Origin of the sequence: Rhizobium sp. BK650 (genome assembly GCF_014195325.1) — a bacterium.
Classification (GTDB): domain Bacteria; phylum Pseudomonadota; class Alphaproteobacteria; order Rhizobiales; family Rhizobiaceae; genus Rhizobium.
The window spans coordinates 115,344-173,014 of the sequence record NZ_JACIBK010000010.1 but is presented as its reverse complement, the minus strand read 5'-3'; the positions used below and the strand labels follow the sequence as shown (position 1 = coordinate 173,014).

Sequence of the window (57,671 nt, the reverse complement as noted above, 5' to 3'; positions counted from 1 at the left end):
ACAGCCGCGCCAAGGTTGCTTTCTAAAGGTGCAGGTGCCGGACTCCATTCAGGAACGGGAGATCGCTAGCGTGGGGGACTAAACCGCGCGCTGCACCACTCCTTGCTTGTTATCGCCACTGGAGGATACAAGTGAATACCGCTAATCTTCAGCTCGAAGGCATGATCATGGCCGTCGCATCGCTCTGCGAAGTTTTGATAGACAAGGGTTTGCTGAACCACAAGGAGGTCGGCGCCGCATTTGAACGAGCAATGCGGGCAGTCGAACAGGATGACGCCCACCAGCTATCTGAAGCCAATCAGGCGGCCGCCGCCTTTCCGATCCGTCTTCTCAGCCTGGCAAATCAGGCGCATGAACGCGGAAAGACGTTCACCTTCTCAGACTACGCAGCCATTGTGGGGAAACTGACGTGATGTCAGTTCTTTGGCTCGGCATGTGCAATCGAGCTTGTCCGAACCGGCATTCTTCTGAGGATGGAGCAGAGTAGCCGTAATCACATCGATCAACAACTACAGGATAATGCGTTGGTCGGCCTGAAGCCTTGGCTGCAGGCCGGATTCTGAGAATTTCTGGGCTGATACTGGAAATCGGCGCTATTGGAACTTTGGTGTGCGGTGCAGGATGATGCCAGGATGGCCATGCCGATAGGCAGGCAAGCTTTCATAAGTGTCCAAACTCTGCTCATCGGCGTCACCTTCCAGCAGTCGCTCGAAACATAGAATTCATGGCATTCCCTGCAGTGTCAACGAAGAGCCTGGTGCCGCGAGCCGACGATCGAACGGCGCTGGCGACAGATGGTCGAGCGATTGACACAGGTGGACCGCACAACCGGTTTTAGTGGGGTAAGGGCTTCGGACCCCCAGCTGCACGGTCCGCGGCTCTGACTGTCTCGGTCGACGAAAGTTCCGCAACGATACCAGAGTCCACAAAAATTTAGACGCGCGTGTCAGCCATTGGGCGAAATATAAGCGCCTACAGCTTACCGGTTGAAGAAGGTGGGCCGATCTCTGCGAATGAACCGCGACTGAATGATGCTTTCAGCTTCCGTTCCAAAGGACGCCTTTAAAAGAAAGACGTTCATCAACCGCGGTCCTACCCGCCTGAGGAGACACAGTCATGATCCGCACGTCTTTCATTGCAACAGCACTCACCGCGCTCATTGGCCTCACCGCTGCAGCCCCCGCCATGGCCAACGACGTGCGTATCGAACAATATGGCTGGATGAACTCTGCCGGTGGTGCGCAGGAAGGGTACGCAAACCGCATCAGGACTTACCAGAACGGTGGCTACAATCGCATTGTCGGTCGCCAATATGGTCGCCACAATCTTTCGGCTGTTGGCCAAGAAGGCAATGACAACTACGGCGCCACCTATCAGAACGGCAACCGCAACATAGCCGGCATCGGCCAGTTTGGTTCCAACCATACGACTATCCTTACCCAGGACGGCAATGGCAACATCGCCGCAGGCGTTCAGGTCGGCCATGGCTGCAACGCCAATGTCAGTCAAGGCGGCAACGGCAATGTCGCAGCCTTCGTCCAGGCTTGCCCGTAAGCAGCCACGCGCCAACGTGAAAGAGACCAACATCGCAGCACACTATTAGGGAGAGGACCATGCCAACTAGCATCAAACACCCACGCCGCCTGATGGCCATTCTTGCGCTGGTCCTGCTTCCCATCGGCGCCGTTGCGGCCATGACGAACGCAAATCAATCCGACGAGGCGCGGTTTTGCGAAATCAAAGCAACGCCGGGAGCTGGTATAGTGAGACTGGATGCGCTCGTCCAGGCCGACAAACATGTCGACGGAACCTACACCTTTCACGTCCAGAAAGCGGGAGACGGCGGAAGCTCCACCATTAGCCAGAGTGGGGACTTTGATGCGACAGCGGGCCATGCGGCTGTCCTCAGCTCCGTCTCGCTTGACGCCAAGGGTACCGGATACAAGGCGACACTGGATGTCGTGATTGGGGATAAGCGTTTCAGCTGCACGAAGCAGACCGGCGGTACCTGAGCGGCCACCAAGTTCTTTAAGCTTCCGTAAGGGCGCCGGTTCAGGCGCCCTTTTGCTTTCGACCTCGCCGAATGACTGAACGACAACTGAACGGGCAATTCCTATAGGGTTCAGCTCCAGGATGCGAAAGTTGATCATCGGCTAAGGCTGCCGGTAATGGAGATCAAGATGACCCCCAACGTGTTTAGGATACTTACCGTCACCCTTCTTGCCTGGTGCCTGGGGCCAGCAGCCGTATCTGTGCCCGCCTATGCCGGCGGCCGGATCTCGTTCAGCCTAGCGCCCGATAATGCCGAGGACGCCAATCTTTTTTCAACTGGACTGCGCGTCTATTCGCTTTACCGCGATCTGAAAGACGCCGACATCCGGCAGCTGGGCCGGGGTAACGCGGCCGGCATCGCCCAGGCCGGCCGTGGCAACCTTGGCTTCATCCGGCAACGGGGCAATGGTCATTCGGCGACCTTGCGCCAGAACGGTAACAACAATGCTTATGGCATTTTCCAGTATGGACGAAATACCGAAACCGACGTGGTCCAAGATGGAGATAACGGCAGCGGAGCCACCTTCAGCTATGGATGGTAAGGTATCTCACAACAGTCCCGAATATGATGATCCGTTGTCTCAATTCTTGTTCGGCGCTTCGCCCCAGGCGCATGCGATGACGATCCCATATAGAAACTACCCGCCGACGGCATTACCTTGGCTGTTGGCTGACGCGGACCAGGCAAAAAAGCGGCCGACTAGACCGACGTGGACTTCGGACCGATCCAGAAACAGATACGTGTTTGTCCATCACCCTTGAAACGATCCGGATCGCCGCAACCGTTGTCTAGCAGCTTGGCACACTCATCGAATTTGCCGGGATTACCTATTGCCGCCCTGCCGAAGGGCGGCACCCGCTGCCGCAACCAAGTGCAATAGCTGGCTAGCTCCACGAGCTGTTCTTCCCACGGGTGCAGCGCAGCAACGAATGTCACTTGCAATGTTTATAAAAATGTACTTCACTAAACATATTGCTAAACATGAGGGTTGAGGAGTTCATGTAGGCATTCTCTGACATTGGTGGACTTGCGTGGTCGGCGGGGAGCCGGCCTTTGGTTCTGGGAGGAACTCATGCAGATAACATTGAAAGCCCTTCTCGGGCTGGCCTCGGCGATCGTCATGCCGCTGGCGCTGCCCACTATTGCAAAAGCCGATCAATTGACGCTGTGCTGGGCCGCCTGGGATCCTGCAAACGCACTCGTCGAGCTGTCGAAGGATTTCACCGCCAAAACCGGAACGGAAATGAAATTCGAGTTTGTCCCGTGGACGAGCTATGCGGATCGTTTCCTCAACGAGTTGAATTCACACGGTAAGCTCTGCGATCTGATCATTGGCGACAGCCAGTGGATCGGCGGATCGGCGGAAAATGGCCACTACGTCAAGCTCAACGACTTCTTCGACAAGGAAGGCATCAAGATGGATGACTTCGTGCCGGCGACGGTCGTGGGCTACTCGGAATGGCCGAAGAATACGCCGAACTACTGGGCGCTGCCTGCCATGGGCGACGTGGTCGGCTGGACCTATCGCAAAGACTGGTTCGAGCGGCCGGAATTGAAGAAGGAATTCAAGGAAAAGTACGGTCGGGATCTCGCAGCCCCGAAGACCTACGACGAACTGAAGCAGATCGCCGAATTCTTCCAGAAGCGTCAGATCGATGGCAAGACCGTCTACGGCGCTTCGATCTACACCGAGCGCGGCTCTGAAGGCATCACAATGGGTGTGACCAACGTGTTGTACGACTGGGGCTTCCAGTACGACAATCCAGATAAACCCTACGAAATGAAAGGATTCGTGAATTCTCCTGATGCTGTAAAAGGCCTGGAATTCTACAAGTCGCTTTATGATTGCTGCACACCGCCCGGCAGCTCCAACGTTTACATGGTGGAGTCAGCGGATGCCTTCAAATCCGGCCAGGTCGCGATGCAGATGAACTTCGCCTTCACCTGGCCGGGTCTTTACAAGGACGAGAAGGTCGGCGGCGACAGGATCGGTTTCTTCCCCAATCCAGCTGAAAAGAAGCATTTCGCGCAGCTTGGCGGACAGGGCATCTCAGTCGTCTCCTATTCCGACAAGAAGGACGCCGCTCTCCAATACATCAAGTGGTTCGCCCAGCCTGACGTCCAGGCCAAATGGTGGAAACTCGGCGGCTACTCATGCCTAAAATCTGTCGTGAATGCCCCGGACTTCGCCTCCAGCCAACCCTATGCCCAGGCATTCCTGGACTCGATGGCAATCGTGAAGGATTTCTGGGCCGAGCCGAGCTACGCAACCCTTCTCCAGGATATGCAGAAGCGTGTTCATAACTACGTCGTGGCTGGCAATGGCACCGCTCAGGAGGCGCTCGATGGCCTCGTGAAGGATTGGACCGAGGTCTTCAAGGACGACGGCAAGATCTAGTGTCCGGCTGGACGCGCAGCATCCTTGCTAAAATGGCGGCCCGGATTGAAAAGACTGCCGGGCCGCCACGTATCTCACATACGCAAAGACCAGGTGATACCTTGAACATTTCCTCTTCCTCCATGGTCGAAAAGGCAGCAGACGCAACGGCAAGGGCGACGCCGACATCAATGGCTCGCCGCGTCCGCGGCCTGTCCGATCGAGCGATTGCCTGGGTATTTATCGCGCCCACCATCGTCCTTCTTCTTGCCATCAACATCTTCCCGCTCATCTGGGCGATCTATCTCTCGTTTACGAACTATCGCGCCAACCGTCCAAATGCGCCGGTCCAGAACGTCGGACTGAGCAATTACGAGCGCGTCCTGACCGACCCTGATATCTGGCAAGCCATGCAGACGACGGCACACTTCGTGTTCTGGACGATCCTGCTGCAGACGGTCATTGGCTTTACGCTCGCCTATCTTATCGACCGCAAGTTTCGTGGCCACGCTTTCTGGACGACGCTGATCCTGATCCCGATGATGCTGTCTCCGGCCGTCGTCGGCAATTTCTGGCGCTTCCTCTATGAACCGCAGATCGGTCTCTTCGCCTACGCCGTTTCCCTCGTCACCGGCATCCCGACGGCCGACATCCAAATGCTTGGCAGCGTCTCGCTTGCTCCCTGGGCAATCATCATCGTCGATACCTGGATGTGGACGCCGTACGTGATGCTGATCTGCCTGGCGGGCCTGCGTTCCATCCCCGACTATATCTATGAGGCTGCCGAGGTCGACCGCGCCTCCGCGTGGCGGCAATTCTGGTCGATCACCGTGCCGATGGCGCTGCCCTTCATCATGCTTGCCGTGCTGTTCCGCGGCATCGAAAACTTCAAGATGTTCGACATGGTTACGCTGTTGACAGGAGGCGGTCCGGGTTCGACTACGGAGGTTGCCTCCATCACCCTGAAACGCGCCGCCTTCGAGAGCTGGGCGACAGGCCGGGCGTCGGCCTTCGCCATCGTGCTCTTTGTCGCCGTGTTCGGCCTCGCCAACATTTACGTCAAAGCGCTCAACAAGGTGAAGCAACGATGAGCTCCGTCACCTCAGCCCACTCGGTCGTCGAGCCTAGCCCGACCAGCAAACGCATCGCCGGCGCCATCGTGATCCTCTATGCCCTGATCACTATGATCCCGCTCGTCTGGATATTCCTGACCAGCATAAAGTCGCCGCCGGATTCCATCAGCTACCCGCCGAAGATCGTCTTCACGCCGACGCTGGAAGGCTACTGCAACCTTTTGACGACGAGAACGCGCCAGACGCCGGAATATATCGCCTCGCTGCCCACGCCGACAGGCACCTGCGACGAGGTCACCCGTAAGCGAAATATGGTGATTGCGGGTCCCTCGAATTTCCTGCCGCGCTTTGGCAATTCGCTGGTGATCGCCTTCGGCTCCACGTTTCTCGCCGTGTCGCTCGGAACATTGGCGGCCTATGGTTTCTCCCGCTTCAGGGTTCCGCTTGCCGACGACCTTCTGTTCTTCATTCTGTCGACGCGTATGATGCCGCCCATCGCGGTCGCAATCCCGATCTATCTCATGTACCGCGAGCTCGGCCTTTCGGATACGGCGGTCGGCATGATCCTGCTCTATACCGCAGTCAACGTCTCGCTTGCGGTCTGGCTGCTTAAAGGTTTTATCGACGAGATCCCCCGGGAATACGAGGAAGCCGCGATGATCGACGGCTACACCCGCCTTCAGGCCTTCTGGAAAGTCGTCCTGCCGCAGGCAACCACAGGCATTGCCGCCACCGCGATCTTCTGCCTGATCTTTGCCTGGAATGAATATGCCTTCGCGGCATTACTGACCTCGGGCGAGGCGCAGACTGCGCCACCGTTCATTCCGACCATCATCGGCGAAGGCGGTCAGGATTGGCCGGCTGTCGCGGCAGGAACGACGATCTTCCTCATCCCGATCCTTGTCTTCACGATCCTCCTGCGCAAGCAGCTTTTGCGTGGGATCACCTTCGGAGCGGTCCGCAAATGACACATCTCGTCGAAACACCGCCGCCATCCCGCCCGAAACGACCCTTCTTCCTGCGCCGCGGCCCGATGGAGAACATCGCGACCACGCTGATCGCAATCGGCTTCCTCATGCTGTTCCAGCCTTTCCTGCTGGTCCTCTACACTTATTCGCTGGTGACCCTGCTTGCCGGCACGGCCATGTTCATCATCGTCTCGAAGTTTGCGGAGTGAGCCATGGCAGAGATCAGAATAGAAAATCTGCGCAAACAATTCGGTAGCTTCGTCGCGGTTCAGGATTCGAGCTTTACCATCCACGACGGAGAATTTCTCGCACTGCTCGGTCCGTCCGGCTGTGGCAAGACGACGACGCTTCGCATGATCGCCGGACTTGAACTTCCGACCAGTGGCAAGATCTACCTCGACGGCGACGACGTCACCTTCAACCGCGCGAGCGCCCGCGACATCGCCTTTGTCTTCCAGCTTTTTGCGCTCTATCCGCATATGAACGTGCGCAAGAATATCGCCTTCCCGCTGCTTTCGCAGGGGATGTCGAAGGCCGAAACTCGAAAGCGCGTCGAGGAAACCGCGCGGCTGCTGCAGATCGATCATATCCTGAACCGATCTGTCTCCGGTCTTGCCGGCGGCGATCGCCAGCGCGTGGCTCTCGGTCGTGCGATCGTGCGCCGTCCTAAGTGCTTCTTGATGGATGAACCGCTTGGCACGCTCGACGCCGAATTCCGCGAAGTGATGGTCCATGAGCTGCGCGAACTGCACAACCGCATCCATGCGACGACGGTCTATGTGACCCATGATCAACACGAAGCCATGGCAATGGCCGACAAGATCGCGGTCATGAACCATGGTGTCATCGAGCAATTCGGCACGCCGCCGGAAATTTACAGTAAGCCGGCCACCATGTATGTCGCTGATTTCATCGGGTCGCCGCCGATGAATTTCATGCGCTTCACCTCGGGCCTTGATCGCGGGGCGAGATCGGTCTCAGTTAACGGCGTCGATGTCAGTATTCCCGAAATGTATCAGGACCTGGCAGAAGCTGAATTGGCGCTTGGGGTCAGGCCGGAACATATTCGCTTCAGCGATACCTCTCCTTTGCGGGGAGCAGTTTACGGCAGCGAATATCTCGGAACCAACCAGGTGGTGGCAATCGAGACATCGAGCGGCGTTATCAAAGCCCGCGTTCCGGCAAACCGCAACTTCCGCATCGGTGAAACTGTTGGTCTTGAATTCAATCCAGCCAAGCTCGCCTTGTTCGACTGCAAGTCGGGCCGCGCCCTTGCTTCGGCGCTCTACGCGGAGGTGGAACATGGCTGACGTTGTTCTCAAGAGCCTGAGCAAGCGTTTCGGCGACACACAGGCCCTGGCTGTTATGGACCTCTCGATCCGTGATGGCGAGTTCGTCGTCCTGCTTGGGCCAACGGGCGCCGGCAAGACAACCACGCTGCGCCTTATCGCCGGTCTGGAGCGCCCTGACAGCGGACGCATCGAAATCGGCGGTCGCAACGTCGCGGGCGAAGCTCCTGCCGACAGGGACGTCGCGTTCGTTTTCCAGCAGTATTCGCTCTATCCGCACATGACGGTCTACGACAATCTCGCCTTTCCGCTGCGAGCGCCGGTGCGCAAGCTTTCAAGTGAAGAGGTCGACCGCCGTGTCCGCGACATTGCGCGCATGGTCAGGATCGACCACAAGCTCGAGAACCGTTCGACCCGTCTGTCGGGCGGCGAAATGCAGCGCGTTGCGATCGGCAGGGCGCTGGTGCGTCGTCCCGCGATCTATCTTATGGACGAGCCACTCTCTTCGCTCGACGCAAAGCTGCGTGCGGAGCTTCGTCTGGAACTGAAGCGCATCCAGAAGGAGCTCGGCTCGACCCTGCTCTATGTCACCCATGACCAGGTCGAAGCCATGACGATGGCAGATCGGATCGGCATCGTTTCCGAAGGACGGTTGCTGCAGGTCGGAACGCCCCGCGAAATTTATGGTAATCCCGCCAGTCTTCATGTCGCGGCACGTCTCGGTCAACCGCACATCAACCTCTTGCCACCCGGACTTCTTGGCGGCGCCAATCCTCCCCCTGGCACCAAGACGATCGGCGCACGGACCGAGCATCTCGATATCATCCCCGATCAGAACGCTAATGCCGAAATAGACTGGATCGAGCATCTGGGCGACCAGAACCACCTGCATATCCGGGTGGGCGACCACAAGCTCGTCACACTTGCCGATCCCTATCTTGCGATCCGGCCCGGCGATCGAATCAGCGTGTCGCTGCGCGATCCACTCTATTTCGATGCCAGCGGCCAACGCGTTGGATGACAGCAGAACCAAACAAACAATAGTGGCATAAACGACGGATCTCATTCCATGAAACATTTCTTCAATCGCCGGGAAACCATCGTCACCGAAGCCTTGGACGGACTGCTCCTGACGAGCTCTCGTACCCGGCTGGCCCGGCTGGACACGTTCCCAGAGATCAAAGTGATCCTGCGTGCGGACTGGGATAAATCCGGGGTCGCAATCATCTCCGGCGGTGGTGCCGGGCACGAGCCCTCGCACGCAGGCTTCGTCGGCAAGGGCATGCTCACAGCAGCGGTATCGGGCGAAATCTTTGCTTCGCCAAGTGTTGATGCGGTGCTCACTGCAATCCGCGCCGTAACAGGCCCTAAGGGTGCGCTGCTCATCGTCAAGAATTACACAGGTGACCGTCTGAACTTCGGCCTTGCCGCCGAGAAGGCGCGTGCCGAAGGCTTCGACGTCGAAATGGTGATTGTTGCCGACGATATTGCAATCCCTGACATCACCCAGCCGCGCGGCGTTGCCGGTACGCTATTTGTGCACAAGATCGCCGGCTACCACGCCGAGGCCGGCGCTGATCTCAAGACAGTGGCGGCGCAGGCGGCGGCCGCCGCAGGCGACATCGTCTCGCTTGGCATGTCCCTATCGACCTGCAATGCGCCGGGTCAGGCGCATGAGGACCGGCTTGGCGCTGACGAGGGAGAGCTTGGCCTCGGGATCCACGGCGAGCCGGGGATCGAGCGTATTGCGCTGCAGCCGGTTGCCGAGCTTGTCGCCACCATGGCCGAGCGGCTGGCCGCAAAGCTGGACAGTTCGCGGGATCATGCGTTGCTGCTTAACAACCTCGGTGCCGTGCCGCCACTTGAGATGGGTGTGATCGCCAATGCGGTGCTATCGTCTCCCATCAGCCGCTACGTGCGGCTTGTCATTGGCCCGGCGCCAATGATGACCGCGCTTAACATGAACGGCTTCTCCTTATCGCTAATCCGGCTGGACGCTGCCCGTGAAGCCGCCTTAAAGGCTGCGGTTGCTCCGCACGCCTGGCCGCCCGCGACCGAGCGGCATGAGATCACTATCATTCCCGCCCCTGAAAGAGCGATTGCAAAAGATGAAGCAGCAGTGGCCAGCGACGATAAGCAGAGCCGTCGTCTCCTGACGGCACTTTGCCAGCATCTGATTTCCCTCGAGGAAGAGCTCAATCGGCTGGATGGGCGCGTCGGTGATGGTGATACCGGTTCTACGGTCGCGCAGGGCGCCCGCAGCATTCTTTCTCGCATGGACACGCTGCCGCTGAAAGATCCTGCCGCCATGATGGCCTCGATTGGCGAGATCTTGAGCACGAGCATGGGCGGCTCCAGTGGTGTGCTGCTATCGATCTTCTTCACCGCCGCATCCAAGGCTATGGCGGAAAACAAAGATATCGCTGCTTCCCTGCTTGCCGGACTAGATCGGATGACGTTCTATGGAGGAGCTGGCGTCGGCGACCGCACAATGGTCGACGCGCTCGCTCCGGCATTGGCAGCTCTGGCATCGGGAGATCTCGGAGCCGCCGCGAGGGCAGCCGCGGTAGGTGCAGAGTCGACAAAGCGGATGCGGAAGGCAAAGGCAGGACGGGCTTCCTATGTCGGCGAAAGAGATCTCGAGGGAGTACCTGATCCAGGCGCCGTGGCGGTGGCAGGAGTGTTCGTAGTGGCGGCATCGCTGGCATGAGCGAGCTCCGGGAGGATTGGGTGCAGGCAGAACCGGTACTTCTGATGGGATTGATCGAAGCTTGCCGTGCAACGATCGCGGCAAATAGCGATCACCTCTGCGGGCTTGATCGTGCGATCGGTGATGGCGATCACGGAACGAATATGCGGCGCGGCTTCGAGGCGGTCGGCGCAGAGGAAGCTTCCGTATCGCTCCTTCCCGTGCCGGACGCGCTTGAAAAAATTGGCCTGACGCTTCTGATGAACATAGGCGGTGCGGCGGGCCCTCTTTACGGAACACTGCTTATGGAGATAGGTCGTGAGCTCCGCGCAATCGATGAGACGCAGAATTTCCCCTCGGTACTGAAGCAAGCGATCGAGGCGGTCGCGCGCCGCGGCCGCTCGAATGCTGGCGACAAGACGCTTCTCGATGTCCTGTATCCGGTCCAGGATGCGCTCGCACACCGCGTGCCTTTGACGGATATTGCGCGTCAGGCCGCACTTTCGGCCGAACAGACTGCTGCAATGAAAGCCATGCGCGGACGCGCCTCCTATCTTGGAGACAGGTCAATCGGGCACGTCGATCCGGGAGCTTCGAGTTGTGCGCTTCTGACAGCCGCGATCTGCCGTTACCTTGAGGAGTACCGCCCGGCATGAATGGGAAGACCCCTAACGTTGGGATTGTGATCGTTTCCCACTCGCCGCTTGTTGCGCGCGGGACCGCCGACATGGTGCGGCAGATGGTTGGCGATAGCGTGCCGCTTGCCTGGTCCGGTGGTAACCATCATGGCGAGCTCGGCACCGATGCGGGCGGCATTCTCAAGGCCATCGAGGAAGCCTGGTCAGAAGCTGGAGTCGCCGTCTTCGTCGATCTGGGTGGGGCTGAGACAAACAGCGAGATGGCAATCGAAATGCTCGGCTTGCCGCGATCGGAGAAGGTATCGATCTGCAACGCCCCCGTCGTGGAGGGAGCCGTTATTGCAGCGGCCGAGGCTTCGGGTGGCGCACCGCTAAGCAGGGTGGTTGCAACGGCAGAGGAGCTTTCACCCACATGAACGGCGGATTGCGCATAGGAAGCCGGGAAGCCGAGCAGGTGCAGGCCAGTTGCCAGACCGAGGTCGAGGTCAAGCACGGTGTCGGATTGCACGCTCGGCCTTCAGTCACCTTCACCCGGCTGGCAAAATCCTTCCCCTGCTCTATCGAGGTCGCGGTCAATGGCAGCGACACCTGGCTCAACGGCAAGAGCATCATCAAGATCATGGGGGCGAGGATCCGAAAAGGTTCGATCATCAGGATCCGCGCCGATGGAATCCTCGCCGAAGAAGCGATCCGTGCATTGAAGGACCTTGTCGAGCGCAACTTCGATGAGGAAAAGCGGCATGGCCGCGCCTTCTAGATTGAAAGCTACAAGCGCGTCGCCAGGCGTTGCAACCGGGCCGGCCTATGTCGCGGAGCCGGTGGCCGCCGCCGCGTCACCACCATCAAGTCTTTCCGGGCATGCCGAACTCGGCGACGCAATCAGGACGGCCACCCGTGAACTACAGAATCTTGTGACAGAAACGGATCCCGATAGCGGCGACATCATCGAATTTCAGATCGAAGTCCTCCAGGATCCGACGTTGACGGAGATGGTAGGCACGCGGATCGATGCAGGCGAGAACGTCGCATTTGCTTGGGTCGGGACACTCGACGGATATATACTTGAGCTGGAATGCTCAGAAGAGGATCAAATGCGGGCGCGCGCCGTCGACATTCTCGACATCAAGAACCGCGTCCTGTCGATCCTCACAGGAACGTCGCTCGACGATTTTCCTGCCGGATCCATCTATGTCGGCAGGGACATGGAGCCTAGCCGCTTTCTCGCCCACGACTGGTCGGCTGGCGGCGGTATCGCTCTTTATGGCGGCAGCGCCGTCGGCCATGTCGCTCTGCTGGCCAGATCCAGGTCTATCCCGATGGTAATCGGCGCCGGTGAATTCGCGATAGAAGGGGGGCAGCATATCGAGGTTGATGGCGATTTGGGCGTCGTCAGCCTTCAGACCGCTAAGGAGAATACGACGCCGGCCCGATCCGACCGTCCCGCGACAAGCACGGCACTGTCAGCTGATAACGGACGTCTGCGCACGGCTGATGGCTCGCAAGTACTGTTGTCCATCAACGTCAACGCTCCCGATGAAGTCGATTCGATCCCTGCAGCTACAGCTGCCGGCATCGGACTGATGCGCTCCGAATTCGCAGTGACTTCACTTGGTGATGCTGCAAACGAAGAAAAGCAATTCGCGATCTATCGCCGGCTCCTCGATTGGGCGGATGGCCGAGCGGTGACGATCCGCATGTTGGATATCGGTGGCGATAAGCCACTCGCCGGCCTCACCGACGCATCCTCGTTGCGCGGCGTGCGCCTTCTCCTTGCCCGGCCGGAAATTGCCCGCGTTCAGGCCCGCGCACTCTTGCGCACGGCCATCTTTGGCGGTTTACGCGTCATGCTGCCGATGGTCACTTTTCCGTCCGATGTCGATAATATGCGCGAAATCTTTCGCGAAGAATCAACCGAGCTCGCGCGCAGGGGCGTGCCACACCGCATCCCGCCGATCGGTATGATGGTGGAGGTTCCGGCTGCGGCGCTCATGCTCGACCGGTTCGAAAGTGCAGACTTCTTTTCGTTCGGCACAAACGACCTTGCGCAATATCTTGTGGCTTCGCCACGCGAGGATGCCGATTTCGCTCTCTATCAGGATCGGGCAGTGCCGGCCGTGCTGCGCCTGCTGTCGCAGGCCGTGAAGCTTGCCGGGGCCAAGCCTGTCAGCATTTGCGGCGATATGGCCGGCGATCCGTCCCGAACGGCAGATCTGCTTGCCGCGGGCATACATCATTTTTCCGTGGCACCTGCTCGACTTCCCGCGATAAGATCGGCAATCGTCGGTCTGAATGCCGATGGGACAAAGGCAGCTGGAGAATAAGATGGCGCGCGAAGATACCGAAGACGCCATTATCGCCTACAAGTCCATCCTGGCCCAAATCATCGACAACCGGCCGTCCGGAACACGCCAGCGACTGGCCACTGAACTCGGTAAACATCGAAGCTTCGTCACGCAGATAACAAGCCCGGCATACGCGACACCGCTTCCCGCCAGGCATCTCGCGACGATTTTCCGGGTATGCCATTTCAGCGGCGCCGAACAGGAGCGTTTTCTGCTTGCCTACCAGGCCGCCCATCCCGGCAAGCTGCCGGAGCTTGGCGCTTCGGAAAAGCTGCGACATCTTTCGCTGATGGTCCCTGATTTCGGTGACGAGCGACGCAACCGGCTGCTGGAGGAGGCAATCGCAGATCTTGTGCTGAAGATTGTCGCACTTTCCGGACCGCTCGAGTGAACTGGAGCTTGCATATGGAGCGACAAGACTGAGATGATCATCGCCTTGGGAGGGGCTTGATGAAGAAATTCATGAATACGGCGGAGACCATGGTCGCCGAAAGCATCGAAGGCTTCGTGCGCGCTCATGAGGAATTCGTTGCGTTCGGCGTCGAGCGCAAATGCATACGCCGTCGTCACCTGGTCCCCGGCAAGGTTGCAATCATCTCCGGCGGCGGCGCAGGCCACGAGCCAATGCACATCGGCTTTGTGGGTCGCGGCATGCTCGATGCGGCCTGTGTCGGGCATATTTTCACGTCTCCGACGCCAAGTCAGATCGTCAGCGCGATTGAGGAGACGGATACGGGTGCCGGTTGCCTGCTGGTCGTGAAGAACTATGACGGCGACGTGATGAACTTCGAAATTGCGGCAGAGATGGCGGCTGGCCAGCACAGAATTGAAATGGTTCTTGCCTGCGATGACATCGAAACCGTGAGAGCCGGCGACGGTCGTGGGCGACGCGGCGTTGCCGGCACGGTTATTACAGAAAGGCTTCTGGGCGCGGCAGCCGAGCGGGGCGCCTCGCTCGCCGAACTGAAAGCCATCGGCGACAGCCTCTCGCCGCGCATTCGATCGATGGGTGTCGCGCTCACTGGAGTGACGGTGCCGCACACGCAGCGTCCAACATTCACACTCGGATCGAGCGAGATCGAAATGGGCGTCGGCATTCATGGAGAGCCGGGCTATTCAAGACAGCCCTTTGCCAACGCCGACACGATCGTCAGACGTCTATGCGAGGCAATCGTCGACGACATCAAGCAGGCCACGGACAAAGGACTGCTGCTCGTCAACGGGCTTGGCGGCACGCCACCAGCCGAACTCTATCTCGCCTATAATATTGTTCGCGACTTCCTTTGCGAGCACGACCTGCGGATCGAACGCTCGCTTGTCGGCACTTATGCCACGTCGCTCGACATGCAGGGCCTTTCGGTGACGCTCGCTTTCCTCAGCGACGAGGAGTTTTCGCTGTGGGATTCGCCCATTTCAACCGCTGCTTTGCGCTGGGGTTGCTAGGTGCCGGCGCGACGGCAGGAGTCTTCTGGGTGCGCGAGGCCTGCATGTTTCTCGAAAATCGCATCGGCCGCGACGCCTACTGAGCGAGCCCAATGGTGTTTCGGAAGGAGGCCAGCGCGCTCAACTCGTCGAACCGCGAAGGCACGGAGCACGATGCGAAATGACTGGTTCTTTAAAAACTCCTGCCGCAGCTTTCAGCGGCAGGAAGAGCGTGGCCGATAGCCGAACCCCGCCTTAAGACGGTAATTGAAAGGCCCAGTTGGCAATCAACGCGATGGCGAGACCGCCAGCAAGCGCGAGGTAGGGCAGCATGCCCGCCTTCTTGACACCGAGGTCCTGACCGATCAAGCCGAGATCTTCCATGGCCCCGGCCGGGAACTGGCCGCCATCGCGCACATAGTGGCGATAAGCAAAGACCGGCAGGATCAGGGCTGCAAAGGCAAAGCCAACCCAGAGCGCGTTGGTGTAACCCCAGACCTTCGCGCCGGCTCCGAGGAAGAGAGCGTTGACGAAAGCAAGGATAGTGTTGAGGCCGATCAGCCAGCTCGGCGCCTTCCATGGACGCTCGACGTGACCGGAATCGATGCGGTGGATCCAGCCGGAGTTGAGGTTCAAAAAATTGAAGATGATATAGCCGACGTTGGAGACGGCAAGCACGAAGAAATAGCCGCTTGCATCAGACGCGATGGCCAGGAGGCCGAGGTTGAAGGCGAAGTCCGTCCACATGGCCCTGGTCGGCGCGCCGTTCTCGTTCACATGATCGAGATATTTCGGCAGCCAGCCGTCTTTCGAGCCCTGATAGAGCGTGCGCGAAGAGCCGGCCATCGCCGTCATGATGGCAAGGAACAGCGCCAGGATCATCAAGATGACGAGGAGCTGGGTAAAGACGCGGCCGGCGCCGATCAGACCGCCAAGCGCTTCGGCGACACCCGTGCCGTCGACGATACCGGGTGCCAGCATGCCGGCATGCCCGAGCACGCCCTGGAAGGCAAAGGGCACGAGGAAAAAGAACAGGCAGCAAACGAGGCCGGAATAGAAGATCGCCTTGAACGTATCGGTCTTCGGGTTCTTCAGTTCGCGCGTATAGCAGACGGCCGTTTCGAAGCCGTAGGTCGACCAGGCGGCGATATAGAGACCGCCGAGAAAAAGCGTCCAGCCACCATTGCTCCAGGTGCCGTCGGCGGCGGCATAAGCGGCTGTCGGCGGCACGAGACCGGTGACGTTGGAGGCAAGGATCTGGCCGCTGACGATCGGATAGACGCCAATGATCAGCAGCGGCACGAGAACGATGATCGCGAGCCATTTCTGTACGCTCGCCGTCTCCGAAATGCCGCGATGTTGGATAGCGAAGATGATCAGCATCAGGATGCCGCCGATGAAGAAGGTGGCGTTGATGTTGGCGGTCGCGAGGAAAGGAATGCTGAAGCTGAGGAGCGACCAGCTGCGGATCGCCGGCGTGAATGCGGCAACGCCGTCGGCGCTGAGTAAGGCCTTGACCGCATCTTCGGGCGACGTGCCAGCATGCGCTGCGATATATTCGGCGACCCGCGGACTATCGGCCGTGATCGACGCGGCATGTGCGCTGATCCAGTCGAGGACCGCCTGCGAATCCGCCGCCGGGATCGGAAAAAAGGCGTTGAGAATATATCCGGCGGCGATGGCGCAGCCGAGCGAGAGCACCGGCGACCAGGCAAACCAGTTGCACCAGACCGAAAGCGGCGCGATGAACTTCGAGTAACGCAGCCAGGCGGTTGCGCCATAGACCGAGGCGCCGCCGGACTTGTTGCCGAACATTCCTGCGATTTCCGCATACGTGAAGGATTGCAGGAACCCCATGACCATCGAAATGATCCAGACGACGAAGGCAAGCTTGCCAGTCGTCCCGGCAATGCCGCCGATGGAGAATAGAACAAGTGGCGGCACGCCGGCTGCCACCCAGAACGCACCCTTCCAGTCAAGCGCGCGTATAAGTTTACCTTCGGTGCCGACAGAGGTGCCAGCGTCCACAATATCCGTCATCGGTGATATTCCCCATCTTTGTTCCGGACGTATCTTCGTACGTCTCCCTGAACGTGCCTCCCATGGCATTGCGGGGCTTGCTGGAGCTTTTCATGAGCCGAGTCTTTGCGCGGATTTCCGGATGCACGCCCTTTATACATAGTGAAGATATTTTCTTTTTAGTCAATATCCCTTTACTTTGCGATGGCATTTTGTCAGCATAATCCTGTGTCCTGACGGACGTCATTTCCCGAGAGGGCCTGATGCGAGATCTCTACCCGCCGACAGCCGGAATACGGCCGATTTCGGCGAGCATTGTCCACTATCCGGGCATTCCGGCCTTGTCGCGAAATATCGAACGCTATCGCTGCAAGGGCGGCGGATCACTGGTCCTGCGCGTCGCGCCCGGTGATCGGATCTGCGTGACGGATAGCGAAGGCGGACAGCCCTGCGAGCTGACCTTTCTTGACGAGAAAGGCCGCTTTCAATCCGCAGGATTGGGATCGGGATTCACCGGCGAAGCCATAGGTCTGAAAGCGGTTCTTGCCTCTCCGGATGAAAGTGCGGCTCGCGTCCGCAGAGCGCTGGAGCGGCGTGGGGCCGACTTGGCCTCTGCGTCGGCGCTTCGCCTCTTCGGCGCGTCGTCGCCAGCGGGCAGTGCGGCGGAATTCACCATCGCGGGCAAAGGCTTGCTTGTCGCCTGCGCGCCGGCAACGGCCATGTCGCCGGAAATGCAGGACACGGCAACGCCCTTGGAACTCAGAATTCGCCGGGCGACAGTCCTGCGAGACTATAGGTCCGCTCTGCCGGAACCGCTCGCCGATCCGATCGAAGACATCCGCATCAAAGCGGCAACCGCCTCGGCCTATTTCGTCCGCGCCGGCGAGTATATTCAGATCATCGATGTCTATGGCCGGCAGTGTACGGACTTTCAGGCGTTCTCGGCCCGCAAGGTCGACAAGGGGCTCGACCTTGCGCTCGATTCCACCGTCACTCGCACCCTGCTCGGTCGCAGCTATCCGACACCCGGCCTGCCGTCCAAGGCCTTCGACCGTGATTTCGAACCGTTGGTGGAAATCGTGCAGGACACGGTCGGCCGCCATGATGCCTTCGCCACCGCCTGCAATTCCCGCTACTATGACGACATGGGCTACCCCGGCCATATCAATTGCACCGATAATTTCAATGCAGCACTTGCGCCTTATGGCATTGCCGGCCGAAAGGGCTGGGAGGCGCTCAACTACTTCTACAACACCAATATCGACCACAACAACCAGCTCTATCTCGACGAACCCTGGTCCAGGCCCGGCGACTACGTCCTGATGCGCGCCCTGACGGATCTCGTCTGCGTCTCCTCCTCTTGCCCCGACGATGTCGATGCGGCAAATGGCTGGGACCCGACCGACATCCACGTGCGCACCTTTTCCGGCAAAGAAAAATTCACACGAGCGGTGGCCTATCGCATGACCCCTGACGCCGAACCCGAATTGACGCGGGAAACCGCATTTCACCCGCGCCTTTCCACCATGACGCGCGATTACACCGAATATCGCGGCTTCTGGCTGCCGAACCGCTTCTCGTCCGAGGGACCGGTCGAAGAATATTGGGCCTGCCGCGAAAGGGCGGCTGTCATTGACCTCTCGCCGTTGCGCAAATTCGAAGTCACAGGCCCTGATGCGGAGGAATTGCTGCAATACTGCCTGACGCGCGACGTGCGCAAGCTGTCGACCGGACAGGTCGTCTATTGCGCCATGTGCTACGAGCACGGCGGCATGATCGACGACGGAACGCTCTTTCGCCTCGGCGACAAGAATTTCCGCTGGATCGGCGGCGACGATTACAGCGGCATATGGCTGCGCGAACAGGCCGAGAAGAAGGGCTTCAAGGCCTGGGTGCGATCTTCGACAGACCAGATGCACAATATTGCCCTGCAAGGACCAAAGAGCCGCGACATCCTCAAGGAGATCATCTGGACGGCGCCGCGCCAGCCCGATATCGGCGAGCTTGAATGGTTCCGCTTCACCGTCGGGCGTATCGGCGGCTTCGAAGGAGCTCCGGTCGTCGTCTCGCGCACCGGCTATACTGGCGAGCTGGGTTACGAGATTTTCTGTCATCCGAAGGATGCGTTGACCGTCTTCGATGCCGTCTGGCAGGCCGGCGAGCCCTACGGGCTGAAGCCGATGGGGCTGGAAGCGCTCGACATGGTCCGCATCGAGGCAGGCCTGGTCTTCGCCCATCATGAATTCGACGACAAGACCGATCCCTTCGAGGCCGGCATTGGTTTTACCGTGCCGTTGAAATCTAAGCAGGACGATTTCATCGGCCGCGAAGCGCTCCTGCGTCGCAAGGAGCATCCGCGCCACCTGATGGTCGGCCTGGACGTGCAGGCGAACGAGGCGGTCGGCCACGGTGATTGCATCCATGTCGGCCGCGCCCAGATCGGCGTCGTCACCAGCGCGACGCGCTCTCCGATCCTTGGCAAGACGATCGCACTCGCCCGCATTGACGTGACCCATGCTGGCGTTGGCACTGAGGTCGAGATCGGCAAGCTCGACGGCCAGCAGAAGCGCCTGCCGGCGGTGGTGGTGCCTCTGTCACACTACGACCCTCAGAAGACCCGACCGCGTTCGTAAAAACCTTTATTCCGCCCTGCGCTGGGCGCTGGTGATCGCCCTTGCGGCCTCTTCGGAGGAATTGGCGAGCTGGCGCATCTCAGCGGCGAGCACGGCGAAGCCGGATCCCGCTGTGCCCGCCCTTGCCGCCTCAATGCCGGCATTAACGGCAAGCAGCTTCAGGTAGCGCAGCGAGTGCAGGATCTCGTTGGTCTTCGAGGCAGTAATGCGCATACCCGCAGTCTGTTGGTCGATGCGCTGGTAGAGCGACTCGATGTTGATGATGCTGCCCTCGAGATAGAGCAGCTCGCCATTTTCGCCCCAGACGCCTCCGCCCGTCTCCGTCACCCAGACATAATGTCCGTCACGGTGGCGGATACGATATTCCATCGTCCAGTCAGTGCGGCTTTCCAGCGCGATACCAACGACCTTGTCCATCAACGGCACGTCCTCCTCGCACATGATCGAGGTGAAGGTGCGTGTCGTGTTGCCGATAATCTCTTCTGCTTGATAGCCGAAGATGCGTTCGATGCCATCGGTCATCTCCAGCATCGTGTAGTTTTCGTCCGCGCGGCAGCGATAGAGAAAACCACTCATGCGGCCGAGAACACTGCTCTGAAAATCCATGAAGACCACGCCTCGAGAAAATGAGTTGCAGATCGGGTTGCTTTGTCTCATTTCAAATATGCCGCAAAGGGCCGCGACGGACGACCCTTTCTCGGTTACGCGGGAACTTGGGTGAGATCAGTTGCGCAGATATTCCTCCATGGAATCGTCGAGCGCCTTGACCCAAGGCGTGTGGTGCGTCGGCGACATGTTGCCGGTCATCAGCGACCGATAGGCGTGATCGCGGAAGCCCATGATATTTTCCGCCTTGTGGTGTTCCCACTCCATGAAGGTCCTGTTGGTTCCTTCGATGTCGAATCTTGGATAGTCGGTTTCGGCGAGCAGTTCCTTCACATAGTCGCCCTGGTACCAGATCATCTGCTCGGCGTCCTCGAGCGTCTCCTCGCGGGCTCGCCACATGTCGAAATTCGCCTTCAGTTCCTCTTCCGATGGCAATTTGATGCGGCCCATGATGACATCGCGCGCCCACCAGGCCTGCACATCGAACATGTTGAAGGTATAGAATTGATCCTGCATGCCGATATAGAAAAGCTGGGGATTCCCGTCGAAGACCACGCCCTTGTAGAGATGATCGGCCCAGAGGCGGTTGGCGGTTTTGAGCCGGAGATCGTCAGGCAGGAAGGGGAAATGGTGCTGGTATCCGGTACACAGGATCAGCGCATCCACTTCCTTCGTCGAACCATCGAGGAAATGAGCGGTACGGTTTTCGAGTCTGGTGAGCAGCGGCCGTTCTTCGAAATTATCCGGCCAGTTGAAACCCATTGGCTTCGACCGATAGCTCGTGGTGACCGACTTGGCGCCATATTTCCAGCACTGTGAACCGATATCCTCGGCCGAGTAGCTGCGGCCGACGATGAGAATATCCTTGCCCTTGAATTCAAGCGCATCGCGAAAGTCATGGGCATGCAGGACGCGGCCATTGAAGGTCTTCACGCCCTCGAAATAGGGCACGTTCGGGGTCGAGAAGTGGCCGCTCGCCACCACGACATAGTCGAATTCCTCATCATACATGTGATCTTCGAGGCGGTTGTGCGCGGTGACCGTGAATTTCTTCGTGCCTTCATCGAAACGGACCATGCGAACCGGCGTATTGAAGCGCACCCAATGGCGGACATTCGCCTTCTCGACGCGGCCCTTGATGTAATCCCAGAGTACGGCGCGCGGCGGATAGGAGGCGATCGGCTTGCCGAAATGCTCCTCGAAGGAATAGTCGGCAAATTCCAGGCATTCCTTCGGTCCGTTCGACCAGAGATAACGATACATGCTGCCGTGAACCGGCTCGCCGTATTCGTCGAGCCCGGTGCGCCAGGTATAGTTCCAGAGCCCGCCCCAGTCGGACTGCTTTTCGAAGCAGACGATCTCCGGGATCTCCGCACCCTTCTGTGCGGCGGACTGGAAGGCCCGCAACTGTGCAAGCCCGGAAGGGCCGGCGCCGATGACGGCAACTCTTGTCATGAAGCATTCCCCTTTCGATTGTATCGACGTTTTTATCTCTTGCAGTCGTTCGCCATCCGCCTGGCATCAGTCCGGAAAGATACCGGGGCTTGTCGCCGCCCCGTCATCATATCTGGACAGCCAATCGATTGTCGTCTCGCGGTAGCGGGTCAGTCCCTTGTAGTCGACGAGTTCCGCCGGCAGGGTTTTCAGGACGCGGGGAAAGCGGCGCGCCCATTTCGGCACTGTCACCAGCTCCTTCATATTCATCAGGTAGCAACGGATGACGAAGAGGATGGCGTTCGAGCGCGGCAGGCGCCAGAGGCTCTGCAGCTCGACGCGAAGATGCACCTTCTCGCCGACGTTCTCCGATGTCACCGTCGTACGATCCGGACCCCATTTGTGATAGTTCTCCGGGCTGGTATCCAGCCTGGGATTGATGGTCATCGTCCAGTTGAAACGGCGCGTCGGCTTGCCCTGCTGCAGGTTCAGGAGGAACTTAAGCGCCCTGTCGAAGACGCCGATCTGGTGGGCGAGCGGCACCGGACCGTGCCATTCCATGAAATTCATGCCGATATCGAAATCGAGTGACCAGTCGGCCTGGGTCGTCACCATGCCGGCATCCATCCAGAGATTGCCGTCGCGCTGGTCGACGATGCAGAAATCTCCCTGAGCCTGGCGGGTGATGTATTCGAGCGGCTCATATGGCAGCGTCGAACGATCGCCAAAGGTGAATGTGTCATCGATACCAAGCGGCCGGTTTATCCAGCGCCACTCGTCGCCGTTCCTGATCAGCGTGAAATGCTCGGGATAGCCAGCAGCCTGCTCCTCCATCAGGAGTTCCAGCGTATCCCATTGCGCCGTCATCATATGCGGCAGCGCCTGATAGCGCAGCGGATCTTCTTTCAGCACCAGCGCCCTGTCCTGCATCTCGGCGACGTAATGCTCGTCGACATCGATGAGGCTTTCGAACACGGTGCCCCGTCGCCCCTTCACATGCGGCTCCATGTTGACCGAATACATGTATTCGTCGCGATCGAAGGGGAACGGAAACCGTCGGATGTTTTCCGGGCTGTTACGATAGGTGAAATCGTCGCGGAAGGTTTCCTGTCTGAAGACGATAGCCATGTCCGTTCTCCTTGTTCCGCCTTGATGCCTAGAGGTCGAGGCTGAGCCTGTTTCCCTCGAAGCGGGATACACAGATCATCACCTTCCGGCCGGAGGCCTTCTCTTCATCGCTCAGATAGACGTCGTGATGCAGAAGCCGGCCTTCGCAGGCGGCAACCGCGGTCTCGCATTGGCCGCAGGCCCCGCCCCGACAGAGGAAGGGCGCATCAACGCCCGCCGCTTCAATCGCCTCGAGCATGCTCTCGTGATGGCCGACATGAACCGTCTTTTCCGACCGCAGCAGCTCTACGTTGAAGGGCTTGCCTGGCTGAGACGACAGGAAGCGTTCCGAATGCAGGTTCTGCTCCGGCCAACCGGCCTCAAGGCCGGCCCTCAGAACGCCGTCGATCATGCCAGAGGGGCCGCAGACATAAAGGTGCGTGCCCAGCGGCTGGCTGTCGAGCAGGCGGGCAACAGGAATGAAGTCGCTCTCCGCATCGCAATAGATCTTCACCCGATGCGAACTGTAGCGGTCCACCAGTTCCCGGCAATAAGCGCCGCGGTCGTGGGAGCGCACAGCATAATGCAACTCGAAATTGGCACCCTCTCGGGAGAACTGCTCCATCATAGCGATGAAGGGCGTGATACCGATCCCGCCAGCGATCATGAGGTGCTTGCGGGCGCGCCAGTCCGGCTGAAATAGGTTGACCGGATAGGAGACTTTCATCTCGTCCCCCTCGCGCACCTTCTCGTGCATGAAGGTCGAGCCGCCGCGAGAATTCTCGACATGCAGCACGCTGATCTCATAGGCCGAGCAATCCTGCGGCGGCGACATCAGCGAATAGGCGTTGCGCCGCATATGGCCTTCGTCATTCATCGAGACGACGACATGAGCGCCACCGGAAAAATAGGGCATCGGCCGGCCATCGAGGCGTTCGAAGCGGAAGCGCTTGATGCGCTCGGCGACCGGCGTCACCTTCGTCACGCGGACGGGAATTTCTGTACCACCGCTCACAGGAACAATTCCTCCGGATCTGGGGCGCTGCCGGGCTCCTCGGCGTCGATATTGACGCCCTGGAATGCACCGAGGCGGCGGGAATAGTGATCGCGTACCAGGAGCGACAAACCGCAATGGCTGCAGGTGAAGGGACTATGCGTGACGCTGTCGGTAATGCCCTTGCAATGGACGCATTGCACCCGCCGCGCGAGCGACCCTCGATGTTCCGTCATGATCGAGGCGTGGTCCATGCCATGGTCGAGGGCGACCATCATCGCTTGGCCGATGAAACCCTCAGTGCCCGATATATAGAGCCTCGTTCCCATGCGGGCGGTCGCCAGCGACCCCTTCAATCGAAAAAGCAGGGTAGCAATCGTCGGGGCGATGAAGAACATGTCGGGGCCGAGATGGCGAAGCGCCTCGTCATGACCGGTTCCTTGTGAACCGCGAGCGACATATAGAATCTCGCTGCGGGAAAGAATGCCTGCGTCAAGCGCTGCTTGCTGGTCGAGGAGTGCATGTGCCCCCTCCCCCTCCAGAGCGAAAATATGATGCCGGGCGCGCGGCTGGATTGTGAGACCCTTATAGACCGGCCGGCTCTTGATGCCTTCGACAAGCATGCCTGCGCCTCCTTAGCCGACCGCCGTCCTCTTCTTCTTTTCCGGATCGTCGAAGGGCAGCGCATGCGCAATCGCGCTGGTCTTCAGGGTCTTGCCGAGCACCTCGAGCTTCGCACCCTGGACGGCCTTGTCGACGTCGAGACGGGCGATCGCCATCGACTTCTTCGTCAGCGCGGAATAGCTCGGGCAAGTGATGACGCCGACCTTCTTTCCGTCGGCATAGACTTCGTCGCCGAGATCGGCCGGACCATCGGCATCGATCAGCATGCCGAAGATCTTGAAGCGTTCCTTGCCCTTCAGCCGCGCATGTTCCTCGGCACCGCGGAAGCCTGTCTTGCCCGGGCTGACCGTGAAATCGAGGCCGAGTTCCCACAGGCTGTCGCCGGGCGGCTGATCGGCAAAGGGATACATCTGTGAATTGTCGTAGGGATAGAAGAGCAGGTAGCTTTCGACGCGCAGCATGTCGAGCACCGAGAAGCAGCAGGGGATGATGCCCATATCGGCACCTTCCGCGACGATACGATCCCAGACCATGACGGCATCCTGGCCGCGCACGAAGATCTCGTAGCCGCGCTCGCCGGTATAGCCGGTGCGCGAGATCATGACCGGAGCGCCGAACAGGGTCGTCTGCATGTGATGGAAATATTTGAGGTCGCGGATGCCGGGCACATATTTGGCGAGGTAGTCGACCGCGAGTGGCCCCTGCAGCGACAGGTCATGCAGGTCATCGTCGAACAGCACGGCGCAATTGCGGCCGGCCGCCTGCTTGACGACCTCCTCATGGCCGGAGCCGGAGCCGTGTACCAGCATCCAAGAATTCGGGCCGGTGCGGTAGACGATGCAATCGTCGGCGAAGTGACCGCGGTCGTTCAGCATGGTCGCGTAGACCGAGCGGCCGGGATAGATCTTCGTCATGTCGCGGGTGGTGATGTAGTCGAGGACAGCGATCGCGTGCGGGCCGACCAGATGCACCTTCTTCAGGCCTGAGACATCCATGATGCCGGCCTTGGTACGGACTGCGACATGTTCGTCCGACATGTCCTTCTCGTAGGTCCAGGCGGTTCCCATGCCGCTCCAGTCCTCAAGTTGCGATCCGAGAGCGCGATGCCGATCCGCCAAGGCGGAGAAACGCCAAGATAATGCCATTTCCGTTCCCTCTTATTTCCTCTACGGAATAATTATTTCCTGACTATATTCGTCTTTCACGTTGTGGCAAGCCGATCCCGGTGATTTTTGTCGGCTGTCCCAACGGCATTTCTACGAGAATATCGGCGCCGTCAGCCCTGCCGAGCGATGGGCGGCAATAAGGGTATTGGCCATCAGCATGGCGATCGTCATAGGGCCGACGCCGCCGGGAACCGGCGTGATGACGGCAGCAACCGGAGAGACCTCGGCGAAAGCCACATCTCCCACGAGGCGGGTCTTGCCCTCGCCCCGCTCCGGCGCATCGATACGATTGATGCCGACATCGATGACGGTTGCACCTGGTTTCACCCAGTCAGCCTTGACCATTTCCGGACGGCCGACGGCAGCGACGAGGATATCGGCGTTGCGGCAGATTTCAGCGAGGTTCTTCGTGCGCGAATGAGCGATGGTAACCGTCGCATTGGCGTTCAGCAGAAGCTGAGCCATCGGCTTGCCGAAGAGATTGGAACGGCCGATAACGACGGCGTTGAGACCGGAAAGGTCTTCGCCATGCGTGCGGCGAACGAAAACCATGGCACCGGCCGGCGTGCAGGAAACGAGGCCCGTTTTCAGGTCGCCGGTCGCGAGCTTGCCGGCATTGACGACACTCAAGCCATCGACATCCTTCTCCGGCAGGATCGACTGGATGATCGGCTCGCTGTCGAGATGTCTCGGCAGCGGCAGCTGCACGAGGATGCCGTGGATCGAAGGATCGGCATTGAGCGAGGCCACGAGCGCTGCAAGCTCCTCTTGCGTCGTCTCGACGGGAAGCGTGTGCTGGACGGATTTGAAGCCGCATTCCTTGGCCATGCGGCTCTTGGAGCTGACGTAGGTGTGGCTGGCCGGATCGTCGCCGACGATGATGACAGCAAGGCCCGTCTGGACGCCTTTGGCGGCTTCCAGCGCAGCATTTGCCGATTTCACGGTTTCGATTACGGAAGCGGCAACCTGCTTGCCATCGATGACGTCGACCATGGCTCAGCCCATGCGCTCGGAAGCGTAGCTGCCCGGACTTGCCGGGAAAACGACGGTGCGATTGCCATTGATGAAGGTACGGTGGTGAATATGAGCGTGGATGGCGCGCGCCAGCACCTGGCTTTCAACATCGCGGCCAATCGAGACGTAATCCTCGGCGCTCTGCGCATGGGTGATGCGAGCTGTGTCCTGCTCGATGATCGGGCCTTCGTCGAGATCGGCCGTCACATAATGCGCCGTCGCGCCGATCAGCTTCACACCACGTTGATAGGCCTGCTTGTAAGGGTTGGCGCCTTTGAAGCTCGGCAGGAAGGAGTGGTGGATGTTGATGATCCGGCCCGACATTTTCTGGCACATCTCGTCTGACAGGATCTGCATGTAGCGGGCCAGTACGATCAGTTCCGTGCCGGTCTGCTCAGCCACGTCCATGATATGGGCTTCCGCCTGCACCTTGTTGGCCTTGGTGACGGGAATATGGTGGAAGGGAATGTCGTGGTTGACCACGACCTTCTGGTAATCGAAATGGTTTGAGACAACGCCGACGATATCGATCGGCAGGGCGCCGATCTTCCAGCGATAGAGCAGGTCGTTGAGGCAATGGCCGAAGCGCGACACCATGAGCAGCACCCTCATGCGCTTTTCGCTGTCATGGAAATCGTAAGCCATGCCGAAGCGCGTCGCGATGCTGGTGAAACCGGCGCGGATATCGGCCTCGGAAATGCCTTCTTCGGACATGAAGGAGACGCGCATGAAGAACTGGCCGGTGTCCAGATCGTCGAATTGCGAGCTGTCGACGATGTTGCAGCCCTGTTCGGCGAGATAACCCGAAATCGCCGCAACGATGCCGCGCGTCGACTTGCAGGATACCGTCAGTACGTAGCTCTTCATGCCATCTCTTCCTTCGTCACTTGACGCATAGGCCATCAGCCGGGCCGGTGCGTTGATGCTCCGGCCCGCAGGCGCATGATGTCAAAACCGCAATCGGTCGGCTCAGATATCGAGTGTGCTTTCGCGTTCCCACTGGGTGAAATGCGAGCAGAAGGCATTCCATTCCTGGTGCTTGAGCTTGAGATACGCGGCGGAGAACTCGGTTCCGATCGCAGCCTTCAGACCCTTATCGGCATCGTAGGCGCGCAGCGCATCGAGCAGGTTCAGCGGCAGACGCGGCGCATCCTTCACGAGATGACCTTCGGCATACATGTCGATATCGTAGTGCGGCCCTGGGTCGGCCCGATCCTCGATCCCATCGAGGCCGGCGGCGATGATGATCGCCTGCAGCAAGTAGGGGTTGACCGCACCATCAGGCAGGCGCAGCTCGAAGCGGCCAGGTCCCGGCACGCGCACCATGTGGGTGCGGTTGTTGCCGGTCCAGGTTACCGTGTTCGGCGACCATGTGGCACCCGAGGTCGTGCGCGGCGCGTTGATGCGCTTGTAGGAGTTGACGGTCGGATTGGTGATCGCGGCAAGCGCAGAAGCGTGCTTCATGATACCGCCGAGAAAGTGCCTGCCTTCCGCCGACAGGCCGAATTCGGCTGTCTTGTCGGCGAAGACGTTGACCTTGCCATCATTGTCCCAGACCGAGATATGGCAATGGCAGCCGTTACCGGTCAGGCCCTTGAAGGGCTTCGGCATGAAGGTAGCGCGAAGCCCATGCTTTTCGGCGATCGATTTAACCATGAACTTGAAGAAGGAATGCTTGTCGGCGGTCTTCAGTGCGTCATCGAATTCCCAGTTCATCTCAAACTGGCCGTTGGCATCCTCGTGGTCGTTCTGATAGGCGCCCCAGCCGAGCTCCAGCATATAGTCGCAAATTTCGGCAATGACGTCGTAGCGGCGCATGACGGCCTGCTGGTCGTAACAGGGCTTCTCGGCCGTATCGCGGCCATCGGATATCTGTTCGCCATCGGCGGTGATCAGGAAAAATTCGGCCTCGACGCCGGTCTTGACCCGCTTGCCCGCCGCTTCGGCTTTATTGACGAGCTTCTTCAGCACATTGCGTGGCGCCTGCGCCACGAGCGTGCCATCCATCATGCAATCGGCGGCGACCCAGGCGACGTCCTTCTTCCAGGGAAGCTGGATGACGGAGGAGGCATCAGGTACGGCGAAAAGATCGGGATGGGCGGGTGTCATGTCGAGCCAGGTCGCAAAGCCGGCAAAGCCGGCCCCCTCTTCCTGCATCCCGGCAATCGCCTGGGCCGGCACCAGCTTGGCGCGCTGACCGGAAAAAAGATCTGTGTAACTGATCATGAAATATTTGATGCCCTTGTCTTTTGCAAAGGCAGCAAGATCCAGTGTCATTCTCGTTCCCCTTTGGATTTCTTCGAGACACTTCGATGATGCGTGCAGCGCCCGGGCCTTCGGCCCGTTCGGAATGTTAAAAGCCTCCCTTGCCCGGGTACCAGTTGGTGCCGGCAAGCGGAATCTGCGCCATGGCGGCAGCTTCCATCGTCAGCGCGCACAGGTCCTCGGGCTCCAGGTTGTGCAGGTGGTTCTTGCCGCAAGCGCGCGCGATCGTCTGCGCCTCCAGCGTCATCACCTTGAGATAGTTGGCAAGGCGCCGGCCGGCCGCAACCGGATCGAGGCGCTTGGCAAGCTCCGGGTCCTGCGTGGTGATACCAGCCGGATCCCTGCCCTCGTGCCAGTCATCATAGGCGCCGGCCGTCGTGCCGAGTTTCTGATACTCTTCCTCCCACTTCGGATCGTTGTCGCCAATCGCGACCAGCGCCGCGGTGCCGATGGCGACCGCATCCGCGCCAAGCGCTAGCGCCTTTGCCACATCCGCGCCGGAGCGGATGCCGCCGGAAATGATGAGCTGCACCTGACGATGCATGCCGAGATCCTGCAGCGCCTGGACGGCAGGTCGAATACAGGCAAGCGTCGGCATGCCGACATTCTCGATGAAGACGTCCTGCGTCGCAGCCGTCCCACCCTGCATGCCATCGAGCACGACGACATCGGCACCGGCTTTGACTGCGAGCGCCGTGTCATAATAGGGCCGCGCTCCGCCGACCTTGACGTAGATCGGCTTTTCCCAATCAGTGATCTCGCGCAATTCCATGATCTTGATTTCAAGATCGTCCGGACCGGTCCAGTCTGGATGACGGCAGGCCGAGCGCTGGTCGATGCCCTTCGGCAGGTTGCGCATGTTGGCGACGCGATCGGAGATTTTCTGGCCGAGCAGCATGCCACCGCCGCCGGGCTTTGCGCCTTGCCCGACGACCACTTCGATCGCATCGGCGCGACGCAGATCCTTTGGGTTCATGCCGTAGCGCGAGGGGAGATACTGATAGACCAGTGTCTGCGAATGGCCGCGCTCCTCGTCGGTCATGCCACCGTCGCCTGTCGTGGTCGACGTGCCGGCAAGTGTGGCGCCCCGGCCAAGCGCTTCCTTGGCATTGCCCGAGAGCGCCCCGAAGCTCATGCCGGCGATGGTGATCGGGGTCTTCAACGTGATCGGCTTCTTGGCGAAACGGCTGCCGAGGACAACGGTAGTGTCGCATTTCTCGCGATAGCCTTCGAGCGGATAGCGTGAGATCGAAGCGCCGAGGAACAGAAGATCATCGAAATGCGGTACCTTGCGCTTGGTGCCGCCGCCGCGGATATCGTAGATGCCAGTCGCCGCCGCACGGCGGATTTCTGCGAGCGTATGATCGTCGAAGGTGGCCGACTTGCGTGGCGGCGTATATGGATTGTGGTAGCTCATGGGGTCCCCTTCGTCTCAATACGCGTCGGCATTATCGATGTTGAAATTATAGAGTTTGCGGGCCGATCCGTAGCGCTTGAACTCTCCAGGCGCGACGCCTCGCACACCGGCTTTCTCGAGAAGCTCAGAGAGCTTTTCCAGATGCTCCGGGCGCATTTCCTTTTCGATGCAGTCCGCGCCGAGGCTCTTGACCGAACCGCGAACAAAAAGCTTGGCCTCATAAAGGCTGTCGCCCAGCGCCTCGCCGGCGTCACCAAGCACCACCAGATGGCCGGACTGCCCCATGAAGGCCGACATATGGCCGATATTGCCGTAGACGACGATATCGATGCCCTTCATCGAGATGCCACAGCGCGAGGCTGCATTGCCCTTGATGACGAGCAAGCCTCCGCGGCCGGTCGCGCCGGCATATTGGCTGGCATCACCTTCGATGACGACGCTGCCGGACATCATGTTCTCAGCGACACCAGGACCGGCGGAGCCATGCACGATGACGTTACCGCCATCATTCATGCCGGCGCAGTAATAGCCGACCGACCCTTTGATATCGACAGTAACCGCCGCGTCGATCCCGGCGGCGACAGCATGATGACCGCGCGGATTGACGACTTCGAAGACCGTGTCGTTGGCGCCTGCCGTAAGGCCATGGAGTGCGCTGTTGAGTTCGCGCAGCGGCGTGACGGATAGGTCGAAAACTGGCATGAAAAACTCTCTCGATTGCAGCGGGCCCGATCAGGCGGCCTTTTCGTGGTCCCAGAAATAGACGGTTGCCGGCTCTGGCTCCCATATGCGGGCATTCTCGATGCCCGGGAGATTGACGAGCGCACGATATTCGGAGCCGAAGGCGACATATTGATCGGTTTCCGCCATGACCGCCGGCTTGCAGGCAATGGGATCGCGGACGACACCGAAGCCGGACTTGGTGCCAACAACGAAAGTGAAGAAGCCATCGAGGTCATCGACCGCGCTTTCGAGCGCTGCCCCGAGATCCTTGCCTTTGGCCATCTCTGCCGTGAGATAGGCGGCTGCGACCTCGGTGTCGTTTTCCGTTTCGAAGATCATGCCCTCGCGCTTCAGCTCGCGACGCAGATTATTGTGGTTCGACAGAGAACCGTTGTGAACAAGGCACTGGTCGGAGCCGGTGGAAAAGGGATGCGCGCCGAGCGTGGTAACGGCCGATTCCGTTGCCATGCGGGTATGCCCAATGCCATGCGTGCCGGACATGCCGGTCACGCCAAAGCGCGAGACCACATCTTTCGGCAGGCCGACTTCCTTGTAGATCTCGACGGTATCACCGCTGCTCATAACACGGATATTCGGACGCGATGCCGTCACGGCCGCTCTGCCCTCGTCGAGCTTGTCCCTGGAAAGGGTGATGACCGCATGCGTGCTCTTGATCACCACGGACACCGGGGTGTCGAGCGCCCGCCGGAGTTCATATTCCAACCCGTCGAAATCCTTGGCCGGATCGGCCGATTGAACGGTTATCTTCGCCGCATTGCCATTATCGTTGCCGTAGATCGCGATCCCCGCGCTATCAGGTCCACGATCGGTCATCGTGATCAGCATGGAAGACAGGAGGGCGCCAAGTTTCGGCTCCAGCGCCTTATCCTTCAAGAAAAGACCGACAATTCCGCACATGCCCAACCTCCGTTTTCGCATCTGCAAAATGGCTATCAGGTCGAATGCCCTTTTTCAACTCAAAAGAATATTTCTTTCTTTTTAGGCAAGTCAGTCGGTCTTGCCGCGTTGTGGATAACTGATGATCGACAGGTACTTGGCCGGCAGTTTCACCAGCACCTCCGGCCCATGCGGGGCGTCGGCGTCGAAAAAGAGACTGTCGCCCGGCTGCATCGGGTAGAGCTGATCGCTGTGTCGGTACATGACCTCGCCTTCGAGCATATAAAGGAACTCCATGCCCTCATGCTGGAAAGTCGGGAAGACATCGGAATCAGCCGTCAGAGTGATGAGATAGGGCTCAACGATGACTCCGCTCGAATTATTGTCGATATGACCGAGAAGATTATATTGATGGCCCGCGCGCGTGCCACGCCGCTCAAGCTCGACACCCTGACCGGCCTTAACGAAGACGGCATTTCGCGGTTCCTCATAGCGGCGGAAGAAGGCTGTCAGCGGCACACCGAGCGCGCGTGACAGCGATTGTAACGTCGTCAGCGACGGCGAAATATTCCCGTTCTCGATCTTCGACAGCATGCCGAGGGAGATACCTGTCGCGGCCGCGAGATCCGTCACCGTAATGCCGAGCTTTTTGCGATAGGCGCGGACCTCGTGGCCGATCGCCATTTCGAGATTGTTTTCTTTCGGTTCGCGAACCGCATGTGGATTCTGCAGGAAGGCCGGGCGTCCAGAGTGGGGTTGGTCGTCAGCCGATATTTTGTCTGCCTTGTCTTTCATTCTTCATCCTTTTTGACGGCAGGGCTTGCTGGGGACGAACTCTATCCTCCCAGTGAAATCTTCTCAACTGCGACGAAAATGAGCCTGGCGGGTATCACTGGGCGCGATCCCATAGGAAGAGCGATAGGCACGAGCAAAATGCGCACCACTGGAAAAACCCGTGGCAATGGCAATTTCGGAAATCGAAAGTGGGCTCTGCTCCAGGAGACGGCGGGCATGCTGCAGTCTTATGTGGCGATACTGCTCGAGAAAGGTCGAGCCAAGATGAGCGGCAAACAGCCGGTCAAGATGGCGCGGCGTGACGCCGGCAATTCGCGCCATGGCCGAGCGATCGAGTGGCATCTCAATCGTCTCTTCCATTTTTTCAAGCACGTTCAGCAAACCCGGGTGATGTACGCCATAGCGTTCGGAAAGCGAGCCGCGCTGCGGTGCGGTCGGCTCGCCGACGTCTGTGTGCAGGTACCAATCGCTGACGCGCCGGGAAAAATCCGCACCCATGCGCTCTGATATCAACACATGCATCATGTCGAGCGGCGCAATGCCGCCGCCGCAGGTGATGCGATTGCCATCGATGACGAAACGTGCATGGCGCGGCGAAAGCGCAGGGAAGGCTTCAAAAAGAGCCGGCGCATGTTCCCAGTGAATGGTGAAATCGCGCTCGGCCAAAAGACCGGCAGCGGCAAGCAGATAGGGTCCACCGGAAATACCGCCGATGCGCACGCCCTCGCGTGCGAGTTGGCGCAGGCAGGCAAGAACCGAAGGGTAGTTCCAATCGCGCGGCGACCCGCCGGCGCAGACGAAAACCGTCCCGAGACCTGACCCGCGACCTGGAAGAGGCTCGGCCGGCACTGTCACCCCGCCCGACGAGACCGCCGGGGTGCCGTCCGGCGAGAAAGTCGTCAGCCGATAGATTTCCCGCCCGGCCAAGAGGTTGGCGGCGCGCAACGGCTCGCTTGCGGACGCAAAGGACATCAATGCGAATCCTGGGATCAGGATAAAGCCTATCGCCTGGGTATTTTTCGCGTCGATGAAAGCCATGTCCTTTTTCTACAGAAGTAGGTCCTAATTGGACAAGTAGCCATTTTTCACTCTGTCATCATGGATGGATTCAAAGCGGGTGAAACAATGCGCTATTCGGCTTTCTCAGTTCTCCTAAACGGCCTTCGCGGCAATACCGGCTGGGCGCCCGCCTGGCGCCAGCCGCAACCAAAGCGGCATTATGATGTGATCATCGTCGGTGGCGGCGGCCATGGACTGGCGACAGCCTATTATCTCGCCAAGATCTTCGGCATTACCAAAGTTGCCGTTCTGGAAAAGGGTTACCTCGGATCTGGTAATATCGGCCGCAATACCACAATCATCCGCTCCAACTACCTTCTGCCCGGCAACAATCCTTTCTACGAGCTCTCGATGAAGCTCTGGGAAGGGCTGGAACAGGATTTCAATTTCAACGCCATGGTTTCGCAGCGCGGCGTGCTCAACCTCTTCCATTCGGATGCGCAGCGCGACGCATATACAAGGCGTGGTAACGCCATGCGCCTGCACGGCGTCGATGCCGAACTGCTCGATCGCGACGCCGTGCGCAAGAAGCTGCCTTTTCTCGACTTTGAGAATGCCCGCTTCCCGATTATGGGCGGATTGCTACAGCCGCGCGGCGGCACGGTGCGCCACGACGCAGTCGCCTGGGGCTATGCCCGCGGTGCCGACAACCGTGGCGTCGATATCATCACCGGCTGTGAAGTCACAGGCATTCGCACCGACCAGAGCCGCGTCCTCGGTGTCGAAACCACCAAGGGCTTCATCGGCTGCGGCAAGCTTGCACTGGCCGCCGCCGGCAATTCCACTGTCGTCGCCGATATGGCTGGCCTGCGCCTGCCGATCGAAAGCCATGTGCTGCAGGCTTTCGTCTCCGAGGGCCTTAAGCCGTTCATCGATTGCGTCGTCACTTTCGGTGCCGGACATTTCTATGTTTCCCAATCCGACAAGGGTGGCCTCGTCTTCGGCGGCGATATCGACGGCTACAATTCCTATGCCCAGCGCGGCAACCTCGCAACCGTCGAACATGTCGCCGAAGCCGGCGTGGCGATGATTCCGGCACTGTCCCGCGTGCGATATCTGCGCAGCTGGGGCGGCGTCATGGACATGAGCATGGACGGCTCGCCGATCATCGACCGAACCCATCTCGACAATCTCTATCTGAACGCCGGCTGGTGCTACGGAGGCTTCAAGGCGACACCCGCATCGGGCTACTGCTACGCCCACCTCATCGCCCGCAACGAGCCGCATGAAACGGCAAGACAATTGCGCCTCGATCGCTTTCAGCGCGGCTATCAGATCGATGAAAAGGGCGTCGGCGCCCAGCCGAACCTGCATTGAGGATATGATACAATGGCAAGCCTGATTTCCTGCCCTCACTGCGGCACGCGTCCCAAGGAAGAATTCACCATCAAAGGGGATGGGAGCCTTAACCGCCCGGCCGCGGATGCCGGCACAGAAGATTGGTACGATTACGTCTATCTACGCGACAACCCGAAAGGGCGGCACAAGGAATATTGGCATCATTCCTCCGGCTGCCGCCGCTGGCTGATCGTCGAACGCGATACCGTCAGCCATAAGGTCTATGGCGTGAGCGACGCGGCACTGGCCAAGCTTGGGGGTGGTGCATGAGCAGCTATCGCCTCTCCGCCGGTGGTCTGATCGATCGCTCCAAGACCATTGCCTTCAGTTTCGATGGCAGGGATCTGACTGGCCATCCCGGCGACACGCTTGCTTCCGCCCTGCTTGCCAACAGCATCCAGCTCGTCGGCCGCAGCTTCAAATATCACCGGCCGCGCGGCATCCTGACAGCGGGTGCCGCCGAACCCAATGCGCTTGTTACCACCGGCACAGGTGGACGAACGGAGGCCAACAGCCGCGCCACGATGATCGAGCTCCATGAGGGTCTGATTGCGCGCAGCCAGAACCGCTGGCCCTCGCTTGCGTTCGATCTCGGGGCCGTCAACGGGCTGCTCTCGCCCTTCCTGAGCGCCGGTTTCTACTACAAGACCTTCATGTGGCCGGCAGGCTTCTGGGAGAAGGTCTACGAACCGCTGATCCGCAAGGCAGCCGGTCTCGGCAAGGCCTCCTATCAAGCCGATCCCGACTCCTACGAGAAGCGCTGGGGCCATTGCGATCTGCTTGTCATCGGCGCCGGGCCTTCTGGCCTTGCCGCAGCATTGACGGCGGGTCGCGCCGGAGCGCGAGTCCTTCTCGCGGACGAAGGCTTCGCCCTCGGCGGCAGTTTGCTTCTGAAGGATGGCTCGACACTTGCCGGCATTTTGAACGAGCTCGCCAGCCTGCCGAACGTGCAATGCCTGCCGCGCACGACGGTGATCGGCTGGTACGACGATAACGTCTTCGCCGCAGTCGAACGCGTCCAGAAGCATGTGGCAACGCCCGACCCGCGCCAGCCGATCGAACGCCTCTGGCGCATCATCGCTAAGCAGGCGATCCTTGCCACCGGCGCCGAAGAACGGCCGATTGTTTTCGGCGGCAATGACATTCCAGGCGTCATGATGGCCGGAGCCATGCGCAGCTATCTGAACCGGCACGCAGTCGCTCCCGGCAAGCGCATCGTAATCTTCACGACCAACAACTCCGGCTACCAGACCGCCGCCGACCTCGAAGCGGCAGGCGTCGACGTGGCCGCCATTATCGATACGCGCGCCGATGGCAAAGACTGGAACGGCAAGGCGCGGGTGCTGAGGGGCGCTTGCGTCGTCGATGCGATTGGCACTAAGCACGTTCGTCGGGTCGGCATAGCAAGCGCGTCGGGCACAAAGGAGATCGATGCAGATGCTTTGGCCGTATCCGGCGGCTGGAGCCCGATCATCCATCTTGCCTGCCATCGCGGCGCCAGGCCGATCTGGTCCGAACGGCACGCAGCCTTCCTCGCGCCGGAAAGACAGGATGGCTTGCTGATTGCCGGCTCTGCGGCAGGCCTTGCTTCAACGGATAGCTGCCTTGGCGACGGAGCGATCAAGGCTGCCGAGGCATTGGCGACAATCGGTTTTGGAAAGATCGACCCCGCCTTTGCTTCAGCAGAGGAAAGATCGGCTGCCGCCATGCCGCTCTGGCATGTCAAAGGCGGCAAGGGCAAGGCCTTCATCGATTATCAAAACGACGTGCATTTGAAGGATCTTAGCCTTGCCGTGCGCGAAGGCTACGGAGATGTCGAGCTTGCCAAGCGCTATACGACGAACGGCATGGCGACCGACCAGGGCAAGCTTTCCAATATCAACGCCATCGGCATCCTTTCCGAGGCTCGGGGCGTCTTGCCGGGCGAAGTTGGGACCACGACGTTCCGACCCTTTTATACTCCTGTCTCCTTCGGCGCATTGACAGGTACTTCGAGGGCTAAGCACTTTCAACCAGCGCGCAAATCTCCCTTACATGAATGGGCAAAGAAGAACGGTGCAGTCTTCGTCGAGACCGGCCTCTGGTACCGCTCCTCCTGGTTTCCGCGCGGGGGCGAAAAGACCTGGCGAGAAAGCGTCGATCGCGAAGTCTTAAACATCCGCAAGAATGCCGGCCTCTGCGATGTCTCCACGCTCGGCAAGATCGAGATCTTTGGCGAGGACGCCGCCACCTTTCTCGACCGCATCTATTGCAACGGTTTCGCCAAGCTGCCTGTCGGCAAAGCCCGCTATGGCATCATGCTGCGCGAAGACGGAATGATTTATGACGACGGCACTACCAGCCGCTTGAGCGAGGACCATTTCTTCATGACCACGACGACGGCGCTTGCGGCCGGCGTGCTGACGCATCTGGAATTCTGCGCCCAGACATTGTGGCCCGAGCTCGACGTCTATTTTGCGTCGTCGACCGACCAATGGGCGCAGATGGCGGTGGCAGGCCCGAAATCCCGCGCCATCCTCTCCGAGATTGTCGATGGCGATATTTCCGATGCGGCTTTCCCGTTCATGAGCGCTCGCACGGTCTCCCTGTTCGGCGGCACGCTCATAGGTCGGCTCTTTCGCATCTCCTTTTCCGGCGAGCTCGCCTACGAGCTTGGCGTGCCCGCCGCCTACGGGGAGTTCGTTGCCGACGCCATCATGCAGGCGGGCCACAAGCACGAGATCTGCGCCTACGGGGCCGAAGCGCTCGGCGTCATGCGCATCGAAAAAGGTCATGTCACCCATGCGGAGATCAACGGCACGGTAACACCCGCCGATCTTGGTTTTGCCCGCATGATTTCGACCACCAAGCCAGATTTCATTGGCAAGGCAATGCTCCGGCGCGAAGGTCTCCAGGAGACCGACCGCCCTCGCCTCGTCGGCGTCAAACCGGTAAACCCGGCAACGAGTTTCCGCACCGGCGCTCATATCCTGGCGGAGGGCGCGGCTGCGACACTTGAAAACGATCAAGGCTATGTAACATCGAGCGCCTTCTCCCCAAGCCTTGGCCATACGATCGGCCTGGCGCTGGTCAAGCGCGGGCCGGAGCGCATTGGCGAGAAGGTGATGGTCTGGAATGGCCTCAGAGATGAATTCACCGAAGCGGTGCTGTGCAACCCCGTCTTCATCGACCCGGAAAACGAGAAGCTCCATGCCTGATCTTCCCAAATACAGGCCCGCCCTTGCCCGCAAGGCGATCCAAGCAGGGCCTGGCATCCGGCTGGAGCCCCTGCCGGAAGGTCACCTCCTGCATATCATCGGCTCCGTCGATGCCCAAAGGCTCGCCGGCTATCTCTCCGCTGCCGGGCTTACGGCTAGCGCCGTGCGACCCGCCGGCTACCAGCAATGGTACATAGTCGGAGATGAAGATCTTTCGCCCACTCACGTCGCCGCGCTCGCAGAGCGCCTAAAAGGCACAGCCTTCGTCTCGGATCAGAGCCACGGCCGCGTCCGGATCGGCTTTTCCGGCGCGCAAGCAGCAGATCTGCTCTCCCGGGGGACAGCGGTCGATCTCGACCCCACGACCTTCCCCGTCGGTCGCTCCGCCGTCACGCTCTTCGGGCATGTCTCTGTCCAGTTGACGCGCACGCACACCGATCGCTTCGAGCTGACAGTGTTGCGCAGCTATGCCGAAGATCTCTACGACGCGCTCGAGGAGCTTGCCGGGAGGGCGGCTATGCCAATGAAGGAGCGTCGGACTTAGCCAGAGGATTGCAGCCGTGAGATCGCCTGGCAAGGCAGTTTGAGCAAGGGAAGTGCTGTCTCAAGTAAGCCGTTTTAGTGGCAGATTCGCATTAGGCCGGCTTGCGTGGCAATCGTGCTGCAATTCGGCAGCTGTCACACAAAACTCCCTCCGAACTTACTGTCATCGAGAGTGGGCCCTGCGATAACGGCGTACCGGAGACCAGCGATCGTCATCTTCTATCCTTTTGCCTCAGCTCCAGGTGCGATCCCAGGAATACTCGTCGTCCCAGTGATCCGTGGGCTGCCAGATGCCGTTGACGCCCGGCTGCAGATGCTGCGAGATCACCTCGTCGACGACATCGTCGATCCCTAGGCCCGGCTTGTCAGAGACAGTGATGAAGCCGTTCTTTACCAAAGGCTTGGGAAGGCCGGTGACGATATCGTCCCACCAATCGACGTCGGCGGAATGATATTCAAGCGCCATGAAATTCTCGGTCGCGGTCGCGACATGTGCGGCGGCCATCGCGGCGATCGGACTTTCTGCCATGTGGATCGCCATGGCGACGCCCTTGTCCTGCGCCATATCGCCGATTTTCTTGGTCTCAAGGATGCCTCCGCTGGTGAGAAGGTCCGGATGGATAACGGAGACGCCGCCGCTATTGAGCAGCGGCTCGAAGCCCTCCTTGAGATATATGTCCTCGCCGGTGCAGATCGGCACCGTGGTGGCGTCCTGGAGTTGTCGGTATTGCTCGGTATACTGCCACGGGATCACATCCTCGAGCCAGGCTGGCACGTATTTTTCGATCCGCCTGGCAAGGCGAATGCCATTCTGCATCGAGATGTGGCCGATATGGTCGATCGCAAGCGGCACATCCATGCCGATGACCTCGCGGACCTCAGCGATATATTGCTCGAGCAGATCGAGGCCCTTGTCCGAAAAGTGTAGCCCGGTAAACGGATGCTGGATGTTATGGAGATCGTACGCAGCGTTGCGCACACGCCGCTCTTCAATGGTCTTCAGCGGGCCGCGACGGGGATATTCACGGTAGCCTTCAAGGGAGCCGGCAGGAAACACGACAGCACCAGGCACATCGGCGATCTGCATTAGACCCAGATCCATCTTGAGGAACGTGAAGCCGAGCTCCATTCGCTGCTTGAGGCGCTTGCCAGTCGCGGTGCCGCTCGCCACCGCGGCGTCGGTATCGCAATAGATGCGCACCTTGTCTCGAAACCGGCCGCCAAGCATCTGATAGATGGGAACGCCATAGGCCTTGCCCGCAAGATCCCACAAGGCAATTTCAACTGCCGATACGCCACCGCCTTGTCGGCCGTGGCCGCCGAACTGCTTGATCCGGCGGAACAGGCGGTCGATATCGCAAGGATTTTCGCCAAGCAACCGGCTCTTCAGCATCAGCGCATAGGTGGCGCTAGCACCGTCGCGCACTTCCCCCAGCCCGACGATGCCCTGGTTCGTATAAATCTTAAGCAGCACGGAGGCGAAGGGCGCGCCGGTGATTTCGGCGACCCGCATGTCGGTGATGCGAAGGTCTGACGGTTTGGAATGCAGGTTTACCCGATTGAGCGCCTCGTCGGCTAAATATGCCTCTTGCATGGCTTTTCCTCGTTCTGGTCGGGGGACTATCGCCGCGCACGCTGGGGCGGCCTGGAGCGTTGCTGGCTAGTCGAGCTCAATCTCGTGGTTTTGCAGGTAGTCGCGGTTCATCTCAACGCCGAGACCGGGCTTGGACGTAAGCTTGAGGGTGCCGTTCGAAACATTAAGTGGTCTGTCGATGAGGTGATCGTATTTGCCGAGGTTCCACTCTGACGTTTCGAGCTTGTAGAAATTCGGAACGGTCATCATCACTTGCGCTCCGGCGACCACGTTGATCGGCCCTGCGGCATCATGCGGCGAGACGGGAATAAAGTAGGCTTCGCATAGGGCAGAAATCTTCTTGAGTTCGGTAATGCCGCCGGTCCAGGTAACATCGGGCATGATGTAGTCGGCGAGCCTGTTTTCGAGTACAGGCACGAAATCCCACTTCGTGTGGCCGCGCTCGCCCCAGGATATAGCGGCGCTGACCTTTTCACGGACCTGCCTGAGGGCGTTGAGGCTCTCCGGTGGACAGGGCTCTTCGAACCAATCGATCTGACCAGCTTCCTCAAGGCTTCGGCAAAGGCGGATGGCAGTCGGAACGTCAAAGCGGCCGTGCGCATCGATGAGGATGTCGACGTCGGCACCCGCAGTCTCGCGGATCAGAGCCGTAAGCTCGGCGGCCTCACGCTCATCCTTGCGCGTCATGCTTCCATCGAGATAGCCGTCTCGCTGTTCGCGAGCCTGTCCATCGGCAGTGCGACCCTGGTGGGGGAAAGGATCGAACTTGAGTGCGGTGTGGCCTGACTCGACGATGTCTGTGATTTCCCGGACCACAGCCTCCTTGCTGGTAAATTTGCGCTGGTCGGGATGGGTGTAGAGCGAAATTTCATCCCGTACCGGTCCACCCAAGAGCTCATAAATGGGCTTGCCAAGAACTTTGCCGCGGATGTCCCAGAGGGCGATGTCGATGGCGCTCACGCATTCAACAGCAGCGCCGCGACTGCCCATATAAGTGAAGCTGCGGAATATCTTGTGCCACAGATACTCGATACGCGCCGGATCCTCGCCCGTCAAAGTGGCACCAATCTGCCGCAAGATCGTGCAGAGGGCTCGATTGGCGAGCCTTGTCGTGGTGGTGATTTCTCCCCAGCCGTTCACCCCCTCGTCGGTCGTCACTTCGACAAACAGAAACTCTCCCCAATAAGAAGCATCGGATCTGATGAGCCACGGCCGAACGTTGGTGATTTTCATCTCAACTGCCTTTATCTGAAGTGGTCGGTATAAGGATGTTCCATGCCAAATATTCTATCCTGCGCGAGCGGCGTTCCGCGCACGCATATGTTCGAGGATGTGCCGGCCTGAGCCTTCGACATGGCGGGCAATAAGTTCGGCGGCCTCGTTCGACCTTCCGGCTTTGACATGCGCGATGAGCTCGCGATGCTCGCTCAGGATCGCTGCCCGCCGGGCAAGCGTAAAGTCGAAACGCCGGCTCACGGCTCGAAGCACTTCACGATGCTTCCACCAAAGCTCGGCGGCATGGCGATTGTAGTGCTTTCGGTACATGACGGTGTGAAAGGCGGTGTCTAGTTCACTATGTCTGAGCGTGTCGGCAAAGTTGTTCTGTTCGATCAGGTCTTGGATGCGCTCGAGTTCGGCAATGTCCTCGACCGTGGCCATATTTACGAACCAGCGCGTTAGTGACGGCTCGATCAAAACGCCTATCTCGTAGATATCGCGAACAAAATCCTGATCGATGGGCCGCACGCGCGCTCCGCGGTTGGGAATGAAAGTGACAAAGCCCTCCCCGCGCAACAGCTGCAAAGCCTCCCGCACCGGGTTGGTCGAAGTGCCGTGACGGCGGGCGAGATCGGTGATGACGAGCCTTTCGTTGGCGGCAAGCCGCCCTTCGATGATGTCTTCCCTGATCAATTGATAGACAGACGCTCCCTCGCTGGAAGCTCCGGTAGCATCGATCCCTTCGGGCGGCTGCGCCTTAAAATCGTTTGTTTCGGCCAATGTGGTCCCCAATTAATACACATATTGTCCGGATATCATGCGAGACTTCCCAAAACAATGTACGATTTCTTTAGTTGACAGACAATCGTTGCCATGAAAACGTATGATAAGGTCGAAGGGATACATTAGGTGGGGAGAATCCCACGGCCTGGGAGCAAAGACCGTTCGAAGCAGAGCGGCTGGAGAAAACCTGGGAGGATACCTATGACGAGTCTTTCACTCGGCGGTTTTGTCGTGCGCGGCACCATATCCACCGCCTTGATGGTATCGTTGATGTCCGCGCCTGCGCTTAGTGCGCCGGTCGACCTGAGCCAGTGGTCGCCGCAATATGTGCGCTCCATCGCCGGCACGCAGGACTTCGACACGGCAGCCGATTGCGCCAAGGTCACCCCGCTCGACTACAAGGGGCGACTGACGTTCTGGTATCAGGGCGTGTTCGAGGGTGACCCCGACCTCCTGCGTCAGTATTACAAAGACTTCTTCGCGACCTTCCGCAAAACCTACCCGAACATCCAGCTTGAGGAACAAGCCCTCACCTATAACGATCTGTTGGACAAATTCCGCACCGCACTTTTAGGCAATGCAGCGCCCATGGCGGTTCGCCTGCAAATCCTGGGTGGTACCGAATTCGCCTCAAAGGGTTATTTGCAGCCGCTCAAGCCCGAGGATGTCGGTTATTCGACGGAGGATTTCTGGCCCGGCGCAATGAAGGCCGTGACCTGGCAAGGGGTGACATACGGCATTCCAACCAACAACGAGACGATGGCGTTCATTTGGAACGCTGACATCTTCAGGCGTGCAGGTCTCGATCCCGACAAGGCTCCCGCAACCTGGGACGACGTCGTCAAGTATTCCAAGCAGATTCACGACAAGCTCGGTATTGCCGGCTACGGCCTCGTTGCTCGCAAGAATGCCGGCAATACACCGTACCGCTTCATGCCGCAGCTATGGGCCTATGGTGGCGGCGTCTTTGATGAAGCGACCGACAACCCGACCTATGGGCAGGTTCAGCTCAATAGCCCGCAAAGCAAGGAGGCATTGCAAGCCTCATATGATATGTACGTCCGCGACAAGTCCGTTCCAGTTTCGGCACTCACCAATCAGCAGGCAGATAACCAGCCTCTCTTCCTCGCTGGGCAGCTCGGCATGATGATCTCGCACCCGTCCGACTATAACGTCATGCTCGATCTGCAGAAGAAGACGACCGGCAGCGACAAGGAAAAAGCGCAGACCGTCATCGATAACATGCGCTATGGCCTCATTCCGACCGGGCCTGACGGCAAGCGTGCCGTCGTGTTTGGCGGCTCCAACATCCATATCCTGAAGCCCGAATATGTCGAGGGCGGCAAGGTAGACGAGCCGGCTGCAAAGGCCATCATCTGCATGTGGACGAGCCCCGAATGGTCGCTGAAGATGGCCTATGCCGGCTCCAACCCGGGCAATCTAAATGGCTTCAAGACCAAATGGATGAAGGAACGTCTTGATAACATCAAGTTCCTCGATGTCACGACATCGATGCTGCCATACGGCATCCCGTTCCCGGCGCTGCCACAATCTCCCGAGATCATGAACATCATCATCCCGGACATGCTGCAAAACGCCCTGACCGGAGCCATGACTGTCGACCAAGCAGCCGACGACGCGGCCAAGAAGGTCAAGGACCTGATGGGTGGCGGCCTATAGTCCAAGCCTGACCACGATTTGACCGGCTGCGCCGAGACTGCAGCCGGTTTCTTCCGAAGAACGAGGGCAGGCACAGTGACGATCTTGACTGACAAGGCCGAGGCTCACCGACGACTGCAATCCGATAGGTCCGGTGTGCTGCGAAAGATTTGGGAGCATCGCGCCGACTACGCCTACGTGCTTCCCGCGATCGCCGTGATGCTGATCGTCATAGCCTATCCCATCTACTACACGATTGAGCTGTCTTTCTTTAATACGCCGCCTGGCCTGCAACTGCGGGACAAGATTTTCGTCGGTCTCGACAACTACACCGCCATCCTTGCAAGTCCGGTATTCTGGAAAGTCACCTCAAACACGCTTGTCTGGACAATTGGATCCACTTCCATCTCATTCGTCTTGGGCTTTGCCTGCGCCCTGGCGCTTCACCGAGACTTTCTCGGCCGGGGGATCCTGCGGGCGATCCTGATCATTCCCTGGGTCATCAGCGCCGTCGCCGCTTCCTATATCTGGAAGTGGATCTACCATTCGGACTTCGGGATCATTGGCGCAGTACTGGTTGGCCTTGGACTGGCCGATCGGCCGCCGAATTTCATCGACAGCGTAAGCACCGTGCTACCCTCGCTGATCGTCGTCAACATCTGGCGAGAGTTTCCGTTTGCTATGATCATGATGATGGCTGGCCTGCAGACGGTCCCCGACCAGTTGCTGCGCGCCGCCAAGGTCGACGGGGCCAATGCATGGCAACGGTTCTGGCACGTCACATTTCCGCACTTGAGAAACGTCTCGACCGTCACGATCCTCCTGCTCGCAGTCGCCAACTTCAATTCTTTCATCATCCCCTGGATCATGACCGGCGGTGGGCCGTCGAATGCATCGCATATCTGGATCACCCACATTTACGAACTCGCCTTCGGCCGCCAGCGCTGGGGTGTGGCATCGGCCTATTCGGTGCTGCTGTTCCTGATCCTGATGTCGCTCGGCTATTTCTACGTCCGAGCGCTGAGCGGCAACGAACAGAAGGATGGAAGCCAATGAGCGCGATTGCCGAGGCTGCTCACCAAGGCGAGGCGCGTCGCCGTATGCGCATCGATGGATGGCGGTGGGGTGGACGCATCTTTCTCCTGTTCATGCTGCTTTACACCGCATTACCGATGGTCTGGATGCTGATCACCTCGCTCAAATCCGGCTTCGCGGCCATGCAATTCCCGCCGCAATGGTGGCCTGACCAGCCTACCCTTGCCAGCTATCAGAAGCTGCTCGATCCGCAAAACAGCGTCGGCCAGGACTTCCTGCGCTTCTTCTGGAACAGCCTTTTTGTCTCTACGACGACGACCATCCTTTCGGTGATCGTGGCAGTTCCCGCGGCCTACGCGTTTTCCCGCTTCACTTTCCCCGGTCGAAACTTTCTGTTCTTCGCGGTCTTGCTGCGCAACATGTTTCCGGCAGTGATCTTTCTCGTGCCGCTCTTCATCCTGATGCGCGCGATCGGGCTGGTGAACACGCATGGATCGCTCGTCCTCACCTACCTGACATTCGGCCTGCCGCTGGCAATCTGGCTCCTCAAGGGCTTCTACGACAACATCCCGGTGCAGCTCGAGCAGGCCGCACGCATCGACGGAGCAACGCGGTTCCAGGCCTTTGTCCTGATCGTGATGCCGCTCTCGGCACCGGGTATCATCGCCACGGCGATCTATTCCTTCATTGGGGCGTGGAATGAGTACATCTACGCCTACACGTTCCTGTCCAAGAACGAGCAATTGACCCTGCCTGTCGGCATCCAGCGCTTCTTCTCGGAAAACACGACAGACTTTCCGGGCCTGATGGCGGCAAGCTTCATGATGAGCGTGCCCGTCGTCGTCCTGTTCCTCATCCTGCAACGATACTTCGTACGCGCCCTCACCGAAGGCGCAGTCAAACACTAGGGAGTTGCCGGTGGCCCACGTGGTCCTCAAAGATTTGGTCAAGACCTATGGCGCCTTCAAAGCTGTCAACGATGTTTCGCTGACAGTCAACGACGGCGAGTTCGTCGCGCTCGTCGGCCCTTCAGGCTGCGGCAAAACCACCACGCTCAATCTTGTGGCAGGGCTCATCCCCGTCACATCTGGCGACATCGTGATTGGCGACAGAATAGTCAACGACCTCGATCCCAAGGATCGGGACATTGCAATGGTATTCCAGAACTACGCACTTTATCCGCAGAAATCGGTCTACAAGAATCTGGCGTTCCCGCTGCAGATGCGCAAACTGCCAAGGGACGAGATCGACAAGAAGGTCAGGCAAGCAGCGCGCGTGCTCGACATGACGCAGCTACTTGAACGCAAGCCACGCGAACTTTCGGGCGGGCAACAGCAGCGCGTGGCGCTTGGCCGTGCTCTCGTGCGCGATCCGGCGGTTTTCCTGATGGATGAACCACTTTCCAACCTCGACGCAAAGCTGCGCGTGCAGATGCGCTCGGAGATCAAGCGTTTCCACCAGGACCTCAAGGCGACGATCATCTACGTGACGCACGACCAGCTCGAAGCCGTCACCATGGCTGACAGGATGGCGGTGATGAACGGCGGCTACCTGCAGCAATACGATACTCCGGCGCAAGTCTTTGCCCATCCGGTGAACATGTTCGTCGCGAGCTTCGTCGGCAGCCCGGCGATGAGCCTTGTCTCACTGGAGGCGTCAACAGCAGGCGGCGAGACCGTGTTGACCAGCGCGGAGGGTTGGCGTCTCGAACTTTCGCCCCAAAACGCTCAGAAGGTCGCGAGGGCAACGACCAACAAAGTCGTGCTCGGCGCGCGGCACTCGACGATCAAGCTACACAAGAGCGCAATGCCTGGAAGCGTTCCTGCCAAGGCCTATACGGTGGAGCCGACCGGAGACGTTACCTTCGTGCAGGCATTTTTCTCCGGCGCCATCGTCAATGTCAGTGTCCCGCCGACCATCGCTGTCGCGCCCGATGAACCGATTTGGCTCGAGTTCGATCAGGAGCGGATGCATCTGTTCGACGGGAAAACAGAAATGGCTCTCAAGGCCAACTAAGACCAAGAGGATGCCATGAAACGAGGGCGCGTATGACGGCAAAGCTTAAAATTACGGCGATCAAGCCCTATCCGGTATGGGTTGGAACGCGCAATCAGATGCTGGTCAAGGTCGAAACCGACCACGGCATCTTCGGTTGGGGCGAGAGCGGCTTGAGCGGTCGCGAGAAGGCCGTGGCTGGCGCGATCGAGCATTATCGCGAGTTTCTCATCGGCCGCGACCCGATGCAGATCGGTAGGATCTGGCAGGAAATTTATCGCAGCCAATATTTCGAAGGCGGGCGCGTTCTGCAGGCGGCGATTTCCGCCATCGACATTGCCCTTCACGACATCAAAGGTAAGGCGCTGGGGGTACCTGCCTACGAACTGCTGGGCGGCAAACAGCGCGACCGCATTCCGACCTTTGCCTCGACCGGTGACGAGACCGAGGGCGATGATGCCATCGAACGAGCCCGCCAACTGCGCGCACAGGGGTGGCAGGCGATCCGCTTCTTCCCCATCGGGCAAAGGAGCAAGGACATCTTCGAGCCGCGCGAGTCGATTTGCGCCACCGCACGGATGCTGAACAAGGCGCGCGAGGCGCTCGGCGACGATGTCGTCCTCGGCATCGACTATCATCATCGCCTGTCGGTGGCGGAGGCCGCAAGCTTCTGCAACAAGCTCGGCCGCGGCGTGCTTGATTTCCTCGAGGAGCCGATACGGGACGAAACGCCGGAAGCCTACGAATCCCTGCGCAGGATGACCGACATCCCGTTCGCGATCGGTGAGGAATTTGCCAGCAAATGGCAGTTCCTGCCCTTTATCGAGCGCGACATCCATCAATTCAACCGGCTCGATGTTTGCAATGTTGGCGGGCTCACCGAAGCGATGAAGGTCGCTGGGTGGAGTGAGGCCCACTATGTGGACCTAATGCCGCACAATCCCCTTGGGCCAGTCTGCACGGCCGCGACCATTCATCTCGCCGCTGCGGTCGCCAATTTCGCCTGGCTCGAGACCAGGGCGCCCGAAGCGAAGTTGGGCTTCGATAATTCGGACTTCTTCCCCGTGCAACCACGGCTCGACGGCCCCGATTATCCGGTGAGCGACCTGCCTGGGCTCGGCGTCGAGGTCAACGAAGAGGCGGTCAAGGCGCAGAGCTTTCGTTTCTGGGAAGCGCCTCACCTGAAGCGCCGCGACGGTTCTGTCACCAACTGGTAGTTCATCCTCCGGAGCTAAAATGACACATACGCCAGACATTACCCGACCGCCTAAAGAGCTGATCGACGCCCTTAAGGATATCGGCGCAGCCACGGTTTCCGGCACGCTTGGCCACATGGGCTTCCGCAACCCTCACATGGTCGGACCGGTGCAGCAGACTCGCGGGAAGTCGATCGTCGGGCCAGCGCTGACGCTTCAATTCATGCCGCAACGGCCGGACCTCTTCACCGAGGGAGAATATGCAGATCCGGAGACGCAGTTGCACCGCCATGTGCTCTATCACGTGCAAGAGGGCGATGTAGTGGTGGTCGACGCGCGCGGGGACATGAGTTCAGGCGTCTTCGGCGATATGATGTCGACCTACTTCAAAGGCAGAGGCGGCGCCGGCATCGTGATCGATGGCTGCATGCGCGATCGGCCCAATGTCGAAAAGCTGGATCTCGCGCTCTGGCTGCGGGGCTGGACACCCAATTACCATGTTCAGACCAGCATCTATCCAAATGCCGTCAACGTTCCGATTGCCTGCGGCGGTGTCACGGTCATCCCTGGAGACATCATCGTTGCCGACGACGACGGAGTGGTGGTGGTTCCAGCCGCTATGGCCGCGAAGGTGATCGAGGAGTCGCAAAAGCATCACGAGTGGGAGGGGTTCTCTCGAACGAAGCTAATGGAGGGCGGGTCGTTGCAGCGTTACTATCCGCTTCATGACGATGCGCGCCAAGAATACGAAGCGTGGCGCAAAACAAACCGCCCGAGGACAACTTAGCCCATGTCCCTGAGCGGGCTGCCATGAGCTCTTGAGAATGACAGCCAACCTTGTTCAGTTTCTCGCTCTCTCATCATAGGCGCGTTCGCACTGATCCCTCCGGAGCGCCTCTTGCTGCCCCGCCCAACAATTCGCCTACCCCAAGCGGCTATTCACTGGCCAAGGGATTTATTAGAGATAAGCAATCGTCGATCTGCTGTGGGGAACAATCCCGCTTTTGCAAGGGTGAGGCGAATAATCCCGAGCAGCTTATCGCGGAGCCATCCGCCTTCCCAATGTGTCCGAGCGCCTTGACAGGCGGCGTTCGGTCAAATTGACGGTTTCCATTACCTACTGCATAGTATATATATTTATGTATATACGAGGGAGCTGCCAGTGGCACAGTTCGCAAAAGTATTTCAGTCGGGAAACTCGCAAGCGGTGCGCTTGCCAAAGGAGTTTCGCTTCGACGTCGACGAACTTGAAATCACCCGGGAGGGTGACGCAGTTATTCTGCGTCCGATCGCAAGCACAAAAGAGCGCTGGGGTTTTCTGCGGAAGGCATTAAGTCGCCGCTTCAGCGAGGATTTCGTACAGCAAGAACGCGGTCAACCGGACGCCGAGGAGCGCCCGGGTCTTGACGAGCTTTTTCGCTGATGCGCTATCTGATCGATACGAACGCCTTGATTTCACTTGTCGCTGGTCGTTCCGAACAGCTTGCAAGGCGCATCCTCGCGAGCAACGAGGGCGAAATCGGACTGTCTTCGATCGTTCTCCACGAACTCTACTATGGCGCCTATAAAAGCCGGAAGGTCGCTTTCAATCTCGAAACAATTCGTCTGCTCGCGCAGGATTTTCCCTTGCTCGTGTTTGATGAGCAGGATGCGAATGCAGCCGGAGAAATTCGTGCGGGGCTAGCAGCCACAGGCCAACCGATCGGCCCATTCGATGCGCTGATCGCGGCGCAAGCGAAGGCCCGGCGGCTGACCGTTATTACCAACAATGTCAAAGAATTTGGCAGGATTGCCGGACTATCAGTCGAAGATTGGACGGAATAGCACCTTGTCGTTTCAACCTGGCACGACCGACACCTAGGGCGTGGAAAGGTCATGCCGGTCGAGCAAGCAAGCTTGAACAAAGACGACGTTCGTTCTGAGAGACGGGGTTGTCCGGGAGGATGACCTTTTGATCTTTGAACGCAAACTTAGGCATGCATCGGGCAATGTCCACACACCTGGCGTCAACTCCCCGCACGTGGAACAAAAAGCAGCCCTGTGGGGGTTTCTTTCGGCGATCGGCATCTACTGCGCAGCACCAAAGAAGGCAAGCCTGGTGAAGATCGTGTAATGCGATTCCGACGCCATCAGCGCGACGAAAACCAGCACCAGCAGCGGCGGCAGCAGGATGGCGTAGACCAGCGCCAACCGTTCCCAAGCCATATGCATGAAGACGGCGACGATCAGCCCGGCTTTCAGCATCATGAATACAAGGATTAGCGTCCACCTGAGATAGCCCTGGATGCCGAGATAATCGACCATATAGGAGCCGGCGCTGAGCACGAAGAGCAGGCCCCAGACGAGGAGATAGAGCCGGATCGGATGCTGCTGTCCGCTATGTGCCTGTGCATGCGCCGTTTGAGTTTGTACATGCGTTGTCTCGCTCATGACGACCTCACCACAGATAAAAGAACGCGAAGATGAACACCCAGACCAGGTCGACGAAGTGCCAGTAGAGGCCCATGATTTCGACGGCCTCGTAGCGGCCTTTCCGGCTGGTGAAGAAGCCGCGCCGTCCCTCGTCGAAATCGCCCCGCCAGACCTTGCGGGCGATGATGAGGAGGAAGATGACGCCGATGGTGACATGGGTGCCGTGAAAGCCTGTGATCATGAAGAAGGACGATCCGAATTGGGCCGCCCCCCACGGGTTCTCCCAGGGGCGCACGCCTTCTGTGATCAGCTTCGTCCATTCGAAGGCCTGCATGCCGACGAAGGTTGCGCCCAGGAGCGCCGTCAACAGCATCAGCATCGCGGTCTTATAGCGCTCGCGGCGATAGCCGAAATTGACAGCCATGGCCATGGTACCGCTGCTTGAGATCAGCACGAAGGTCATGATGGCGATCAGGATCAGCGGAACGTCCTGACCGCCAATATGCAGCGCGAAGACCTCGCTGGGATTGGGCCATGGGACCGGCGTCGACATGCGGGCGGTCATGTAGGCGATCAGGAAGCAGCCGAAGACGAAGGTATCGCTCAAGAGAAAGATCCACATCATCGCCTTGCCCCAGGAGGCGGTTTTAAAGGCGCGCTGATCCGAGCTGAAATCGGCCGCGACACCGCGCAGGCCTGATGGCCTGAGGCTTGTTTCTTCGTGTGTCCCGATAGTCTGTATCATCTGCGCCTCCGGAGGAGCCCCTAGTTAAGCAATGTGCGGCAGAGATCGACGAAGTCATTCGCCCAGCCGGCAAAGAGCGCGAAAAGCAAAAGCCAGACGGCGAGCATGAAATGCGAATAGATGGCGGAGAGATCGACGCTGAGCTGCAGCCTTTCGGGTTGAACGTCGGCTGAAAATGCCCTGACGGTCGTATGAGCGAGCACGGCAAGCCCGCCGAGAATATGCAGGCCGTGCAAGCCGGTCAGCATGTAGAAGAAGCTGTTGGCGGGATTGTCGGTCAGGACATAGCCGGCTGCGGTCAGCTCCCGCCATGCCTGGATCTGCCCGATCAGAAAGAAGACGGCAAGTGCAAGCCCGGTCACGAGCGCCGGCCGCAGGCTTTCCATGCGGCCATGCTGCGCTTCACGTTTGGCCCGTTGCAGCGCCGCACTGCTGAGCGCGAGTGCTGCGGTGTTCACCCAGAGCAGCCGCGGCACCGGCATCCCCCACCAGTCCGCCGAACCCATGCGCATGAAATAAGCACTGACGGCAAGGCTGAAGAGCGCACCGACGACACCCAGAAACACGAAGAGGCCGATCTTCACCGGCGGCAGCGGCGGCCGGTGGGTGCCCTCATGTGCCGGCAGTTGCAGGGACCCCGTTTCGAGCCAGGGCTTGGAGGTCAGCCGCTGTCCGGAGAGCCACCAGATGATGATGGCGGCGACCGCGACGAGGAAGATAAGCATGACGTTCATGCCGGAACCTCCCGTGTGACGCCGCCGCTTGCCGGCACATTCTGCGGAATGAAATCCTCCGCGGCCCCCGGCACGCTGTAGTCATAGGCCCAGCGGTAGACGACAGGCAGATCCTTACCCCAGTTGCCATGTGCAGGCGGCGTCTGCGGCGTCTGCCATTCAAGCGTCGTTGCCCGCCACGGATTGCCGCCTGCCTCCCGGCCCCGCCGAAGGCTCCAGGCGAGATTGAACAGGAAGACGATCTGCGCGGCGCCGACGATCAGCGCCATGACTGTTATGAAGATATTCAGGGTATGGGCCGAGGGCGGAACGAAGGCCGTCTCTCCCAGCTCGTAATAGCGGCGCGGCACGCCGAGCAGGCCGAGGTAATGCATTGGAAAGAAGATTGCATAGGTGCCGAGGAAGGTGATCCAGAAGTGGATCCGGCCCAGCGTCTCGTTCAGCATGCGCCCAGTGACCTTCGGATACCAGTGATAGATTGCCCCGAAGATGACGAGGATTGGCGCAACCCCCATGACCATGTGGAAATGCGCAACGACGAACATCGTATCCGACAGTGGCACATCGACGACGACGTTGCCGAGGAAGAGACCAGTCAGGCCGCCATTGACGAAGGTGACGATGAAGGCGAGCGCAAAGAGCATCGGCAGCGTCAGGTGGATGTCGCCGCGCCACAGCGTCAGCACCCAGTTATAGACCTTGATCGCCGTCGGGATGGCGATGATCAGGGTCGTGGTGGCAAAGAAGAAGCCGAAGGCCGGGTTCATGCCGCTGACATACATATGATGCGCCCAGACGACGAAGCTCAATGCGCCGATGATGACGATCGCCCAGACCATCATGCGATAGCCGAAGATATTCTTGCGCGCATGCGTGCTGATCAGGTCCGAAACGATGCCAAAGGCCGGAAGCGCGACGATATAGACCTCCGGATGCCCAAAGAACCAAAACAGGTGCTGGAACATGATCGGGCTGCCGCCGCCATGTTTCAACTGCTCGCCCATTTCGACGATGGCCGGCATGAAGAAGCTGGTGCCGAGCACGCGGTCGAACAGCATCATGACGCAGGCGACGAAGAGCGCCGGAAAGGCGAGCAGCGCCATCACGGTTGCCGTGAAGATGCCCCAGACGGTCAGCGGCATGCGCATCAGCGTCATGCCGCGTGCGCGCCCCTGCAGGACGGTCACCACATAATTGAGGCCGCCCATGGTGAAGCCGATGATGAACACGATCAGCGAGGTGAGCATCAGCAGGATGCCCCAGTCCTTGCCGCCGGGCGTGCCCGACAGAACAGCCTGCGGCGGATAAAGCGTCCAGCCTGCCCCGGTCGGCCCGCCAGGGGCGAAAAAGCCGGAAACCAGGATCAGCACCGCAAGCAGATAGATCCAGTAGCTCAGCATGTTTGCATAAGGGAATACCATGTCGCGCGCGCCGACCATCAACGGAATGAGGTAGTTGCCGAAGCCGCCGAGGAAGAGCGCAGTCAGGAGATAGATCACCATGATCATGCCGTGCATGGTGATGAACTGGTAATAGTGATCGGCATCGATGAAGGCGAAATAGCCGGGAAACGCAAGCTGCAGCCGCATCAGCCAGGAGAGCACCAGCGCTACCAGACCGATCGAGATGGCTGTCAGCGCATATTGTACGGCAATGACCTTGGCATCCTGGCTGAACACATATTTGGTCCACCAGCTCTTTGGGTGATAGAGCTCGACATCCTCGACTTCAGCGGAGGGGATGATCCCTGCGCTGTCAGAGGGAATCTCGACCATGATATCCTCCCTTTCTCGATGCGGCCTTCGGCCGTCTCTTAGTTCGTCGGCGGCGGCTCTCCCGACGACGATGCAAGCTGGTTGAATGTCTGCTGCTGCCCGAGCCAGGTCTGGTAGTCCGCGTCGTTGTCGACCACGACGGTGCCGCGCATTTGCGGATGGCCGAGACCGCAGAGTTCGGCGCAGAGGATCTCGAAGGCCCCTGTCCGCGTCGGCGTCAGCCAGAAATAGGTGACCATGCCGGGAATCATGTCCATCTTGGCGCGAAATTCCGGCACGTAGAAATCGTGGAGGACATCGATCGAGCGAAGCAATATGTGTACCGGCTTGCCGGCCGGCAGATGCAGCTCGCCGCCCTCGACGATCACGTCGTCCAGGCCGTTCGCGTCGTTCTTGTCCAGGCCAAGCGGGTTCTCGGGTGTAACGTCGCGCGTCTCGGCGCGACCGAGCTTTCCGTCAGCACCCGGTAGGCGGAAGCTCCACTGCCATTGCTGGCTGACGACCTCCACCGATGCGGCATCGGCAGGCACGGTGATGAACTGGTTCCAGACGAAGAGGCCGGGCGCCAGCATGGCGGCGACACCAATTGCCGTCCCAGAGGCCAGCAGCACTTCCAGCCTGCGGTTCTCCGGTTCGTAATGCGCCCGGTTGCCCGGCCTGTGCCTGAAGCGGAACACGCAATAGGCCATGAAGGAGATCACCGCAACAAAGACGATGCCGGTGATCCAAAAGGTAATGACGAGCGTGCTGTCGATATAGCTCCAGTTGGACGCGATCGGCGTCCACCACCAAGGGCTTAACAGGTGGAACAGCACAGAGCCGACGACGATCAGGACGAGAACCAGCACAACAGCCATTTCCGCCCCTCCCCGGGCCGACCGACCGTGAAACCGCATTCCGAAAATAATACGATTATTATCGCACAGATAGAAAATATGGGCAATTACGGCGTTTCAAGCGTATCTGAAAAGGTCCCGAGCGCTTTTGCCTGGAAAAAGTGCGGTACCCGGCGATGAGCGCAAACGTCAAGCGACGCGTGATTGCTCGTGTCGCGCAACGTCTCCGCCCGAGGGGCCGGCATCACACGCGCTATCGCCGGGTAAATTAACGCTCGCCGTGCGTTCTCTCACAAGCTGAGGATCGGCATAGATCTCGACCCTGTCACGACCGGCCCGTTTGGCAAGGTAGAGCGCCTGATCTGCTTGATCACGAAGCGTCTTTAGATCGCCAACGCTTTTCCAGAGGGCGACCCCACCTGACGCTGGGCCTTACCATCGCGGCACCGGATGAAAGTGCCAGAGTACCGATTGACTTTGCTCGGTTGAAATAATCCCAACCCATACCATCACGAACCGGCGTTCCCATGTCATCGGGCCTGATTGCGTGGATTCATGTCAATGACATGCGTCGGATTAAACAGTGGAAGCGTCGCTGCGCGTCGGGCATAATTTCCAGCAACCAACCGATGGCTGTCTTTGTCCAAAGCTTTCGACAGTTGCTGAGGGGCGTGCCCAGTGTCTCCGCGAGGCGCGTGACGTAGCCTCTGTCCCCGATAGGGTCGCCCGTAGCATTTCCATAGGTAGTGCTGGAACCATAGCCTTCTTGGTTTCCGCCTCGATGGAATTCCTGTCGGGGAGCAGCGAGCGGCCACAGAACGGCATCTGAAGGATGATCGCTCCGGCGCCCATCGGCACGTTGTTAGGGCCATTCTCGCGTTGGAGGCAATATGCGGCGTCAAAGCGCAGGGCGACCGGCTGCACATTCAAGTGCAGGTGTTACCTGCGTGAACCTTCACCTCGAAAACGACGTAGGACGGACTACGAGGATATATTGATAAACCGTGTATTCGGTACTGCGAACCTTCGCTTGAACGCGGGTGTAGTCGGATGCCGGTCTGCCCTTCAAAGAAACTATATATTTACTTACGAATGCAAAATCGTAGGCCTCCGGGAGATCGATCTCTGTAACCGTGCCGGACAGTGAAAACCTGGGGAACTGCGCTGCTCCTGTGGCTGGAATGATATTTGAGGCATCGTCGTTCATGCCCTGCGCTCGCTATAGTGTTTTTACAATTAAACCGCCATGTACCTATTCGCTGATGCTGCAAACTCAGCAGGTGAGTAGGCCTTTGTGCCTACTCGGCTTCTTATCCGACTTCCGCGACGGGTTGATATCTGTTGCGCCTTCAGCGAGTGTGGCGATTAACGACATCGCAGGATTCACTCATGCCACGCGTTTCGCTTTCGCATCGCCGCCGTATTGCATTATTGACCGAATACCTGGCGGGAGCGCGAATCGACTTTCTCGCCGCGAAATATGGCGTCCATCGATCCTATCCCAGGCATCTTTTCCGGAGGTATTCTGCACGAGGCCTCATTGTGTGATGACCTGGCGGATTAAGAGCAAGCGAGCTGGTGGGGAGTGCAGTCAAATGCTTCGACGTGACAGCACTCCCCTTTTCGCTCTCGAGAAGAGATCGATCTGTATGGTATCCGGGATGCGCAACGATTGATATTGGAGGTCAGCGACAGATCTTCGTCTGTCCCTGAAGGGAACCTCTTTAGATCGACCGCCTCAGTTCTTTCCGTTGGAAGGCTTTCTCCAAATATATATGGTTTTTCAATGAACCAATCGACTACTTCATGCGTCGCGGTGCCTATGCGAGCGGCCCGTTCGATCCAGGTATCGGCGACCCTGACGCAGGATTTGATCTATATGATGCGGAAGGTACGGCGGACGGGAAATGGCCTGTTATTGGGTGGTCGAGAACGCTCACGAACGCTCTCGCCTCGACGGGGTTCGGCTGGGCTGATAGTCTCTGCCGCAAGCGCTCCACCGTTGCGACGGAACGTATAACGTGACCCCCGATCCGACGACCGCGCAGCCTCTCCTGCCTAGCCTTCTCGGGTTCTGAGCCTCGCCACGGGCGACCAGTCAAAGGTTGTCTTCGATGATCTCCATCTGCTCGCCAATATAGAGGAGGTATCACCGCACAAGCTCCAGTCGTTTTACCTGCGCGAGCTGCTGTATCTGCGGAAAGGTTCATCGGTTGGCCCCTTGGAAAACCAGGAGCGGCGAAAAACGCCGCGATGTCTGCTCTGATGAGGCTAACCATGGCGGGGATATCGGTCCCATAGTCAGTGGTGGTGTCGAACAGGAAATCGACAGGTTCAAAACCTGACGATTTTGAGCTTCACCAGATTGTTTGGGTTCTCTGCGGAGATCATCGCATTGCGTGCATCCCGAGCAATAAAAGTGGCTGTCTCGGCGGCGATGTATGCTGGAGTGTCGAATTCCATGCCTGCTGGTTGCGGTGACCTAAATCTAAGCACTACGGCAAAATATTAGCAGCACCCCACCACCCAACCATCGTCGGAGCGCGTCAAAATTACTGTTGCACCGACAGCGATGTGTAGCTAGAGGCTGAGCCTTGCTCTCTTTACCCCGAGAGCGAAACGGGAGTGCGGTCATCTGCGAACACTTTGGCTGCACTCCCACCCCGCCACCCCATCATCATTTGCTTCGTGAACCGGTGACCGGCTTTGAATTCATCGAAGACAATTGACCAATCGATTCTGCGGGGCATTCATGGACGGTTCAACGAAGCAAGCACTATCGCTGCGTGTAAAGTGCTTCGCGATCTTCGTCTGTCCCTGGTTTCTGCTTTGCTTTTTGTCGTCGGCTGTGGTGGGCGTTTTTAATTTCATTCCATCCGCTGAGTGGGTGGCACAGACAAATCTTTTGGGAATCGTCGCGGCCTCACTGTCTGGAGCACTTTTTGCCTGGGTCTTTTGGAAAGGTGGCGCTGGAATGAGCAAATCGAGGCGCGTCCTCAGTGTCATC

The 57,671-nt window shown here is 59.1% G+C and carries 53 protein-coding genes; 30 read left to right on the top strand and 23 right to left on the bottom strand.

All coding sequences use genetic code 11. The features are described from left to right. Positions 1-131: 131 nt before the first annotated feature. The 17 genes from FHX15_RS22650 to FHX15_RS22570 all read left to right on the top strand — a co-directional run bounded on the left by FHX15_RS22650 (position 132) and on the right by FHX15_RS22570 (position 14,872). On the top strand, positions 132-413 hold the full coding sequence (locus FHX15_RS22650; RefSeq protein ID WP_184400609.1) for a hypothetical protein: 282 nt from the start codon (positions 132-134) through the stop codon (positions 411-413). Positions 414-1,116: 703 nt separating this feature from the next. Continuing rightward, on the top strand, positions 1,117-1,554 hold the full coding sequence (locus FHX15_RS22645) for a curlin (RefSeq protein WP_184400608.1): 438 nt from the start codon (positions 1,117-1,119) through the stop codon (positions 1,552-1,554). A 59-nt stretch (positions 1,555-1,613) separates the two neighbouring features. Continuing rightward, positions 1,614-2,012: a curli-like amyloid fiber formation chaperone CsgH gene (csgH, locus tag FHX15_RS22640; protein ID WP_184400607.1), complete on the top strand. Its 399-nt coding sequence runs from the start codon at positions 1,614-1,616 to the stop codon at positions 2,010-2,012. Between the two features lie 168 nt (positions 2,013-2,180). Continuing rightward, positions 2,181-2,594, top strand: coding sequence for a curlin (locus FHX15_RS22635; RefSeq protein ID WP_184400692.1), 414 nt, complete (start codon positions 2,181-2,183; stop codon positions 2,592-2,594). Positions 2,595-3,125: 531 nt separating this feature from the next. Next, positions 3,126-4,451, top strand: coding sequence for an ABC transporter substrate-binding protein (locus FHX15_RS22630; protein ID WP_184400606.1), 1,326 nt, complete (start codon positions 3,126-3,128; stop codon positions 4,449-4,451). A 101-nt stretch (positions 4,452-4,552) separates the two neighbouring features. Continuing rightward, a complete protein-coding gene (locus tag FHX15_RS22625) occupies positions 4,553-5,521 on the top strand; it encodes a carbohydrate ABC transporter permease (RefSeq protein ID WP_184400605.1) in 969 nt (322 codons plus the stop codon). Then, on the top strand, positions 5,518-6,471 hold the full coding sequence (locus tag FHX15_RS22620; protein WP_184400604.1) for a carbohydrate ABC transporter permease: 954 nt from the start codon (positions 5,518-5,520) through the stop codon (positions 6,469-6,471). The genes FHX15_RS22625 and FHX15_RS22620 overlap by 4 nt, the downstream gene beginning before the upstream one ends. Next, positions 6,468-6,680: a hypothetical protein gene (locus tag FHX15_RS22615; protein WP_184400603.1), complete on the top strand. Its 213-nt coding sequence runs from the start codon at positions 6,468-6,470 to the stop codon at positions 6,678-6,680. Before FHX15_RS22620 ends, FHX15_RS22615 begins: the two co-directional genes overlap by 4 nt. A 3-nt stretch (positions 6,681-6,683) precedes the next feature. Continuing rightward, the gene (locus tag FHX15_RS22610; protein ID WP_184400602.1) at positions 6,684-7,781 is read left to right on the top strand and encodes an ABC transporter ATP-binding protein; all 1,098 of its coding nucleotides are present in this window, start codon (positions 6,684-6,686) and stop codon (positions 7,779-7,781) included. Then, positions 7,774-8,781, top strand: a complete 1,008-nt coding sequence (locus FHX15_RS22605) for an ABC transporter ATP-binding protein (RefSeq protein ID WP_184400601.1) — start codon at positions 7,774-7,776, stop codon at positions 8,779-8,781. The genes FHX15_RS22610 and FHX15_RS22605 overlap by 8 nt, the downstream gene beginning before the upstream one ends. Before the next feature lie 48 nt (positions 8,782-8,829). Beyond that, a complete protein-coding gene (locus FHX15_RS22600) occupies positions 8,830-10,470 on the top strand; it encodes a dihydroxyacetone kinase subunit DhaK (protein ID WP_184400600.1) in 1,641 nt (546 codons plus the stop codon). Next, positions 10,467-11,105, top strand: coding sequence for a dihydroxyacetone kinase subunit DhaL (gene dhaL, locus FHX15_RS22595; protein ID WP_184400599.1), 639 nt, complete (start codon positions 10,467-10,469; stop codon positions 11,103-11,105). Before FHX15_RS22600 ends, dhaL begins: the two co-directional genes overlap by 4 nt. Further along, positions 11,102-11,503, top strand: coding sequence for a dihydroxyacetone kinase phosphoryl donor subunit DhaM (dhaM, locus tag FHX15_RS22590; protein ID WP_184400598.1), 402 nt, complete (start codon positions 11,102-11,104; stop codon positions 11,501-11,503). Before dhaL ends, dhaM begins: the two co-directional genes overlap by 4 nt. Next, on the top strand, positions 11,500-11,844 hold the full coding sequence (locus tag FHX15_RS22585) for an HPr family phosphocarrier protein (protein ID WP_184400597.1): 345 nt from the start codon (positions 11,500-11,502) through the stop codon (positions 11,842-11,844). The genes dhaM and FHX15_RS22585 overlap by 4 nt, the downstream gene beginning before the upstream one ends. Further along, on the top strand, positions 11,828-13,408 hold the full coding sequence (locus FHX15_RS22580; RefSeq protein ID WP_184400596.1) for a putative PEP-binding protein: 1,581 nt from the start codon (positions 11,828-11,830) through the stop codon (positions 13,406-13,408). Before FHX15_RS22585 ends, FHX15_RS22580 begins: the two co-directional genes overlap by 17 nt. A gap of 1 nt (position 13,409) precedes the next feature. Further along, positions 13,410-13,820, top strand: coding sequence for a hypothetical protein (locus FHX15_RS22575; RefSeq protein ID WP_184400595.1), 411 nt, complete (start codon positions 13,410-13,412; stop codon positions 13,818-13,820). Between the two features lie 59 nt (positions 13,821-13,879). Then, positions 13,880-14,872, top strand: a complete 993-nt coding sequence (locus FHX15_RS22570; RefSeq protein WP_184400594.1) for a dihydroxyacetone kinase subunit DhaK — start codon at positions 13,880-13,882, stop codon at positions 14,870-14,872. 234 nt (positions 14,873-15,106) lie between these two features. Here the strand turns inward: FHX15_RS22570 and FHX15_RS22565 are convergent, their stop codons facing one another. Next, positions 15,107-16,891, bottom strand: coding sequence for an APC family permease (locus tag FHX15_RS22565; RefSeq protein ID WP_184400593.1), 1,785 nt, complete (start codon positions 16,889-16,891; stop codon positions 15,107-15,109). Positions 16,892-17,133: 242 nt separating this feature from the next. Between FHX15_RS22565 and FHX15_RS22560 the strand changes: the two genes are divergently transcribed. After that, a complete protein-coding gene (locus tag FHX15_RS22560; RefSeq protein WP_184400592.1) occupies positions 17,134-19,503 on the top strand; it encodes a DUF1989 domain-containing protein in 2,370 nt (789 codons plus the stop codon). A 6-nt stretch (positions 19,504-19,509) separates the two neighbouring features. Here the strand turns inward: FHX15_RS22560 and FHX15_RS22555 are convergent, their stop codons facing one another. The 14 genes from FHX15_RS22555 to FHX15_RS22490 form a co-directional block, all read right to left on the bottom strand. Next, positions 19,510-20,109, bottom strand: coding sequence for a PAS domain-containing protein (locus FHX15_RS22555; protein ID WP_184400591.1), 600 nt, complete (start codon positions 20,107-20,109; stop codon positions 19,510-19,512). Between the two features lie 117 nt (positions 20,110-20,226). Next, positions 20,227-21,564, bottom strand: coding sequence for an NAD(P)-binding domain-containing protein (locus FHX15_RS22550; RefSeq protein ID WP_184400590.1), 1,338 nt, complete (start codon positions 21,562-21,564; stop codon positions 20,227-20,229). 66 nt (positions 21,565-21,630) lie between these two features. Then, on the bottom strand, positions 21,631-22,671 hold the full coding sequence (locus tag FHX15_RS22545) for a DUF3445 domain-containing protein (protein ID WP_184400589.1): 1,041 nt from the start codon (positions 22,669-22,671) through the stop codon (positions 21,631-21,633). A gap of 28 nt (positions 22,672-22,699) precedes the next feature. Further along, entirely contained in the window at positions 22,700-23,665 is a 966-nt protein-coding gene (locus tag FHX15_RS22540) for a PDR/VanB family oxidoreductase (protein ID WP_184400588.1), read from the bottom strand. After that, the gene (locus FHX15_RS22535) at positions 23,662-24,267 is read right to left on the bottom strand and encodes a dimethylamine monooxygenase subunit DmmA family protein (RefSeq protein ID WP_184400587.1); all 606 of its coding nucleotides are present in this window, start codon (positions 24,265-24,267) and stop codon (positions 23,662-23,664) included. Before FHX15_RS22535 ends, FHX15_RS22540 begins: the two co-directional genes overlap by 4 nt. Positions 24,268-24,279: 12 nt before the next feature. Continuing rightward, the gene (locus tag FHX15_RS22530) at positions 24,280-25,413 is read right to left on the bottom strand and encodes an aminomethyltransferase family protein (RefSeq protein WP_184400586.1); all 1,134 of its coding nucleotides are present in this window, start codon (positions 25,411-25,413) and stop codon (positions 24,280-24,282) included. A 111-nt stretch (positions 25,414-25,524) separates the two neighbouring features. Continuing rightward, a complete protein-coding gene (gene folD / locus FHX15_RS22525; RefSeq protein ID WP_184400585.1) occupies positions 25,525-26,427 on the bottom strand; it encodes a bifunctional methylenetetrahydrofolate dehydrogenase/methenyltetrahydrofolate cyclohydrolase FolD in 903 nt (300 codons plus the stop codon). A 3-nt stretch (positions 26,428-26,430) separates the two neighbouring features. Next, on the bottom strand, positions 26,431-27,315 hold the full coding sequence (purU, locus tag FHX15_RS22520; RefSeq protein ID WP_184400584.1) for a formyltetrahydrofolate deformylase: 885 nt from the start codon (positions 27,313-27,315) through the stop codon (positions 26,431-26,433). Between the two features lie 102 nt (positions 27,316-27,417). Further along, a complete protein-coding gene (gene glnT, locus FHX15_RS22515; protein WP_184400583.1) occupies positions 27,418-28,725 on the bottom strand; it encodes a type III glutamate--ammonia ligase in 1,308 nt (435 codons plus the stop codon). Between the two features lie 76 nt (positions 28,726-28,801). After that, positions 28,802-30,130, bottom strand: coding sequence for an FMN-binding glutamate synthase family protein (locus tag FHX15_RS22510; RefSeq protein WP_184400582.1), 1,329 nt, complete (start codon positions 30,128-30,130; stop codon positions 28,802-28,804). A 15-nt stretch (positions 30,131-30,145) separates the two neighbouring features. Further along, the gene (locus tag FHX15_RS22505; protein WP_184400581.1) at positions 30,146-30,832 is read right to left on the bottom strand and encodes a GXGXG domain-containing protein; all 687 of its coding nucleotides are present in this window, start codon (positions 30,830-30,832) and stop codon (positions 30,146-30,148) included. Between the two features lie 30 nt (positions 30,833-30,862). Beyond that, positions 30,863-31,771, bottom strand: a complete 909-nt coding sequence (locus FHX15_RS22500) for a glutamine amidotransferase family protein (protein WP_184400580.1) — start codon at positions 31,769-31,771, stop codon at positions 30,863-30,865. Positions 31,772-31,861: 90 nt separating this feature from the next. Next, the gene (locus FHX15_RS22495) at positions 31,862-32,545 is read right to left on the bottom strand and encodes a helix-turn-helix domain-containing protein (protein ID WP_184400579.1); all 684 of its coding nucleotides are present in this window, start codon (positions 32,543-32,545) and stop codon (positions 31,862-31,864) included. A gap of 63 nt (positions 32,546-32,608) precedes the next feature. Further along, positions 32,609-33,583 (bottom strand): GlxA family transcriptional regulator, encoded by a 975-nt coding sequence (locus tag FHX15_RS22490; protein ID WP_184400578.1) that lies wholly within the window; start codon positions 33,581-33,583, stop codon positions 32,609-32,611. Positions 33,584-33,670: 87 nt separating this feature from the next. Here FHX15_RS22490 and FHX15_RS22485 point away from each other — a divergent pair, with 87 nt between their 5' ends. Genes FHX15_RS22485 through FHX15_RS22470 form a run of 4 tightly spaced genes read left to right on the top strand, consistent with a single transcriptional unit; the run spans position 33,671 to position 38,683 of the window. Then, positions 33,671-34,921 carry a sarcosine oxidase subunit beta family protein gene (locus tag FHX15_RS22485; RefSeq protein WP_184400577.1) on the top strand — a complete coding sequence of 417 codons (1,251 nt, stop codon included), beginning with the start codon at positions 33,671-33,673 and terminating at the stop codon, positions 34,919-34,921. 12 nt (positions 34,922-34,933) lie between these two features. Continuing rightward, a complete protein-coding gene (locus tag FHX15_RS22480; protein ID WP_184400576.1) occupies positions 34,934-35,212 on the top strand; it encodes a sarcosine oxidase subunit delta in 279 nt (92 codons plus the stop codon). Continuing rightward, on the top strand, positions 35,209-38,139 hold the full coding sequence (locus tag FHX15_RS22475; RefSeq protein WP_184400575.1) for a sarcosine oxidase subunit alpha family protein: 2,931 nt from the start codon (positions 35,209-35,211) through the stop codon (positions 38,137-38,139). Before FHX15_RS22480 ends, FHX15_RS22475 begins: the two co-directional genes overlap by 4 nt. Next, complete coding sequence (locus FHX15_RS22470; RefSeq protein ID WP_184400574.1) at positions 38,132-38,683, top strand: sarcosine oxidase subunit gamma; 552 nt, start codon at positions 38,132-38,134, stop codon at positions 38,681-38,683. Before FHX15_RS22475 ends, FHX15_RS22470 begins: the two co-directional genes overlap by 8 nt. Before the next feature lie 231 nt (positions 38,684-38,914). Here the strand turns inward: FHX15_RS22470 and FHX15_RS22465 are convergent, their stop codons facing one another. The 3 genes from FHX15_RS22465 to FHX15_RS22455 form a co-directional block, all read right to left on the bottom strand. Beyond that, the gene (locus FHX15_RS22465) at positions 38,915-40,276 is read right to left on the bottom strand and encodes a mandelate racemase/muconate lactonizing enzyme family protein (protein ID WP_184400573.1); all 1,362 of its coding nucleotides are present in this window, start codon (positions 40,274-40,276) and stop codon (positions 38,915-38,917) included. 66 nt (positions 40,277-40,342) lie between these two features. Beyond that, positions 40,343-41,509, bottom strand: coding sequence for a mandelate racemase/muconate lactonizing enzyme family protein (locus FHX15_RS22460; RefSeq protein ID WP_184400572.1), 1,167 nt, complete (start codon positions 41,507-41,509; stop codon positions 40,343-40,345). Between the two features lie 54 nt (positions 41,510-41,563). Next, positions 41,564-42,274: a GntR family transcriptional regulator gene (locus tag FHX15_RS22455; RefSeq protein ID WP_184400571.1), complete on the bottom strand. Its 711-nt coding sequence runs from the start codon at positions 42,272-42,274 to the stop codon at positions 41,564-41,566. 204 nt (positions 42,275-42,478) lie between these two features. Here FHX15_RS22455 and FHX15_RS22450 point away from each other — a divergent pair, with 204 nt between their 5' ends. The 8 genes from FHX15_RS22450 to FHX15_RS22415 all read left to right on the top strand — a co-directional run bounded on the left by FHX15_RS22450 (position 42,479) and on the right by FHX15_RS22415 (position 49,986). Further along, on the top strand, positions 42,479-43,957 hold the full coding sequence (locus FHX15_RS22450; RefSeq protein WP_184400570.1) for a sugar ABC transporter substrate-binding protein: 1,479 nt from the start codon (positions 42,479-42,481) through the stop codon (positions 43,955-43,957). Positions 43,958-44,032: 75 nt separating this feature from the next. After that, positions 44,033-44,992, top strand: a complete 960-nt coding sequence (locus FHX15_RS22445) for a carbohydrate ABC transporter permease (protein WP_184400569.1) — start codon at positions 44,033-44,035, stop codon at positions 44,990-44,992. Then, positions 44,989-45,879: a carbohydrate ABC transporter permease gene (locus FHX15_RS22440; protein ID WP_184400568.1), complete on the top strand. Its 891-nt coding sequence runs from the start codon at positions 44,989-44,991 to the stop codon at positions 45,877-45,879. Before FHX15_RS22445 ends, FHX15_RS22440 begins: the two co-directional genes overlap by 4 nt. 10 nt (positions 45,880-45,889) lie before the next feature. Beyond that, a complete protein-coding gene (locus FHX15_RS22435; RefSeq protein ID WP_184400567.1) occupies positions 45,890-46,987 on the top strand; it encodes an ABC transporter ATP-binding protein in 1,098 nt (365 codons plus the stop codon). Positions 46,988-47,019: 32 nt separating this feature from the next. Next, on the top strand, positions 47,020-48,183 hold the full coding sequence (locus FHX15_RS22430; RefSeq protein WP_184400566.1) for a mandelate racemase/muconate lactonizing enzyme family protein: 1,164 nt from the start codon (positions 47,020-47,022) through the stop codon (positions 48,181-48,183). A 19-nt stretch (positions 48,184-48,202) separates the two neighbouring features. Then, on the top strand, positions 48,203-48,949 hold the full coding sequence (locus tag FHX15_RS22425) for a ribonuclease activity regulator RraA (protein WP_184400565.1): 747 nt from the start codon (positions 48,203-48,205) through the stop codon (positions 48,947-48,949). A 375-nt stretch (positions 48,950-49,324) separates the two neighbouring features. Further along, entirely contained in the window at positions 49,325-49,585 is a 261-nt protein-coding gene (locus tag FHX15_RS22420) for an antitoxin (protein ID WP_184400564.1), read from the top strand. After that, entirely contained in the window at positions 49,585-49,986 is a 402-nt protein-coding gene (locus tag FHX15_RS22415; protein WP_409527027.1) for a type II toxin-antitoxin system VapC family toxin, read from the top strand. Before FHX15_RS22420 ends, FHX15_RS22415 begins: the two co-directional genes overlap by 1 nt. A gap of 243 nt (positions 49,987-50,229) precedes the next feature. On the opposite strand, the gene FHX15_RS22410 is transcribed toward FHX15_RS22415, so the two are convergent. From FHX15_RS22410 to FHX15_RS22390, 5 genes are read right to left on the bottom strand one after another with little or no spacing between them, the layout of a single operon-like run. Next, positions 50,230-50,592, bottom strand: coding sequence for a cytochrome C oxidase subunit IV family protein (locus FHX15_RS22410; protein WP_184400563.1), 363 nt, complete (start codon positions 50,590-50,592; stop codon positions 50,230-50,232). Between the two features lie 7 nt (positions 50,593-50,599). Further along, positions 50,600-51,319 carry a heme-copper oxidase subunit III family protein gene (locus tag FHX15_RS22405; protein ID WP_184400562.1) on the bottom strand — a complete coding sequence of 240 codons (720 nt, stop codon included), beginning with the start codon at positions 51,317-51,319 and terminating at the stop codon, positions 50,600-50,602. Between the two features lie 20 nt (positions 51,320-51,339). Further along, on the bottom strand, positions 51,340-52,053 hold the full coding sequence (locus FHX15_RS22400; protein WP_184400561.1) for a cytochrome c oxidase subunit 3: 714 nt from the start codon (positions 52,051-52,053) through the stop codon (positions 51,340-51,342). Continuing rightward, positions 52,050-53,828: a cytochrome c oxidase subunit I gene (gene ctaD / locus FHX15_RS22395; protein WP_184400560.1), complete on the bottom strand. Its 1,779-nt coding sequence runs from the start codon at positions 53,826-53,828 to the stop codon at positions 52,050-52,052. Before ctaD ends, FHX15_RS22400 begins: the two co-directional genes overlap by 4 nt. A gap of 38 nt (positions 53,829-53,866) precedes the next feature. Beyond that, complete coding sequence (locus tag FHX15_RS22390) at positions 53,867-54,685, bottom strand: cytochrome c oxidase subunit II (RefSeq protein WP_184400559.1); 819 nt, start codon at positions 54,683-54,685, stop codon at positions 53,867-53,869. Positions 54,686-57,671: the final 2,986 nt, after the last annotated feature.

Excerpts from the sequence above, each read along its gene's own strand:
- FHX15_RS22645 (WP_184400608.1), top strand. The coding sequence starts at position 1,117 with ATGATCCGCACGTCTTTCATTGCAACAGCACTCACCGCGCTCATTGGC.
- csgH (WP_184400607.1), top strand. The coding sequence starts at position 1,614 with ATGCCAACTAGCATCAAACACCCACGCCGCCTGATGGCCATTCTTGCG.
- FHX15_RS22635 (WP_184400692.1), top strand. The coding sequence starts at position 2,181 with ATGACCCCCAACGTGTTTAGGATACTTACCGTCACCCTTCTTGCCTGG.
- FHX15_RS22630 (WP_184400606.1), top strand. The coding sequence starts at position 3,126 with ATGCAGATAACATTGAAAGCCCTTCTCGGGCTGGCCTCGGCGATCGTC.
- FHX15_RS22620 (WP_184400604.1), top strand. The coding sequence starts at position 5,518 with ATGAGCTCCGTCACCTCAGCCCACTCGGTCGTCGAGCCTAGCCCGACC.
- FHX15_RS22615 (WP_184400603.1), top strand. The coding sequence starts at position 6,468 with ATGACACATCTCGTCGAAACACCGCCGCCATCCCGCCCGAAACGACCC.
- FHX15_RS22610 (WP_184400602.1), top strand. The coding sequence starts at position 6,684 with ATGGCAGAGATCAGAATAGAAAATCTGCGCAAACAATTCGGTAGCTTC.
- FHX15_RS22605 (WP_184400601.1), top strand. The coding sequence starts at position 7,774 with ATGGCTGACGTTGTTCTCAAGAGCCTGAGCAAGCGTTTCGGCGACACA.
- FHX15_RS22600 (WP_184400600.1), top strand. The coding sequence starts at position 8,830 with ATGAAACATTTCTTCAATCGCCGGGAAACCATCGTCACCGAAGCCTTG.
- dhaL (WP_184400599.1), top strand. The coding sequence starts at position 10,467 with ATGAGCGAGCTCCGGGAGGATTGGGTGCAGGCAGAACCGGTACTTCTG.
- dhaM (WP_184400598.1), top strand. The coding sequence starts at position 11,102 with ATGAATGGGAAGACCCCTAACGTTGGGATTGTGATCGTTTCCCACTCG.
- FHX15_RS22585 (WP_184400597.1), top strand. The coding sequence starts at position 11,500 with ATGAACGGCGGATTGCGCATAGGAAGCCGGGAAGCCGAGCAGGTGCAG.
- FHX15_RS22580 (WP_184400596.1), top strand. The coding sequence starts at position 11,828 with ATGGCCGCGCCTTCTAGATTGAAAGCTACAAGCGCGTCGCCAGGCGTT.
- FHX15_RS22575 (WP_184400595.1), top strand. The coding sequence starts at position 13,410 with ATGGCGCGCGAAGATACCGAAGACGCCATTATCGCCTACAAGTCCATC.
- FHX15_RS22570 (WP_184400594.1), top strand. The coding sequence starts at position 13,880 with ATGAAGAAATTCATGAATACGGCGGAGACCATGGTCGCCGAAAGCATC.
- FHX15_RS22565 (WP_184400593.1), bottom strand. The coding sequence starts at position 16,891 with ATGACGGATATTGTGGACGCTGGCACCTCTGTCGGCACCGAAGGTAAA.
- FHX15_RS22560 (WP_184400592.1), top strand. The coding sequence starts at position 17,134 with ATGCGAGATCTCTACCCGCCGACAGCCGGAATACGGCCGATTTCGGCG.
- FHX15_RS22555 (WP_184400591.1), bottom strand. The coding sequence starts at position 20,109 with ATGGATTTTCAGAGCAGTGTTCTCGGCCGCATGAGTGGTTTTCTCTAT.
- FHX15_RS22550 (WP_184400590.1), bottom strand. The coding sequence starts at position 21,564 with ATGACAAGAGTTGCCGTCATCGGCGCCGGCCCTTCCGGGCTTGCACAG.
- FHX15_RS22545 (WP_184400589.1), bottom strand. The coding sequence starts at position 22,671 with ATGGCTATCGTCTTCAGACAGGAAACCTTCCGCGACGATTTCACCTAT.
- FHX15_RS22535 (WP_184400587.1), bottom strand. The coding sequence starts at position 24,267 with ATGCTTGTCGAAGGCATCAAGAGCCGGCCGGTCTATAAGGGTCTCACA.
- FHX15_RS22530 (WP_184400586.1), bottom strand. The coding sequence starts at position 25,413 with ATGGCATTATCTTGGCGTTTCTCCGCCTTGGCGGATCGGCATCGCGCT.
- folD (WP_184400585.1), bottom strand. The coding sequence starts at position 26,427 with ATGGTCGACGTCATCGATGGCAAGCAGGTTGCCGCTTCCGTAATCGAA.
- purU (WP_184400584.1), bottom strand. The coding sequence starts at position 27,315 with ATGAAGAGCTACGTACTGACGGTATCCTGCAAGTCGACGCGCGGCATC.
- glnT (WP_184400583.1), bottom strand. The coding sequence starts at position 28,725 with ATGACACTGGATCTTGCTGCCTTTGCAAAAGACAAGGGCATCAAATAT.
- FHX15_RS22510 (WP_184400582.1), bottom strand. The coding sequence starts at position 30,130 with ATGAGCTACCACAATCCATATACGCCGCCACGCAAGTCGGCCACCTTC.
- FHX15_RS22505 (WP_184400581.1), bottom strand. The coding sequence starts at position 30,832 with ATGCCAGTTTTCGACCTATCCGTCACGCCGCTGCGCGAACTCAACAGC.
- FHX15_RS22500 (WP_184400580.1), bottom strand. The coding sequence starts at position 31,771 with ATGTGCGGAATTGTCGGTCTTTTCTTGAAGGATAAGGCGCTGGAGCCG.
- FHX15_RS22495 (WP_184400579.1), bottom strand. The coding sequence starts at position 32,545 with ATGAAAGACAAGGCAGACAAAATATCGGCTGACGACCAACCCCACTCT.
- FHX15_RS22490 (WP_184400578.1), bottom strand. The coding sequence starts at position 33,583 with ATGGCTTTCATCGACGCGAAAAATACCCAGGCGATAGGCTTTATCCTG.
- FHX15_RS22485 (WP_184400577.1), top strand. The coding sequence starts at position 33,671 with ATGCGCTATTCGGCTTTCTCAGTTCTCCTAAACGGCCTTCGCGGCAAT.
- FHX15_RS22480 (WP_184400576.1), top strand. The coding sequence starts at position 34,934 with ATGGCAAGCCTGATTTCCTGCCCTCACTGCGGCACGCGTCCCAAGGAA.
- FHX15_RS22475 (WP_184400575.1), top strand. The coding sequence starts at position 35,209 with ATGAGCAGCTATCGCCTCTCCGCCGGTGGTCTGATCGATCGCTCCAAG.
- FHX15_RS22470 (WP_184400574.1), top strand. The coding sequence starts at position 38,132 with ATGCCTGATCTTCCCAAATACAGGCCCGCCCTTGCCCGCAAGGCGATC.
- FHX15_RS22465 (WP_184400573.1), bottom strand. The coding sequence starts at position 40,276 with ATGCAAGAGGCATATTTAGCCGACGAGGCGCTCAATCGGGTAAACCTG.
- FHX15_RS22460 (WP_184400572.1), bottom strand. The coding sequence starts at position 41,509 with ATGAAAATCACCAACGTTCGGCCGTGGCTCATCAGATCCGATGCTTCT.
- FHX15_RS22450 (WP_184400570.1), top strand. The coding sequence starts at position 42,479 with ATGACGAGTCTTTCACTCGGCGGTTTTGTCGTGCGCGGCACCATATCC.
- FHX15_RS22440 (WP_184400568.1), top strand. The coding sequence starts at position 44,989 with ATGAGCGCGATTGCCGAGGCTGCTCACCAAGGCGAGGCGCGTCGCCGT.
- FHX15_RS22430 (WP_184400566.1), top strand. The coding sequence starts at position 47,020 with ATGACGGCAAAGCTTAAAATTACGGCGATCAAGCCCTATCCGGTATGG.
- FHX15_RS22425 (WP_184400565.1), top strand. The coding sequence starts at position 48,203 with ATGACACATACGCCAGACATTACCCGACCGCCTAAAGAGCTGATCGAC.
- FHX15_RS22415 (WP_409527027.1), top strand. The coding sequence starts at position 49,585 with ATGCGCTATCTGATCGATACGAACGCCTTGATTTCACTTGTCGCTGGT.
- FHX15_RS22410 (WP_184400563.1), bottom strand. The coding sequence starts at position 50,592 with ATGAGCGAGACAACGCATGTACAAACTCAAACGGCGCATGCACAGGCA.
- FHX15_RS22405 (WP_184400562.1), bottom strand. The coding sequence starts at position 51,319 with ATGATACAGACTATCGGGACACACGAAGAAACAAGCCTCAGGCCATCA.
- FHX15_RS22400 (WP_184400561.1), bottom strand. The coding sequence starts at position 52,053 with ATGAACGTCATGCTTATCTTCCTCGTCGCGGTCGCCGCCATCATCATC.
- ctaD (WP_184400560.1), bottom strand. The coding sequence starts at position 53,828 with ATGGTCGAGATTCCCTCTGACAGCGCAGGGATCATCCCCTCCGCTGAA.
- FHX15_RS22390 (WP_184400559.1), bottom strand. The coding sequence starts at position 54,685 with ATGGCTGTTGTGCTGGTTCTCGTCCTGATCGTCGTCGGCTCTGTGCTG.